This is a genomic window from bacterium (genome assembly GCA_026416715.1).
Lineage (GTDB): Bacteria > UBP4 > UBA4092 > JAOAEQ01 > JAOAEQ01 > JAOAEQ01.
On record JAOAEQ010000017.1, the window covers coordinates 1 to 57,671 of the forward strand.

The 57,671-nt window shown below is 40.5% G+C and carries 50 protein-coding genes, 5 tRNA genes and 1 other RNA gene; 25 read left to right on the forward strand and 31 right to left on the reverse strand.

All coding sequences use genetic code 11. From position 1 onward, the window contains the following. Together N3A72_08055 and N3A72_08060 are read right to left on the reverse strand one after the other, a co-directional pair. Nucleotides 1-757 (reverse strand): LamG domain-containing protein (locus N3A72_08055; GenBank protein MCX7919545.1); only part of this gene is annotated, 757 nt, incomplete at its 3' end. 96 nt (nucleotides 758-853) lie between these two features. Further along, entirely contained in the window at nucleotides 854-1,918 is a 1,065-nt protein-coding gene (locus N3A72_08060) for a LacI family transcriptional regulator (GenBank protein MCX7919546.1), read from the reverse strand. A gap of 357 nt (nucleotides 1,919-2,275) precedes the next feature. On the opposite strand from N3A72_08060, the gene N3A72_08065 reads away from it, so the two are divergent. From N3A72_08065 to N3A72_08080, 4 genes are all read left to right on the forward strand, one after another. Next, nucleotides 2,276-4,408 carry a hypothetical protein gene (locus N3A72_08065; protein MCX7919547.1) on the forward strand — a complete coding sequence of 711 codons (2,133 nt, stop codon included), beginning with the start codon at nucleotides 2,276-2,278 and terminating at the stop codon, nucleotides 4,406-4,408. 1,312 nt (nucleotides 4,409-5,720) lie between these two features. Continuing rightward, nucleotides 5,721-5,987 carry a helix-turn-helix domain-containing protein gene (locus N3A72_08070; protein MCX7919548.1) on the forward strand — a complete coding sequence of 89 codons (267 nt, stop codon included), beginning with the start codon at nucleotides 5,721-5,723 and terminating at the stop codon, nucleotides 5,985-5,987. A 95-nt stretch (nucleotides 5,988-6,082) separates the two neighbouring features. Next, nucleotides 6,083-6,793, forward strand: a complete 711-nt coding sequence (locus N3A72_08075) for a phage integrase SAM-like domain-containing protein (protein MCX7919549.1) — start codon at nucleotides 6,083-6,085, stop codon at nucleotides 6,791-6,793. After that, nucleotides 6,790-7,173 carry a tyrosine-type recombinase/integrase gene (locus N3A72_08080; GenBank protein MCX7919550.1) on the forward strand — a complete coding sequence of 128 codons (384 nt, stop codon included), beginning with the start codon at nucleotides 6,790-6,792 and terminating at the stop codon, nucleotides 7,171-7,173. The genes N3A72_08075 and N3A72_08080 overlap by 4 nt, the downstream gene beginning before the upstream one ends. 180 nt (nucleotides 7,174-7,353) lie before the next feature. Here N3A72_08080 and N3A72_08085 read toward each other — a convergent pair. From N3A72_08085 to N3A72_08115, 7 genes are all read right to left on the reverse strand, one after another. After that, nucleotides 7,354-7,442 (reverse strand) — tRNA-Leu (locus N3A72_08085). A gap of 225 nt (nucleotides 7,443-7,667) precedes the next feature. Continuing rightward, nucleotides 7,668-8,363: a Spy/CpxP family protein refolding chaperone gene (locus tag N3A72_08090; protein MCX7919551.1), complete on the reverse strand. Its 696-nt coding sequence runs from the start codon at nucleotides 8,361-8,363 to the stop codon at nucleotides 7,668-7,670. A gap of 216 nt (nucleotides 8,364-8,579) precedes the next feature. Continuing rightward, the gene (locus N3A72_08095) at nucleotides 8,580-9,641 is read right to left on the reverse strand and encodes a radical SAM protein (protein ID MCX7919552.1); all 1,062 of its coding nucleotides are present in this window, start codon (nucleotides 9,639-9,641) and stop codon (nucleotides 8,580-8,582) included. A gap of 40 nt (nucleotides 9,642-9,681) precedes the next feature. Continuing rightward, nucleotides 9,682-10,374, reverse strand: a complete 693-nt coding sequence (gene nfi, locus N3A72_08100; protein ID MCX7919553.1) for a deoxyribonuclease V — start codon at nucleotides 10,372-10,374, stop codon at nucleotides 9,682-9,684. Nucleotides 10,375-10,429: 55 nt separating this feature from the next. Continuing rightward, on the reverse strand, nucleotides 10,430-10,774 hold the full coding sequence (locus N3A72_08105; GenBank protein ID MCX7919554.1) for an MTH938/NDUFAF3 family protein: 345 nt from the start codon (nucleotides 10,772-10,774) through the stop codon (nucleotides 10,430-10,432). Nucleotides 10,775-10,837: 63 nt separating this feature from the next. Continuing rightward, nucleotides 10,838-11,977 carry a Clp1/GlmU family protein gene (locus N3A72_08110; protein ID MCX7919555.1) on the reverse strand — a complete coding sequence of 380 codons (1,140 nt, stop codon included), beginning with the start codon at nucleotides 11,975-11,977 and terminating at the stop codon, nucleotides 10,838-10,840. A 73-nt stretch (nucleotides 11,978-12,050) separates the two neighbouring features. Then, complete coding sequence (locus tag N3A72_08115; protein ID MCX7919556.1) at nucleotides 12,051-12,635, reverse strand: hypothetical protein; 585 nt, start codon at nucleotides 12,633-12,635, stop codon at nucleotides 12,051-12,053. Between the two features lie 162 nt (nucleotides 12,636-12,797). On the opposite strand from N3A72_08115, the gene N3A72_08120 reads away from it, so the two are divergent. Together N3A72_08120 and N3A72_08125 are read left to right on the forward strand one after the other, a co-directional pair. Continuing rightward, nucleotides 12,798-13,481 carry an SOS response-associated peptidase gene (locus tag N3A72_08120; GenBank protein MCX7919557.1) on the forward strand — a complete coding sequence of 228 codons (684 nt, stop codon included), beginning with the start codon at nucleotides 12,798-12,800 and terminating at the stop codon, nucleotides 13,479-13,481. Nucleotides 13,482-13,599: 118 nt separating this feature from the next. Next, nucleotides 13,600-14,772, forward strand: a complete 1,173-nt coding sequence (locus N3A72_08125; GenBank protein MCX7919558.1) for a DUF362 domain-containing protein — start codon at nucleotides 13,600-13,602, stop codon at nucleotides 14,770-14,772. A gap of 95 nt (nucleotides 14,773-14,867) precedes the next feature. Here the strand turns inward: N3A72_08125 and N3A72_08130 are convergent, their stop codons facing one another. Continuing rightward, nucleotides 14,868-15,950, reverse strand: coding sequence for a hypothetical protein (locus tag N3A72_08130; protein ID MCX7919559.1), 1,083 nt, complete (start codon nucleotides 15,948-15,950; stop codon nucleotides 14,868-14,870). A gap of 25 nt (nucleotides 15,951-15,975) precedes the next feature. Then, entirely contained in the window at nucleotides 15,976-16,689 is a 714-nt protein-coding gene (locus tag N3A72_08135; GenBank protein MCX7919560.1) for a hypothetical protein, read from the reverse strand. A 171-nt stretch (nucleotides 16,690-16,860) separates the two neighbouring features. Between N3A72_08135 and N3A72_08140 the strand changes: the two genes are divergently transcribed. The 6 genes from N3A72_08140 (at nucleotide 16,861) to mltG (ending at nucleotide 22,273) form a co-directional block, all read left to right on the forward strand. Next, nucleotides 16,861-17,499 carry a DUF4412 domain-containing protein gene (locus N3A72_08140; protein ID MCX7919561.1) on the forward strand — a complete coding sequence of 213 codons (639 nt, stop codon included), beginning with the start codon at nucleotides 16,861-16,863 and terminating at the stop codon, nucleotides 17,497-17,499. Between the two features lie 103 nt (nucleotides 17,500-17,602). Further along, nucleotides 17,603-17,678: transfer RNA gene (locus N3A72_08145), tRNA-Thr, on the forward strand. Nucleotides 17,679-17,728: 50 nt separating this feature from the next. Then, a tRNA-Tyr gene (locus N3A72_08150) sits at nucleotides 17,729-17,813 on the forward strand. Between the two features lie 252 nt (nucleotides 17,814-18,065). After that, nucleotides 18,066-20,702: an alanine--tRNA ligase gene (gene alaS, locus N3A72_08155; GenBank protein ID MCX7919562.1), complete on the forward strand. Its 2,637-nt coding sequence runs from the start codon at nucleotides 18,066-18,068 to the stop codon at nucleotides 20,700-20,702. Nucleotides 20,703-20,814: 112 nt separating this feature from the next. Next, a complete protein-coding gene (gene ruvX, locus N3A72_08160) occupies nucleotides 20,815-21,234 on the forward strand; it encodes a Holliday junction resolvase RuvX (GenBank protein ID MCX7919563.1) in 420 nt (139 codons plus the stop codon). Then, complete coding sequence (mltG, locus tag N3A72_08165) at nucleotides 21,218-22,273, forward strand: endolytic transglycosylase MltG (GenBank protein ID MCX7919564.1); 1,056 nt, start codon at nucleotides 21,218-21,220, stop codon at nucleotides 22,271-22,273. The genes ruvX and mltG overlap by 17 nt, the downstream gene beginning before the upstream one ends. A gap of 80 nt (nucleotides 22,274-22,353) precedes the next feature. On the opposite strand, the gene N3A72_08170 is transcribed toward mltG, so the two are convergent. Then, nucleotides 22,354-23,118 (reverse strand): sugar phosphate isomerase/epimerase, encoded by a 765-nt coding sequence (locus N3A72_08170; protein ID MCX7919565.1) that lies wholly within the window; start codon nucleotides 23,116-23,118, stop codon nucleotides 22,354-22,356. Nucleotides 23,119-23,235: 117 nt separating this feature from the next. On the opposite strand from N3A72_08170, the gene N3A72_08175 reads away from it, so the two are divergent. Both N3A72_08175 and N3A72_08180 read left to right on the forward strand, forming a co-directional pair. Further along, nucleotides 23,236-23,919, forward strand: a complete 684-nt coding sequence (locus N3A72_08175) for a glycosyltransferase family 2 protein (GenBank protein ID MCX7919566.1) — start codon at nucleotides 23,236-23,238, stop codon at nucleotides 23,917-23,919. A 103-nt stretch (nucleotides 23,920-24,022) separates the two neighbouring features. Further along, nucleotides 24,023-25,549: a family 10 glycosylhydrolase gene (locus tag N3A72_08180; GenBank protein MCX7919567.1), complete on the forward strand. Its 1,527-nt coding sequence runs from the start codon at nucleotides 24,023-24,025 to the stop codon at nucleotides 25,547-25,549. A gap of 213 nt (nucleotides 25,550-25,762) precedes the next feature. On the opposite strand, the gene N3A72_08185 is transcribed toward N3A72_08180, so the two are convergent. The 11 genes from N3A72_08185 to priA form a co-directional block, all read right to left on the reverse strand. Further along, a complete protein-coding gene (locus N3A72_08185) occupies nucleotides 25,763-26,092 on the reverse strand; it encodes a non-heme iron oxygenase ferredoxin subunit (GenBank protein MCX7919568.1) in 330 nt (109 codons plus the stop codon). Next, nucleotides 26,082-26,432, reverse strand: coding sequence for a ferredoxin:thioredoxin reductase (locus tag N3A72_08190; GenBank protein ID MCX7919569.1), 351 nt, complete (start codon nucleotides 26,430-26,432; stop codon nucleotides 26,082-26,084). The genes N3A72_08185 and N3A72_08190 overlap by 11 nt, the downstream gene beginning before the upstream one ends. Before the next feature lie 93 nt (nucleotides 26,433-26,525). Beyond that, nucleotides 26,526-26,780: a glutaredoxin family protein gene (locus N3A72_08195; GenBank protein MCX7919570.1), complete on the reverse strand. Its 255-nt coding sequence runs from the start codon at nucleotides 26,778-26,780 to the stop codon at nucleotides 26,526-26,528. Between the two features lie 5 nt (nucleotides 26,781-26,785). Further along, the gene (locus N3A72_08200; protein MCX7919571.1) at nucleotides 26,786-27,097 is read right to left on the reverse strand and encodes a Rieske (2Fe-2S) protein; all 312 of its coding nucleotides are present in this window, start codon (nucleotides 27,095-27,097) and stop codon (nucleotides 26,786-26,788) included. A gap of 30 nt (nucleotides 27,098-27,127) precedes the next feature. Beyond that, a complete protein-coding gene (locus N3A72_08205; protein ID MCX7919572.1) occupies nucleotides 27,128-28,753 on the reverse strand; it encodes a citrate transporter in 1,626 nt (541 codons plus the stop codon). A 131-nt stretch (nucleotides 28,754-28,884) separates the two neighbouring features. Then, the gene (locus tag N3A72_08210; GenBank protein ID MCX7919573.1) at nucleotides 28,885-30,084 is read right to left on the reverse strand and encodes a family 10 glycosylhydrolase; all 1,200 of its coding nucleotides are present in this window, start codon (nucleotides 30,082-30,084) and stop codon (nucleotides 28,885-28,887) included. 15 nt (nucleotides 30,085-30,099) lie between these two features. Next, nucleotides 30,100-31,107 carry a LacI family transcriptional regulator gene (locus N3A72_08215; protein ID MCX7919574.1) on the reverse strand — a complete coding sequence of 336 codons (1,008 nt, stop codon included), beginning with the start codon at nucleotides 31,105-31,107 and terminating at the stop codon, nucleotides 30,100-30,102. A 143-nt stretch (nucleotides 31,108-31,250) separates the two neighbouring features. After that, nucleotides 31,251-31,832, reverse strand: coding sequence for a queuosine precursor transporter (locus N3A72_08220; protein MCX7919575.1), 582 nt, complete (start codon nucleotides 31,830-31,832; stop codon nucleotides 31,251-31,253). Nucleotides 31,833-31,927: 95 nt separating this feature from the next. Then, nucleotides 31,928-33,796 carry a tRNA uridine-5-carboxymethylaminomethyl(34) synthesis enzyme MnmG gene (gene mnmG, locus N3A72_08225; protein ID MCX7919576.1) on the reverse strand — a complete coding sequence of 623 codons (1,869 nt, stop codon included), beginning with the start codon at nucleotides 33,794-33,796 and terminating at the stop codon, nucleotides 31,928-31,930. A 90-nt stretch (nucleotides 33,797-33,886) separates the two neighbouring features. Next, nucleotides 33,887-34,876: an ROK family protein gene (locus N3A72_08230; GenBank protein MCX7919577.1), complete on the reverse strand. Its 990-nt coding sequence runs from the start codon at nucleotides 34,874-34,876 to the stop codon at nucleotides 33,887-33,889. Nucleotides 34,877-35,798: 922 nt separating this feature from the next. After that, nucleotides 35,799-37,886: a primosomal protein N' gene (gene priA / locus N3A72_08235; protein ID MCX7919578.1), complete on the reverse strand. Its 2,088-nt coding sequence runs from the start codon at nucleotides 37,884-37,886 to the stop codon at nucleotides 35,799-35,801. Between the two features lie 482 nt (nucleotides 37,887-38,368). On the opposite strand from priA, the gene N3A72_08240 reads away from it, so the two are divergent. Further along, the gene (locus tag N3A72_08240; protein MCX7919579.1) at nucleotides 38,369-39,433 is read left to right on the forward strand and encodes an FHA domain-containing protein; all 1,065 of its coding nucleotides are present in this window, start codon (nucleotides 38,369-38,371) and stop codon (nucleotides 39,431-39,433) included. A 74-nt stretch (nucleotides 39,434-39,507) separates the two neighbouring features. Continuing rightward, nucleotides 39,508-40,230, forward strand: coding sequence for a ComF family protein (locus N3A72_08245; GenBank protein MCX7919580.1), 723 nt, complete (start codon nucleotides 39,508-39,510; stop codon nucleotides 40,228-40,230). 73 nt (nucleotides 40,231-40,303) lie between these two features. On the opposite strand, the gene N3A72_08250 is transcribed toward N3A72_08245, so the two are convergent. The 3 genes from N3A72_08250 to N3A72_08260 all read right to left on the reverse strand — a co-directional run bounded on the left by N3A72_08250 (nucleotide 40,304) and on the right by N3A72_08260 (nucleotide 43,142). Next, nucleotides 40,304-40,567: a hypothetical protein gene (locus tag N3A72_08250; protein MCX7919581.1), complete on the reverse strand. Its 264-nt coding sequence runs from the start codon at nucleotides 40,565-40,567 to the stop codon at nucleotides 40,304-40,306. Between the two features lie 116 nt (nucleotides 40,568-40,683). Further along, nucleotides 40,684-41,724: a response regulator gene (locus tag N3A72_08255; GenBank protein ID MCX7919582.1), complete on the reverse strand. Its 1,041-nt coding sequence runs from the start codon at nucleotides 41,722-41,724 to the stop codon at nucleotides 40,684-40,686. Then, nucleotides 41,721-43,142 carry an ATP-binding protein gene (locus N3A72_08260; GenBank protein ID MCX7919583.1) on the reverse strand — a complete coding sequence of 474 codons (1,422 nt, stop codon included), beginning with the start codon at nucleotides 43,140-43,142 and terminating at the stop codon, nucleotides 41,721-41,723. The genes N3A72_08255 and N3A72_08260 overlap by 4 nt, the downstream gene beginning before the upstream one ends. Nucleotides 43,143-43,468: 326 nt before the next feature. On the opposite strand from N3A72_08260, the gene N3A72_08265 reads away from it, so the two are divergent. The 3 genes from N3A72_08265 to N3A72_08275 all read left to right on the forward strand — a co-directional run bounded on the left by N3A72_08265 (nucleotide 43,469) and on the right by N3A72_08275 (nucleotide 44,976). After that, nucleotides 43,469-43,544, forward strand: a tRNA-Cys gene (locus N3A72_08265). A gap of 52 nt (nucleotides 43,545-43,596) precedes the next feature. Then, a complete protein-coding gene (gene speB / locus N3A72_08270; GenBank protein MCX7919584.1) occupies nucleotides 43,597-44,508 on the forward strand; it encodes an agmatinase in 912 nt (303 codons plus the stop codon). Between the two features lie 72 nt (nucleotides 44,509-44,580). Beyond that, nucleotides 44,581-44,976 carry a TraR/DksA family transcriptional regulator gene (locus tag N3A72_08275; GenBank protein MCX7919585.1) on the forward strand — a complete coding sequence of 132 codons (396 nt, stop codon included), beginning with the start codon at nucleotides 44,581-44,583 and terminating at the stop codon, nucleotides 44,974-44,976. Nucleotides 44,977-45,053: 77 nt separating this feature from the next. Here the strand turns inward: N3A72_08275 and N3A72_08280 are convergent, their stop codons facing one another. Next, nucleotides 45,054-45,371 carry a hypothetical protein gene (locus tag N3A72_08280; GenBank protein ID MCX7919586.1) on the reverse strand — a complete coding sequence of 106 codons (318 nt, stop codon included), beginning with the start codon at nucleotides 45,369-45,371 and terminating at the stop codon, nucleotides 45,054-45,056. 109 nt (nucleotides 45,372-45,480) lie between these two features. Next, nucleotides 45,481-45,774: a hypothetical protein gene (locus tag N3A72_08285; GenBank protein ID MCX7919587.1), complete on the reverse strand. Its 294-nt coding sequence runs from the start codon at nucleotides 45,772-45,774 to the stop codon at nucleotides 45,481-45,483. Between the two features lie 375 nt (nucleotides 45,775-46,149). On the opposite strand from N3A72_08285, the gene N3A72_08290 reads away from it, so the two are divergent. Continuing rightward, the gene (locus tag N3A72_08290; GenBank protein MCX7919588.1) at nucleotides 46,150-47,706 is read left to right on the forward strand and encodes an acyl--CoA ligase; all 1,557 of its coding nucleotides are present in this window, start codon (nucleotides 46,150-46,152) and stop codon (nucleotides 47,704-47,706) included. 86 nt (nucleotides 47,707-47,792) lie between these two features. On the opposite strand, the gene N3A72_08295 is transcribed toward N3A72_08290, so the two are convergent. Further along, nucleotides 47,793-47,868: transfer RNA gene (locus tag N3A72_08295), tRNA-Gly, on the reverse strand. A gap of 198 nt (nucleotides 47,869-48,066) precedes the next feature. Here N3A72_08295 and N3A72_08300 point away from each other — a divergent pair. Together N3A72_08300 and N3A72_08305 are read left to right on the forward strand one after the other, a co-directional pair. Continuing rightward, on the forward strand, nucleotides 48,067-48,801 hold the full coding sequence (locus N3A72_08300) for a glycosyltransferase family 2 protein (GenBank protein MCX7919589.1): 735 nt from the start codon (nucleotides 48,067-48,069) through the stop codon (nucleotides 48,799-48,801). Nucleotides 48,802-48,854: 53 nt separating this feature from the next. Next, complete coding sequence (locus N3A72_08305; GenBank protein MCX7919590.1) at nucleotides 48,855-51,938, forward strand: YfhO family protein; 3,084 nt, start codon at nucleotides 48,855-48,857, stop codon at nucleotides 51,936-51,938. 141 nt (nucleotides 51,939-52,079) lie between these two features. Here the strand turns inward: N3A72_08305 and rnpB are convergent. Beyond that, nucleotides 52,080-52,546: RNase P RNA component class A (rnpB, locus tag N3A72_08310), an RNA gene on the reverse strand. 77 nt (nucleotides 52,547-52,623) lie between these two features. Here rnpB and N3A72_08315 point away from each other — a divergent pair. Genes N3A72_08315 through N3A72_08325 form a run of 3 tightly spaced genes read left to right on the forward strand, consistent with a single transcriptional unit; the run spans nucleotide 52,624 to nucleotide 56,088 of the window. Continuing rightward, nucleotides 52,624-53,109 carry a tryptophan-rich sensory protein gene (locus tag N3A72_08315; GenBank protein MCX7919591.1) on the forward strand — a complete coding sequence of 162 codons (486 nt, stop codon included), beginning with the start codon at nucleotides 52,624-52,626 and terminating at the stop codon, nucleotides 53,107-53,109. A gap of 18 nt (nucleotides 53,110-53,127) precedes the next feature. Next, entirely contained in the window at nucleotides 53,128-54,081 is a 954-nt protein-coding gene (locus N3A72_08320) for a DUF523 and DUF1722 domain-containing protein (GenBank protein MCX7919592.1), read from the forward strand. Between the two features lie 45 nt (nucleotides 54,082-54,126). Further along, the gene (locus N3A72_08325; GenBank protein ID MCX7919593.1) at nucleotides 54,127-56,088 is read left to right on the forward strand and encodes a hypothetical protein; all 1,962 of its coding nucleotides are present in this window, start codon (nucleotides 54,127-54,129) and stop codon (nucleotides 56,086-56,088) included. Nucleotides 56,089-56,301: 213 nt separating this feature from the next. Here the strand turns inward: N3A72_08325 and N3A72_08330 are convergent, their stop codons facing one another. Further along, a complete protein-coding gene (locus N3A72_08330; GenBank protein ID MCX7919594.1) occupies nucleotides 56,302-57,669 on the reverse strand; it encodes a SpoIID/LytB domain-containing protein in 1,368 nt (455 codons plus the stop codon). Nucleotides 57,670-57,671: the final 2 nt, after the last annotated feature.

Genomic DNA, 57,671 nt, shown 5'->3' on the forward strand with positions numbered 1-57,671 from the left:
GTTCATCTACCGCACCACGGAATGGCATTAGATTCGTAGTCGGTGCAGTAGGAATCCAGACCCGTCCTGCAGCAAGTGCAGGATAATATATTTTCCAATATGCTTCGGTTATTGGAGTACCACCTAAATTGGTAGCAATTTGATTCCCATCGAAGTAAAATTTAACTTTATCGACATCAATGGGTTCAGATATATCATAAACCATAGCATAATGATGCCACTCATCATAAGTGAATCCGTCTTGTGGTCTAATCGAACAATAATCCCATTGGGGAGATCCAGACAATGTATATGCAACCAACTGCATATAGTGGTTACCCGAGGTATCTGCTGGAATTCCTGGATTACGTATTGATAATAGGAATCGGCCGGCCCCTAAATCAAGAACGCAATTTGAATATTCAAGCGTGCTATTTACGCTTGGTAAAATATACCATGCTTCAATAGTTATCGGTCCTTCAGTACGTGATATCGAGCCCGTAGTATCGATAATTAATCCGTTGATATTTCCGCCGGCACCAAATAATGCTTTTCCAAAACCATACATTGAAGTTCCTATAGTAGGGTCACTATACCCCGCAATGGTTGACATACTCACCGAAAAGGCATTCGGACTAAGGTCAATATAGGTAGTATCATCAAAATGAAGCAATAACACAGTATCACCATCCGGATTAAACGGCCCTGGTGGCGGTCCGCCGTAGACAACAACTGCACTACATAAAAGCCATATCGCCAGCATAACATATTTGTTCATAGCTACCTTCTCCTTCCTCTTATTATCCTTTTATTTCTTTCTGTTTATTTTGTTGGAACAAAAATAGTTCACCGCTTTTTAAAATAATTAGAATTACTATGCTGATACTCCATTTTGCACTTCAATTGCGCTTTTTACTTCCGCTACTGATTCGCGAACAACTAACTCTACAGGAAAAAGAATTTTTCGTGGGACATTTTCCTGCTGGTTCACTTTTGCTTCAATCAATTCGAGTAACCGTTGCATTCCGGCTAATCCCATTTGCAATGTTGGAATATTCATCGTGGTTAGTCCTGGGGTTAAATGCGCTACCCAATCCATATTATCAAAACCAACAACGCTAATTTCTTCTGGTACTCGATATCCTGCTTCGCGGATTGCTTTCATACATCCTGTAGCATAGTTATCAGTTACACAGAAAAAGGCGTCAATTTTCCCTTTGTATCTTTTCAAAATATCTAGAGTTGCTTCGAGGCCAAGAATAATATTTGATTGCGGTAAATCGTCAACGATTATTTCAGGTATGAGCGGTAGTTGGGCTTGTGCTAATGCCATTCGATATCCTGCCATCCGTAATAATGGTGAGTAATGTTCCGGGACTCCACCAATTAATCCAATCGTTCTGTGTCCTTTTTCGATCAAATAATTCACCGCAGTATATGCGCCTATAAAATTTTCACATTCAATACTATCTAACCTAAGATTAACGATATCATATCCCATTAATACTATCGGTACCTGCTGCCGTAATAGAAATCGAACATAGTCCGGAGGCATATATCCAGCGATTAAAATTCCTTTAATATCATTCTGAAAAAAATGCGGTTTCTCAAAATCGGATATTTCTTGTTGTGAAACTGAATTCAATATTACATGATAATTACGTCGTTCGGCTTCTTCTTGCGCTGCATGCACCATCCGGGTATAAAACGCTTCACCACTTACTAAAAACTCCTCACGCAATAATAAACCTACATTACCTCCGAACCCTTCATTTTGGTTAAATCGGTCAAGATTATATCCGAGCTCAAGACAGGTTTTATAAATTTCTTTACGAAGTGAGTCTGAGATACCAGGTTTATTATTTAGTGCTAAGGATACACTCGAAACAGAAATATTCAATTTTTTTGCAATATCTTTTAAGGTAGTTTTTGGTTTCATATTGTTCAAAAATATAATCTTCTAAAAATATATCACATTTTTTATATATTGTCAAGAAATATTTTATAAATTTTGAGTATTTTTTTATTAAATAATATTTAACAATTTACTATAATTTACTTGAAACATTATTCTTAATGTTGTATAATTGAACATTCATGGTGTAATTGAATAAGCTTAAAAAATTCGGTTAGAGAACAGTATTTGTGGTAATAAACATTTTTAAAATAATTTGAATATCGGCTTTCCTAGGTCAAAATCTAAACATCTCATTTTATAAGGAACCAACACTCTATGAATCAAATTTTTAAAAAAATAGGTATCAACCTAACGTTAATCATTTCGGGGTACATAGTTATGAATCAACCTATATATAGTAGTTCTGTTGAATATTTAAAACGCGATAACCAAGGGTTTATTCTTCGTTCTGGTAAATTTACAGTATATTACAACCAGCCGGAAATAGAAGGTAGTAAAAATATGATTATTATTTATACAGTTGAAACTGCGATTGATTCAAAAAATAACGGAATAGCAACCAGTATCGTTAATGGAACACAATTGATGCCAATACACACAACCCGAGATAAAAAAATATCTTATCGAGATACTATGACCGAGTTTCAAATAGAATTTTTAACGAAAACAACCTGGGGCACCATCGAATCGAGATTTATCGCATATCGAACGCATCCAGGATTATTCCGATGGTTTGCGTATATTGTTCCAGAACAACAATATTTAACTATTGCGGATAATCCACCAGAATGTGCATTTTATCCGAATTGGCATCGGATTAAAAAATATTGTGCTCAGATTGGACCTGCTTCTGGACTTATTTACTTTTACGACCGAGATATGGATGTTACCGCATTATATTTTGAAGATTATACTTCGTTGAATGACCTATATCGGTTAACCGGATTTGAAAATCCGTTTAATAGTGGACCTGACACTGGTTGGTCAGAAGGAGCGGTAACTCTTCCAATCTGGGGACACCCTGAACCGTATTCAGTTTATTTCACGAAAGCGCCTGCGCCTGTTCCCAAAGAGAAAATTTATCAAAAGTATGAAATTAGAGATACAAGCGGAAGGTTCGGATACCAACGTCCGGTAAGATTAACCGTTCCCCGTGGTAAAAAAATCTGTATTAATGATGCTTATCTATATCTTACATCTGAATTTGGCACTAATTCCGCTGCCGTTTGTAAGAAATTTGTCGAAATGCTAGCAGTGGTATATCAATATATCCCCAAACCACCGATGGAAACAATCGATTGGGCAAACGATATAGTTCCAAAACTGATTGAAAGTCTAAATGACCCAGGCAATTGGTCAAAACCAACTAACGGAGTAGAATATCTAACCGCGTATGTTAAAGACCGTCGAGGTCCGTATGGAGAATTAATCACGCAATTAGAAATACTCGTTCCATTACTTCACTATCTAAAAAAGCATCCGGAACAGAAAACTGCGCAACAAATTGTTTCGAAGCTCGAAAAAACTATTCCAACTTTTTGGGATGATAAACTAAAAACCTTCTCTGATGGCATTGCACCCGTTTCTTCAACTCAATCCGGCTGGTATTACTTTTTTCCTGGGATGCAGATGAGTGATTTAGCGAAACTGGGAAATCCGGATGCTATTCGGATGTTTCAAGGTACCCGCGATTTTTATCTTAAAGTTGGAAAACAATTTAACTATCAATTTGCATTTTTTAACTGGGAGACCGGAGAGGAATGGCATATGTATGAATATGATGTTACTGGTATGTTTATTAATCTTATGATGGACTATTATGATATGAGTCACGGAAAAGATACCGAATGTCTGGAAGCAGCAAAAAAAGCTGCTGAAGTTGTGGCCGGATTAGAATTCCAGTATGCTTATGAACTGAATTATACTGCGTCTGGCGCGGTTGGTTTATATCGGTTATATCAAGTTACCGGCGACGAACGATATCGGGACCTTGCTTATATCCCATTAGCCAACACCTTACGTTGGGCGAGTTTATGGGAATGTGATTATGGTGTCGGCGAACACATCCGAACATTTTGGAGTTTCTGTCCTACTCCTGGAAATCATTGTATGGCGGAATGCGAAAACCATCATTGTCGAAGATATCTAAAAGATTTTTACCGTCTTGCCAGTCAAGACCTTACTCCTGAAGTGAAACAGTTATTATCGGATAGCTGGAAATATGGACCGATGCAGTCATATTATACCATGCCGCCTATTCTAATTAAATCCGGTGCAAAATGGTCTTTAGTGAAAGAAGGAAGTGAAGAAACCGGCGGAGATAGTCGGGGATTATGGTCAATAGACTATTCAAGTTATGTTCCCCTAGAAGATGCGCATATGGGTTGGTGCCGAGAACCGAACTGGAATGATAAAAATCCGAAAAATGGTACCGTCGGTCAGGAGATTTACGGGGCTGGTGGTCCCATCTGGTATGCGCTCTGGCAGGACGAAAATTTAACGAAGTTCTAGAGAGATATAGTAAAAACTGATTCGGTTTTTAATGCCGATTCTCGCTCCTCATTCAATTTATTCCAATCGATGGCTAACATACCATCATATCGTTCAACAACTGGTAGACTATGATGATTGAAATTATTTCAACCGTTAACAGGTGATGCCGAACCATACCTACTATACCAGTATAATTAGTTCCACAAACACACTCCTCACCATCAGTATATGGTTTTCCTTGGATAAGTTGCAGTATGACATATAACTTTTCGGAATTAATATCCCTTTTTTATAATTTCGGAAATTAAATTTGGTGATTAGGCAAAATCTGGACTAAGTTCTAAACTGCTTAGTCAATGCTTACAGAAATAGATTTAATTATTCATGGTCAACGAGTTCCTCGCTGTCACGGAAATCGGATATATCAATTGTAGAATCAACGCTATTAATGCGCGCGTTGCTTTTGAAAATCAACGTTTGAAATGGCAACGGGAAGCGTAGATATTGCATTATTGTAGTCTGGAGATTCCGGCGTATAAAGCGGCCAAAGATTTGCACGTGAACTACCATACGCTGCATCGATAGTATCGCCTATCTCGACAAAAAATCACACATTTTCTGGAACAAGAAGCGCACCAATTGTCTGGTTAAATCGTATGCGATTAAAGCTACTTTGGCGGCAAACAGAAAGGTTACCTCGGCCGTGGTGCGCCTGGCGAAGTCATTGGTTTTGGCATACTGGAACACCAAGGGTGAATTCTGACCACCATCGTCGCTAATGTTAGTGTGCGAACGTTGTTGAACCACATGAAAACCCATGCAGCGAAACCATTTCTGCTTGATTTTGCTAACCAGGTTCTTAAAACACAAAAGGAACTGGATCCCTATACAGTCAAGGAAACATTGGTCTCACTGGAATCAGCGTATAAACGAACCAAAAGAGAGCCGGCGATATCCAAATCCGTTTTACGTAATGTAGCTTCTAATAAACATAAGAAAGAATACGAAAACACAAATACCAATCCTCATGATTCAAAATCTTTACCCCGCAGGAGGTTAGAGCCTCTAGTAATCAAATCCCGGGTTCCAGGTCCCGATTCTAGACACTATCCAATCGTAATAATTGATCAAACAACCGGGGAGGACTTGGTACCCAAACTAATGAACCGAGCTATTTTTAGCAATACCATTAAATTACCAACTATGTTGTGGAAGTAGGAACCAGATCATTAAATTAAATTTGATATGGTCAGCGGATATATCTACGATGATGAACCGTATTAATACTGGTTATCAAAGCGTGAAGATAACTATTAATCAATAAATGTTTATGGATGCCACTGAAGACCGCTATTTATCACTAAAAGAATTAAGTCGGTATTCCGGATTATCTGTGTCGTCCCTGAAAAGGCGGTTGCGTGAACCGGATGGAATTCCGCATTTCAAAACCGGTCATCGGGTCTTGGTTAAGAAATCGGAATTTGACCTCTGGATAGAACGAAACTGCCGTCCAAAAGTGGATCCAGGGCCAGAACGAGTTGCACAGTTAACCGCTGATATTATGAGATCAATCGCACATTATCAAAATGCAGCTTGACAGGTAGCGAAATTATCGGGTAGACTCCGGTCCTGCAATAGCGGTTATGCAATCATTACATATCACACTTTTTAATAGAAGTAGGTGAACCAAAAATGGCCGCAGTATGGGTAAAACAGCAGGATAAAAAATATAATAAAAAAGATAAATGGTCGGTGTTTATCAAGGTTCCTGGTAAAAAGAATCCGATTTTCCGAGCTATTGGTTATGATAAGAAGGAAGCGGAAAAAGTTGCGGCGGATAACCGGAAAAAATTAGCGCTTGAATTTCACCTACCGGATACCGGAAATAACCATATAAAGAAATCGACCATAACCTTCAAAGAATATGCGGATAAATGGTATCAAACGCATTCGCCATTCGATAGGCATAATCAATTGATAAATCCAGCATGTCTACAGGATCAGCTCCATTGGAAACCAACCACAGCGATCCGGAATGAAGAACTTATTCGGCTCTATCTGATACCAGTATTCGGTGAACTTCCGATGGAGAATATTAGTAAGACCAAAATTAAAGATTATTTTATCAACTTATCTAAACAGGGTAAGATCAAACCTAGAACCGTTAGTTCGATTTTTTCGGCACTCCGGACTATACTCAATGAAGCGATAGTAGATGAAATTATTAGCGCCAATCCGGTAAACGGTATCGCCAAATACCTGAAACAATATAGTAAGGGGAAAATACAAACAGTAGAAATCTTTTCGGAAGATGAAGTGCGGGCTATCTTACGCACCGCTAAAGAATCGTTCCCACATTATTATCCGTTTATTTTATGTGATGTGCTGCTCGGACTGGAATGAGAATAGGAGAATTAGTGGCGTTACGCTGGAAGGACATCGATTTTGCCCACAAACTCATTGAGGTTAATAAATCATTCTCACACGGATATGAAACGCCACCCAAAAATGGTAAGCTACGAAAAGTTGATATCTCGCAGCAACTGGAAAAAACCCTCCTTCTCTGGAAAGCGAACCAGCAAGAATTATATGAATCATTAGGTAAGTCGAATCCGGAGCTCGTATTTTGCACGATTAAAGGAAACCGCATTAATCCAAATCATTTCCGGGACTGGACCTGGCATGAATGTCTGAAAAAAGCCGGGGCCCGTTATCTTAAGTTCCATACTTGGCGTCATCAATATGCCGCGTTTTTATTAATGAATGGCGTCTCGCCAGTCTAGGTAAAAGAACAGCTCGGACACTACTCTATCGATTTTACGATTCGGGTTTATGGACATTTCATTCCAGGGAAAAATCGGGAGTTTGTTAATGGGTTAGATGATAAAGATGATACCGAGTTGGTGTACAAATGGTGTACAAAAAAAAATTAGACGTTTGATTCTATTGTAGCTAAAAAGGAGTGGTGCCGGAGACCGGAATTGAACCGGTACGGTCGTTGCCAACCGAGGGATTTTAAGTCCCTTGCGTCTGCCAGTTCCGCCACTCCGGCATAAGAACTAAATGTTGATTGTTTGAAACCGATACTTATAATTTGTGAAAATAATATACCGTAATTTACCTGGTTTTGTAAAGAATAATTTCATCGAGTAAGTTTGCAAAATTCCACATCGTTAGCGGATGCGTAATACGAGGGGACTAAGAAAACGATATCAAAGTTTGTGTATTATTTTCAGGCAGCGTTTAATCGACAATTAACCAAACGCTGCCGGATTATTTAATCGTTTCCCGATTCTTCTTCTTGTAGCTGTTCTTTGTCTGGTTCACTCTCGTCAAAGGATTTAAATCCGCTCGGATACTGGGGAGTATATTCACGTGGCATCGAGCCCGGTGGTATGATTGGTGGATGTTGTCCTTGTCCCAGCATAGGCATGACACTGCGTCTTTGGATTAATCGCTGAATGAACTGTAAAGCTTTCTTCTGTTGTTCCGGAGTCAATACTTTTTTCGCTTGTAAAATACTGTCTATACCAGATTCAATCATTTCTGCTGTTAACCTTCCAATTTTTCTACTGATTTCTTTAATTTGCGCTTCGTCGATAGTAGTATCTCGTAACGCATTTAATAGGTCTATTTTCTGAACCTCTAGCTCGGCTTTCAATCGGATATTCTTCTTTTTCTGTTCAATAAAAATCGTTTCGATTTGTTTCTTCTGTTCAGGAGACAAATCTAACAATTTCGCCGCTTGTTCCCATAACATCAATTGGTCTATCGCATCAAATCGGAGCATCCCTGGTCCACCCGGATTTACTCCTATATTCATGCTTGGATTCATCCCCGTATTCGGTATCGGATACAACGGATTTTCTCCCCATATACATTTATCTGCTTCCGGTTTATTTGGTTGCTCAGCAATACCAACCCCGGTAATCAGCAGAATTAAAACTAAAATAAGCCATCGATTTTTAATCATGAATTTCCCCCCTTTCATCTTTTGAAAAAATAATTTTTATTTTTTCAAGAGTTTTATTTCTACTTCGCAGAATCTATGCCAGATTCACCTAGATTCCTAACTATCAGCAAATCAATCTTTTCTAAGCAAATTTTCCGCTAATTTCGTGAGCGCAACATCCCCATTCGTTCGCTATTGTTCCAGAAAGAACATCGTAACTAGTAATTATTTATGGATTCACCCCGTTAAGAGATGGATATTTCCAATATTAACTCGATTAACCCCGGCATGTAATGCTGCCTGTTTACAATCTTCGGCGAGTTTTTTTGATGTTGGTGGTAGATCAGTCATATAAAATTCCGGATGGAACGCAAGCAATGAATATGGTATATCCGGATTTAAACGAGCGATAAACTGAGCTAGTTTACTTACCTCATCAATTTCAACATACCCTGGAATTAATAATGTACTTGCTATTACAAGTGGTGGAATTGGTCGTTCTGGAACGCGCTCTGCAGCAAGAGCGAAATTCGATAATGTGCGCTTATTGCTCGTACCACATAATCCAATATGAACCGATTCCGTCCACGCTTTCAAATCAAATTTAATACATCCGCCAGATTCTAAACTTAACTCGAGCATCTCTCCTAATAATTCAGGATTCATTGACCCGTTTGTTTCCCAGCAGATACGGAGAATCCGATTTCGTTTTTTATGTTGTGCTAGTCGAGCAACTAAAATCGCATGGGGTAACTGTGCGGTTGGATCGCCGCCAAAATAACATATACATGCGGTTCTCCCGTCGACTACATCTGCAAGTTGTTCAGCGGTAACATAATTTTGGTTAAATGTTTGTTCTCGATAATGCCAGTTCTGGCAAAAAAGACAATCGAATGTACACGCATGGTAGAACACCGCCAAATTTTTATATCCATACTCTGCCCCATTGACATAAGCATAGTCGGGATACCCACAACCCGTTCCGCCGGGACATACCCAATCGGCAACACAGTTAGTAGGTAATCGGTCGAAATACCACGATACATTCGCTTGCGTTGCTGAAACTCCGCTGAGTTGATTCTCACAGTTCAATCGCAATCCGCAATAACTGCGCATACCTATTCCCATCCTGCATTCGTGAACGCATATCCCGCACCGGATACCATCGGGTTGTTTGGGTGCATATTCCGGCAGACCAAATTCTGCACGTATTTTACAATGGACGTGTTCAACCTGCGCTCTCACGTTATCAAATTGATCCCGCAAACAGGCTGAACAAATATTGAGTGGATAAGACACAAATTTTGAGATTACTCCACAGTTGATGCATCGACCCATATCATCGGTTCTTCTCTTTCTGTTTTATCAAAATATGCGCTAGCCGAATCGGTTCTGGAATCCGATATTTTTGAGTACACGTGAGAACAATTTCAATTGCTTGTTTTAAATCAATTTTATGCCCGACAGATACATAAACCGGTCGTACCTGTGTTCTTGTCCTAACGATAGCTCCGATAATTTCATTGGACTCTTTTTCATCAAATAAATATGATATTTCTCCTCTTTTACTCCCTGGAGTTACCCCATGACCATAGAGTAAACTTTTCGCACAACCGATCGTCGGTTTATTTAACCAGAGTCCAAGATGCGTTGCAATTCCCATTCTCCGTGGATGAGCGATCCCTTGACCATCAAATAAGAAAACATCCGGCACGGTTTTAAGTTGTCTAACTGCTGACAGAATAACCGGTCCTTCACGAAAGGTTAATAAACCGGGAACATAGGGAAATTGAATCCTTTTAGTTGCGGTAACGGATTCAACAATTTTTAACGTAGGATACTGTAAAACCACTACTCCAGCGGTTGCTTGATTTCGCGAAATAGAGTACCCCACATCAATACCAGCAATTACATCGCATTTGCTCCATGCTATATTTATCGAAATGTATCGAATCTGGTCTCGCAGTGCGTTCTGAATGGTTATAGCTTCTTGCGGAGTAACTGTCCAAGAATGGAGCGATGGATATTTCATTTAATCAACGGGTTTGGGATTTCGGTTATTTTGTTTGATGATAGTCTTATCCTATTCAACACGTTAGATGCATCATAGCAATAACCTGCGTTTTACATTCTGCAAGCTGGTTATATTCTTTACATACGACTCCTGTTTTTCCAGCGAGTAATCGAATATGCCGTTCCTGCAGATATTTTTCAGTTTCCGGTAGGATGCGCATAAACCCGAAATATCCTGTTCCGATAATAAGAATTTCAGGATTACGAGTTAAGACTTCTCCTACATCAACTATCCCGAGTTCATGGCCTATCTTTCTCCACCAATTACTGTCTACATAATCCGGATAGATGATTACATCAGATCGAAACTCTTGCCCATTAATGACGATTTTACCAAAATCATACGAGTCGATATGCATAGTTTTCCTTTGGTTTTTATTTGGATAGCTCCATTTGGTTTCCCGCCCTACGCTAGGGTTAGATTATTCGGAATCAGCGGTTCTACTCCATAGTTTTACATTATGGCTATTGGCATTATTTCGTCCCAGTTCTTTCCCCGAGTGGTCAATACGGATGAAACCAAATTCGAGCAAGTGAACAGATGTAATATCGACTAAAGGTGTAAATATTTTTATTTCTTTTGACGGAAAATTGATATCGTCAATCAACCCGATACCAAGAGTCTCATTCTGTTCAGAGTTGAGTCCGATCATTAAATTCTGAAGTTGTCCGAATTCAGTAATGTGAAATTTCTTTATCCCAAAATGTGAACTGAGTTTATAAAATTCATCTCGGGTATATCCTCCGTCAATAACTAAACCAATACTATCACCGAATTTTTCACCATAAAGTACCGTGGTCTCCAGTGTAGTTTCTATAAAGGCAACTTCATTTTGATGCAGCTTTCTCCCAAGATTAAACCACATGTTATGAAATCCAACTTGACTTAACGGTATTTCAAGTAATTGTGCTGAACTAAAATATGCAGCAAATTTCTTTTCGCGATACATGCGTCGCATCTCTTGGGTTCGTGGGACAACTTTTTCAGAAACGAATAACCGGTATATCTTATTCCAACCGAGTTTCTCCTGCGGGGACAGTAGATGCTCGATTTCTTTATTCCGCTGAAATGCAACTAGATATTTCGGACGCAATAGTTCAATTTTACGAAATTTTAACTCTTGCGCTATATCGCCATAAACTAAGCCGGTAGTGTCAATCACAACCAGATTCGCGTTGTATACCACTGCTTTTTCAACCAGTTTCTTTATTCCAACAAGCGTGGTCAACAGATGACCAACTGGCGTAGTATCTCCGATAAAGTGTAATACCACTTTTGATGTTTTGCTAAGTTCTTGCACGTCGAGAGTTAAATGATCTTTCGGAAAATCGGTTGGATGAGTAAAACATCTCATTCCAATCGTACCTGGTAAGCCCAATGTTGACTGACCCATATCAGCATCAATTAACGCAACGGTTAATTTTTGTTCAAGTGCTTGCTGAATTAGATATTGCGCAAACGTACTTTTCCCCGTATCAATTGCACCTAACAGCATGATTAGACCCGGTTGTTTGAACATTTCCGTTATCACTGATTTCCATTCAGGAGATGGGATTATCATAATCAAAACGTCTCGTCAAGATTACAGAGAATACGCTCTAGCTAGTCTATTAATTCTGCAAATTAACTCATGGTTAATGACATTGAATCTTCTGAATAAACTGAATTATTTCTTCACAATTAAACTTATCCACTTCGGCAGAGCTGGTAATATAATAGCTCTTTTTTGTTATCGGACAATATACACAAGCAACTAGTCCGGTTTTAACCGGAGCAACATGGCGGTCTTCAACCAGAACATACGGAACGATATGGGTTGTAACGAGTGTATTTCCATGTTTAAGAATCAGCGGGTTTTTAAGTCGGGTAAATGTCGTACGGAATGCAACAATTTTCCCCGGATGATTGAATCGAGCGATAAACCCTTGCGGGAGTCGGTCTTTTCTAGGCCAGAGCCGACGCTGAATTGAAATCCGTTGACCGGTACTAGAGTTATCGAGAACGATACTTTGCGCTAATGGTAAATTGGTAACTAAGGAAATCCGATAATTCTTAGGTACTTCAAATCGAATAATTTTCCGGCTATCGGCTAACTTAACCTCATCTGAACTAAAATATCCGTACCGGATTGACCAAAGGAGATATATCAGAAGGAATATTACAATAACAATGAACAGTTTTCCAAAGAAAACCACATGTTTTCGTATTTGGTCAGTCATATTTTAAGGTTCAATTTTATATTAGGAAAGAGTATCGTGTCATCGAAAACGGATAATCCCTCTTCCTTCCGAACGGTTACTCTCATTTACCGGTTATACATCATACCAAAAAAGATTTTGAAACTACAACCAGAATTCGCTCTCCTATGCTATAATAAATTTATGTGTGGTAGGTTTATTCTCTTAGAGCCAGAACGTATCATCCAGCGATATGCAATTCAAGAAAAACCAGCATTTTCGGTAACCGCACGATATAACATCGCTCCTGGGCAACTCGTTCCAATTGTGATTCGAGAAAATCCGATTCGGTTAGAATTAATGAAATGGGGATTAATCCCATTCTGGGCGAAAGACCCTGCTATCGGTTACCAGATGATAAACGCTCGAGCTGAAACGATTGCGGAAAAACCGTCTTTTAAATCGGCGTTGCAATCGAAACGATGTCTAGTACCAGCATCTGGGTTTTATGAGTGGAAAGAAATCAACGGACAAAAAATGCCGTATTTAATTAAATTGAAAGAGGTTTCCTTATTTTCTTTTGCTGGGTTATACGACATTTGGTTGGATGAATCGAAACAGGAAATTAAAACATTCACCATTATTACTACCGCAGCAAACGCATTCATTGCATCTATCCATAATCGAATGCCGGTGATTCTCCGACCATCTGATGAAGAAGTCTGGATAGATGTTGCGCATAAAGATACTTCTCGTTTACTGTCTCTGCTAAAACCTTATCCTGATGAAGCGATGGAAATGTATCCCGTTTCAACCGCAGTTAATAATCCAAAAAATGATTCACCGGAATTAATCCAACCAATCTCCTCGCACATAATGGATAGCTAAATAATTTCACTATAGTCTGAATTGTACCTCGTTGTTGCATCTACAATATCACTTGACAGTTTATTGTGGTATTATTTATCTTTATATGATGTTTTATCGATAGAAAGGACGAAACGATATGGCTAACAAAGTATATTTTGGTTCCGCTAAACAGTATCAATTAAAAGCAGAAGAAACTTTACCAGCTAAATTAGATTTAATTCTCGATAAACTCGCGATTCGCGACCGAGTAAAGAACGAAATCGTTGCCATCAAAATGCATCTGGGTGGTAATGTCGGCTATTCGACCATACATCCGGTTTTTGTCAGAAAGGTGGTTAAAGCGGTGAAAGATGGTGGCGGAAAACCATTTGTAACCGATACGACTCGGTCAGCAATTTCTGCAGCCGAACGCGGATATTCTACCGAAACTCTCGGATGTCCGGTGTATCCAATCTCTGGTTTACAGGAAAAATATTTCTATACTTTCCAAAAAGTATATCGAAACATTCAAGAATGGAAAATGGGCGGATTTATTCACGATGCCACGTTTCTTATAGATTTCGCGCATGTTAAAGGGCATCCTTCATGCAGTTATGGCGGCGCCATTAAAAACTTGGCTCTTGGAGGATTTATCGGTGAAACACGGGCGAACATACATGATGTCGTTCATTTCGAACCCTACTGGTTTCCAGAACAATGTTCGGATAGAAAAACGATGCAGAAAATAATTGACTCGTGCCCGATGCAAGCACTGGTTTTTGATAAGAAAGACTCGCATAAATTGCATTTGCATTTTGAACCGTGCAATCAATGTTTTGAATGTTTGAAAGTCGCACCGGATGGCGCATTGAAACTATCGCCGGAGTTATTTGCTTCGTTTCAGGTAGCGTGTGCTATTGCAGCGGGATTAGTTTTATCAACGTTCAGACCGGAAAAACGGGTTTTCATTAATCTCATCAATAACGTTACGCCGGTTTGTGATTGTTTTGGATTCACTGGAATGCCAATTTTACCGGATATTGGTATTCTCGGTTCAGATGATATCGTAGCAATTGAACAAGCATCGTTAGATTTATTAAAACCACATAAAATTTTAGCAGAAAATCTACCAGGTGAAATGCGATATCAACCGAGGGTTAAAGGTCACCCGTTACAGAAAATTCATGGGGTATATAAAGACCCGTATATTGTGGTGCAAGAATTAGAAAAACTGGGGTTTGGAAGTCGAAAATATGAATTGGTTGATGTGTATCCGGTGAAACGACCGAAAGAATTCAAATCTGCGTATATTCCCGCAGATGAGAGATAGGAAAACCAACAAAAAAAATCAAAAACGGAAGAACTCACGATACTACCTGGTTTTTTGTTCTTCCGTTCTCACGATTCTTGGTATTACCCGATAATCTAGCCTAATTCTTGTTGCGCTTTCAATTCTGCAATTCGTTTCTTTTCCGCTCTCGCTAAGAAGCCGACAGCGATAAAAATGAAAATTAACGATATCCAGTCTTCTTTTTTAGGATATTTACCGCCGAAAATAACTGCAAATAACAACGTCGCGGTTGTCCCCGCAACCAATGAGGTTAGCCGATTTGATAGTCCAGCAAAAGTTGCGGTTCGTCCTTTAAACATAAACAAAAATACTGAAAAGAACGCTAGAATTCCATAGGGTAAACCGGAAGCGATTTCCCAAGGCCAATATTTTGTTGGATTGCTAAGTGCTTGCTGATAGAGAACAACTGCTTTCGCATCGGAACGTACCAGATAGAATAAAATTAATCCTACAATGAACATCGTAGATGAAGCAGCAATTTGTTCAATGGCAAAAAATCCTTTATTATCTTGCGGGACACCTTTCCCGCGAGTATTCCGAAAGTAATTCATAATATAGAGACGGATGAAATATGCCGTTAAATAGCTGCCTAAAATTGCCATCGCTGCCGGCGAATGTAAAAAATCAAATCCACCAGCTTTTTTACCAAAAATAATATGGACACTTACCGCAATTATCGCAAAAATCACCGCTACTTCTTCCTCCCAATAAACCTTCTTATGGAGGATACCCTGTTTAATTTGAATCGCATCAATAATTCGACTGATCACAATTATGCTTCCGCGCATAATTACCATCGCAACCATAACCGAAATCGGCAACAGATACATCAAGGTAGTCGTGGGAATAACCACTGCGGTGCAGATTCCGGAAGGTATGATGTAATAAATCTCTACTGGAATTTTCCATTTCCCGAATGGAACTAACTGATTCGATTTGAGCCGATACCAGCGGTAGAGAAATACTATCGCTAAACAAATTAAACTACCACCTATCGTGTTATATACCAAGTATTCCATTTCGCCGACCCCAAGCAATCCTTTATCTGCTGGTCCGGTGAAATATTTTACGGCGACTCCCGTTATAACATACAAAAAGAAATACCACGCACAAAATGTTATTAGTTGCCGAGTACTACCTTCTTGCACTTTACCCATACATTTAATCCTCTTTTGAAAAAAGTTATTTTTTCATTAGGTTCCACAACCGACCGAAAACATCTTCTAACGCCGGTCCAAGTTTTGCAGGGTCATCGGTTTTTTCCGGTTCGTTATCGAAAACGACATACGGAACTTTATATCCTTTAATTTCGATGAAACCTTCATTACCAGGTGCAATCTTATCCCAATCGTTAATTTTATAGTAATATTCCATCTTATCATCTGGTAACGAATGGTATAAAACGCTATCCTCTAGTCCTTTCCGGGCACGGCGCCGATTCTTGCGGCAGGATTCTTCATAAGATACTTTAATATAACAAATTCCCGCATGTTGTAAGATCGCTTCGGATAAATAGGAAAATGCTTCTGCAAATGCGTTTTCACCGCCGCGCGCGAATTCAATGATGGCGGTATTCTCTTCGAGGAAATTCGGATTATCGCGCAGTTTTTTAGCAAACGCATTGTTGATTTTTTCAATACAAACGTTCCATAAAAATTCATCTTTAAAATAATAATCCGACCGCGTATGTAATCGTTCTTTACCATATTTTTCGAGAATATCATCTTCTTCAAACCAATCCCAGATATAAGGAAAATCATCGATTTCAACAAATGCCCCGATATGAAACCGTTGTTTGCGTTCTTCGATCGGTGTCTTTTTCAGATAATCAATCACTTCACTTTTGCCAGCCGCTGGACGACCGATTAAGATTATGACTGGAAACGTATTTGCCATATTTCCTCCTCCGTTAACCGCAGAAGATCGTATATAATTTAATGGTAGCATTATAGCGAACTTTGAAAAGTAGTGTCAATGATTTTCCGCTTGCTGAATCTATAAAATTCCAGTAGAATAATGTTGCAATTAGATACAATTAATGCTGTATAAAATGAAAGGTGGGATTTTATGAAGGTTAGACTTATGCTGCTATGTTGGTTGAGTATACTTTTTAGCATAGGAATTTGTTTTGCTGAACCAACTAATTATACCGCAATGATGGTTATGGATACCATGCAATCGAATTATGCACGCGATGGCAAGAAAATCCGCACCGAAATGAATATAGGTGAAATGGGCAAAATGATTCATATCGTTCGCGCTGATGTAAAAAAGAATATTATGCTTAACCCTGCGACAAAGATGTATTTTGAAAATGTCTGGGAAGAAAATAAGATGCAATCTGACCCGGCAATGTTCGAGAGTGATCCCAACTATAAAATAGATAAGGTGAAGGTTGGTACAGAAACAATCGATAAACATCCGTGCGTCAAATATACCGTAACGATTACTAATAAAAAAACTGGCGAAAAACATACCGGCACGATTTGGGAAGCAACCGATTTACAGAATCTGGTAATTAAATATGAAATGATACAGGATAATAAAAAGATGACGATAGAATGGAAAAATATTAAGTTGAATGCGGCAACCACGGATATGTTTGAAGTTCCTGCTGGATACAAAAAAGCGAACAGTATGATGGAATTGATGGGTATGGGAGCTATGGGTGGAATGCCAGGACGGTCACGGGGGAAAATGCCATAGTAAGGATACTTACTATCTTGCGGAGAATAGGGATATCGAGTAAAATAATATTGAGATGCCGTTCCAATATTGCTATTGGAACGGCATTTTATTCGCAATATCAGCCGGCGTAACTCAGATGGTAGAGTAGCTGATTTGTAATCAGCCTGTCGGGGGTTCGAGTCCCTCCGCCGGCTCCATCATTTTAAATTTTTGTTGTTTCGTGGTACAATAATACGCTAAATATCGAGGACAGGTTCCCGAGCGGTCAAAGGGAGCAGACTGTAAATCTGCCGGCGATGCCTTCGGAGGTTCGAATCCTCCCCTGTCCACCATTCTTCATAGCTATCGTATAGGGAATATATAGTAACAGTGCTTAATTTTGATTTAAAGAAATATCATCGTATAATCAACCTCTACCATAGTTTTATCTTAAGTTAATTGGTTAATCATCTATCTATTTAAGCGAGTATTTATAGCATAAAAATATTTGCGAAGATTAGCATAATTCTATAGTATAATGCTGAATAGTCAATGAGAAGACATTGGCATTCAGCATTATGTGTTTATAGCGCCAGGAGCGTTTTATGCTTACGAAAGAAATCCGGTTACGTTTCTTAGAGTTTTTTCAACGGTATGGACATACGTTAGTACCCAGCGATGGGTTAATTCCAAAGCATGACCCAACGTTATTATTTACCAGTGCTGGAATGGTGCAGTTTAAAGACCATTTTCTGCAGAAGATTAACCTCGAATATACCCGTGCTGTTTCGTGTCAAAAATGTTTACGAACCTCTGATATAGAAAATGTTGGTCGTACCGCTCGCCATCACACCTTTTTTGAAATGCTCGGTAACTTTTCATTTGGCGATTATTTTAAACAGGAAGCAATTCGCTGGGCATGGCAGTTTGTTACCGAAGAATTGCATCTGCCTAAAGAAAAATTATGGATTTCAATTTATACCGATGACGATGAATCGTTTAATTTCTGGCATACAGAAGCTGGTGTAGCGGCAAATCGGATTGTCCGATTAGGGAAGGAAAGCAACTTCTGGCAGATGGGTGAAACAGGTCCTTGTGGACCCTGTTCTGAGATTCTGATTGACCAAGGAGAAAATGTAGGGTGTCGGAAACCGAATTGTTCTCCAGCATGTGATTGCGATCGGTTCCTTGAGTTCTGGAATTTGGTTTTCACTCAATTTGACCGTCAAGCGGATGGAACTTTACTTCCCTTACCCAAGAAAAATATTGATACTGGCATGGGATTAGAACGAACCGCAGCAATTGTTCAAGGAGTACGGAGCAACTTCGAGATAGATTTATTTCGACCGCTAATTCATTACATTCATGAGTTTACGGATATCCGCTATGGAAGTGATGCGAAATCCGATATATCGTTTCGGGTTATCGCTGACCATAGTCGTGCGTTAACCTTTGCTATCAGTGAAGGTATTCTCCCTTCGAACGAAGGACGCGGGTATGTTATCCGTCGGATTCTTCGTCGCGCCTATCGCCATGGAAAATTATTGGGAATAGAAGAACCGTTCTTATATCGAGTAGCCGGCGAAGTGGTTGAGTTGATGCAGGATACGTATCCGGACTTGCGAACGCGCTGGCAACATACTTCAAACATTATTCTTACGGAAGAGAAACGGTTCGAAACCACACTCAACCAAGGATTAGCGCTACTGGATGAATGGATCAATAAATTAAAACAAACTGGGGATACCGTTATTCCTGGAGAAATTGCGTTTAAACTCTACGATACGTATGGGTTCCCATTAGATTTAACTATGGATATTGCTGCAGAAAATCAACTTACCGTTGACCAATCCGGATTTAACGCTGAATTATCTCTGCAGCAGGAACGAGCTCGAGCTGCATGGGTTGGTTCCGGTGAACAGAAAGTATCTGATGTCTATCATCAGATACAGAAACAATTCGGGGATACGGAATTTCTTGGGTATAAAAAAGAAAAGCTTCATGCAAAACTACTCGCGATAATTAAAAACGGACAAATTGTTGAATCGGCTGAACCCCACGAGACGGTTGAACTTGTGTTTGACCGAACCCCGTTTTATGCAGAATCCGGCGGACAGGTTGGAGACACCGGATGTATCACTAAAGGAAAAGGGACTAAAGCTGAAGTTTCTACTACGGTCAAAAAAGTTGGGAATTCAATTATCCATCAGGTGAACATTCAAAAAGGAAAAGTTAACGTTGGAGAAAACTATCTTTTAACCGTTGATAGTGAAAAACGGTATAACACCGCACGAAACCATACGGCTACGCATCTCCTGCATACTGCATTACGTCGCGTGCTCGGTGACCATGTGCATCAATCTGGCTCGTTAGTCGCTGCAGACCGACTCCGATTCGATTTTACTCACTATCAAGCGCTAACCGAAGAAGAACTTAATCGCGTTGAAGAAATTGTTAATCAACAAATTCAAAACAATCTCCCAGTTAAAGCACTGATTTCGTCGGTTGAGGAAGCGAACCGGCTTGGTGCAATCGCTTTATTTGGTGAGAAATATGGGAAATTGGTTCGCGTGATTAAAGTTGCGGATTTTTCGATTGAACTGTGCGGTGGAATCCATGTAGCGCGGACTGGTGATATTGGTTTATTTGTTATTGTAAGCAGTGGTGCTGTTGCCGCCGGAGTTCGCCGAATTGAGGCGGTTACCGGAAAAACCGCATTTCACTATCTGAAAAAAATGCAACGGATACTATTTGATACCGCAGAATTAGTTAAATCTGAGCCAGATAAACTATATTCACGAATTGAATCGCTAGTCGCTGAAACTAAACAACTACATAAAGAAATTGAAAAACTTAAAACGCAGAAGACCTCAATTAATTTAGAATCAATCCTGCAATCAGCTGTTGAAACTAATGGTATCAAAGTTATTGCTCAGAAAATAAAAGATGGTGACCAGAAAACATTATTGAGTATAACTGACCAGTTAAAAGCCAGACTGCATAATTCGGTAGCTGTTCTCGGGTCGAGTTTAGCGGATAAAGTTTACTTAATTGCGCTGGTTACTAAAGATTTAACCAATCGGGTTCATGCGGGAAAATTAATCCAGCGAATTGCAGCGATAGTTGATGGTGGCGGCGGTGGTCGGCCTGACCTTGCTCAGGCAGGCGGGAAAAATCCAGCGAAATTAGATGAGGCGTTATCCCAGGTTCCTGAATTCGTTAAACAGATGATGCAGAGATAATGTCAATGCGAAATGTTAAATTAAAACCCAATTTGACACATTGCAACATGAGATACTTTGGGATTAAACCATTTGACACTGATTAATCTTATACTACTTTCTACGTTTCATTATGTCTATTCTCGGTCTTGATGTTGGGGAAAAACGTATCGGCGTGGCTATTTCAGCTGGCGATGGAAATATTGCGGTTCCGTTAAAAGTTCTCCATCGGATGTCAAAAGAAAAAGATATTCGAGAAATTAAAAATATTATTGCAGAAAATAAGGTTACTGAAATTGTGGTTGGGTTACCTCGACGGCTTGATGGAACACTCCAGATTCAAGCGGATAAAGTTCAACGGTTCATCCAGCTGTTGCAAGAACATATTGATATCCCAATTCATACCTGGAACGAATGGCTGACCTCCAAAGAAGCGGAACGAACCCTTATTACAGCTGATGTATCCCGGCAAAAAAGGAAACAGGTGATCGATAAACTCGCAGCGGTATTAATCCTACAGGGGTATCTTGATGCGCATGAAACGAAAAAATAAAATCATTTTAGCTATCATTATATTTCTGCTCCTTGATATTCTGATTATTCTCTACATCAATATTTATACCCCTTACGATAGTAAATACTATTCGCGCACGGTTATTATCCCCCCGAAAACCAGCACCTACGGAATAGCGTTATTATTGGAGCGAGCAGAATTAATCAATTCACCGCTGTTATTCGTTTTGTATGTTAAACTCGGCGGCGCCTCGAAAAGTCTGAAAGCCGGAAACTATCAGCTCGATTCGCAGATGAGTTTAGCTGAGATCGTCAATCGGTTACAGGTTGGAGCAGAAGCTACCGGTTCAATGGTAACTATTCCGGAAGGATATAATCTCGAACAAATTGCTAATCTTTTGCAATCTCGGGCGATTGTAACCGCAACAGATTTCATTGCCGCAGCGCAGTCCCCGGAATATTTAGCTCGATATCGAATCTCGCGCAATAATCTGGAAGGATACTTATTTCCGGATACCTACCGTTTCTATCCGAATATTCCGGCAAAAAAAGCTATCGATTTGATGCTCGTTGAATTCGATAAACAGGTTATCCCGCTTTATGAAAATGCTAAGAAACATACGAAATTTTCTCTCGACCAGATAATCACGTTAGCGTCATTAATCGAAAAAGAGACTGGCGGTGAAAGCGAGAAAAAACTTATTTCCGCAGTATTCCATAATCGGCTTAAACGCGGCATGCCACTCCAATGCGACCCGACCATACGATATATTGTTAAAAAACCGACAGAGCTGTTAACGAAAGAAGATATGCAGGTCGAATCACCGTATAATACGTATTTACATCGAGGATTACCTCCGGGACCAATCTGTAATCCGGGATTATCATCGATCGAAGCGGCGTTACATCCAGACCCGAGCGGATATCTCTATTTCGTTTCCCGCAACGATGGCACGCACGAATTTAGTTACACGCTGCAACAGCATAATATAGCTGTGCTCAAATATCAGAGAAACAATAAGGATAAAAACGGAGAAAGCGTAGGAGCGCTTGATACGGCAACCACGACAGCCCAATAGCGGGATTCAATATTCATTGGCAAAGTTCAAATACCAAATTCGTAAAGTGTAAAGGAACAGGTTAAGGTGTTGTGGTTGCGCTATACGATTCCTTTGCTTTTCAAGAACTCTAAACTCATCTTGATACTTTCAAATACTGACCGTTGACACACATCCTGTTCAACGATATACCATTGCATTTTCGCTTCTTGGCACGCAGCGAAAATATCATCCCAATCGAGAATGCCATATCCAACTTCAGCGAACGATTGCTTTTCATCATTCGCCATATCTTTCAGATGCACTAACGGGCTACGATCCGCATATTTCCGAATATATTCTGCTGGGTTTTCTCCGCCATGGTGTACCCAATAAACATCTATTTCGGTTTTAACCAAATCCGGAGCACAGGTTTCGAATAAAATATCATACGCATATTTCCCACTAAATTTAACGAATTCAAAACTATGGTTATGATATGCGAATTCAAATCCGTGCGCTTTACATCGAGAACCGATTTGATTAAAAATCTCTCCTATTTTCTTCCAATCATCAACCGTTTGCCGTCTTTCAACCGGAATCCATGGACAAACAAGATAATTGTTGCCAATAAGGTTATGAAATTCTAAAACACTTTCCAGTTCATTTTCTAATTTATCGAGTGGGACATGTGCTCCCGCAGGGGTTAAGCCGAAATCAGCTAAAACAGATTTCAATTCTTGCGCGGATAAATTCCCGCTCCATGAACCGGAAATCTGGACTGCCGGATACCCGATTTCCGCAACTTTTTTTAATGTTCCGATATAATCTTTTGCCAGTTCATCGCGAACGGTATAAAGCGCTAAAGCTACTCGTTCTTTAGGCATAACTCTACTCCTTCTTGATATAATATTTATTACATAATTATACCGTATGACTTAAGGACGTAAAAACTTAGGAACGAAAGAACTGTTGGTTATTCCGTTTTTTCGTTATTAATAAAAATGAAACTATCAGTCATAGTTCCGGTATATAACGAAAAAAATACGATTCGTGAAATTTTGCAAAAGGTTCGCAATGTTCCAATTGAGAAAGAAATCATCGTGGTTGATGGCAATTCAACTGATGGAACCAAAGAGATTCTCGCAGAAGAAGCGAACCAACCGGATACGAAAGTTATCTACGAACCGGCACCGCGCGGGCGGGGAGCAGCATTAAAACTCGGGATGCAACATGCTACCGGCGATATCTATATTTTTCAGGATGGCGATTTGGAGCTTGACCCTGCAGATTATCCGGCGTTAATCCAACCGATTGAATCGAATGCGGCGAAAGTAGTTTTCGGTTCTCGGTTCCTTGGCAAATCGACCGGATACATGAATCCGTTACAACTATTCGGGAATAAGTTTTTAACCTGGTTAGTGAATCTACTGTACGGTAGTAAATTAACTGATGTCGAAACCTGCTACCAGGTATTTCGCGCAGAAGCTGTGAAAGATATTGAAATTAAAAGTAACGATTTTAATTTCACGGTTGAACTTGCGGTGAAATTGATTAAAAAAGGATTTCAGATAACCGAGATTCCGATAAAATATACGCCACGAAGTCGCGATGAAGGGAAAAAAGTCCGGTGGAAAGACGGGTTTACTTCACTCTATACACTGATTAAATACCGATTTGTTAAATAACCTCTTAACCAAGACACAAAGAGACCAAAAGTTGAGTTGATAAAATTTGGTTTCGTTTTCATTTGACATCAGATGCTTTTTTTAGCGATAATGGTTACTCGTTATGCGAACAATTATTTTCGGATTATTGCTGGTTATTCTTCTTTTTCCTGATATGGCAAGAAAAAGCAAAGCACAAGAGCAAGTTACGTTCCCGCAACGCGAATTTCGCGGTGTATGGATAGCTACGGTTAATAATATCGATTGGCCATCGCGAAAAGGGTTACCAGTTCAGGAACAACAGCAGGAGTTAATCAAACTATTCGATTTATGTACTGCACTAAATTTAAATGCGGTAATCTTCCAAGTTCGTCCGGCAGGAGATGCGTTTTATGCATCGAAACTCGAACCATGGTCGGTCTGGTTAACCGGAGAACAGGGAAAAGCGCCCGATCCCTATTACGACCCGCTAGAATTCGCAGTTGCTGAATGTCATAAACGTGGATTAGAACTCCATGCATGGTTTAATCCATATCGTGCCGGGTTTACTTCGCAAGCTTCTTTCGCATCAAATCATATTTCGAAGACTCACCCTGAATATGTTCATCGGTATGGGCAGAATTATTGGATGGATCCCGGCGAACCGGAAATCAAACAGCATACCGTGAATGTTATTCTTGATGTGGTTCGTCGTTATGATATTGACGGCGTACATTTTGACGATTATTTTTATCCGTATGCGGTTCCGGGAGAAGCATTTCCGGATAGCAATTCGTATAGCAAATATACGAGCGCAGGTGGAAAACTCAAATTAGATGATTGGCGCCGAGAGAATGTCAATTCGATGGTTCAGCAGGTATATCTCGGGATTCTAAAAGAGAAACCGTGGGTAAAATTCGGGATTAGCCCGTTCGGAATCTGGCAACCGGGATATCCGCCGGGAATAACCGGATTGAATGCTTATGCGACGTTATATGCTGATTCGCGAAAATGGCTGCAAGAAGGCTGGGTAGATTATTTCACCCCGCAACTCTATTGGCGGATTGATTCGCCTGGGCAGAGTTATCCGAAACTACTCGAATGGTGGTTACAGCAGAACATTCGTGCGCGGCATATCTATGCGGGGAACATTCTCGGGGGTGGCGGGTCACGGGCGGCAAGTTCAACCGCAACGACTGCAGCGAATCGCGAAATCGTCAATCAGGTTAAAATTACTCGAGAACAAAAAGCGCTTGGAAATATCTTCTTTAGCATAAAAGGATTAGTTCGGAATCGCGGAAAAATCCAAGAAGTATTCCAACAAGAAATATATCCGCAAAAAGCGCTGGTTCCAGCAATGGAATGGAAACGGAATTATTATCCCGAGCAACCCGCACAGGTTACCGCAGTTTCAAAAGGAAATACTATCATGCAGCTCGAATGGAAACCAGTAAGATCCGCTCGAGACGATCGCGCATTATGGCGGTGGGCGATATATCGCCAAATCGGAACGGCAAATTGGGAACTTATCGCGATTCTGCCTGCTTCGTTAACGAGTTTTGCTGATACCCTACCATCGGATATCAAAATAGCTGATATTCGGTATGCAATAACAGCAGTAGACCGTGTATCGAATGAAAGCAAACCGACTATAACCTCGGTTTCTAAATAACCCCATTTTCTAGCAAAATACAATACAAATTCAACCTACCGCAGCACAAAGACACCAAAATATATTACCGTTTTGATGTCTTAATGTACCTATTTATCTATCTCTTTTCGGTTGGGTTATCCCGTAGAGGAACAAGAGCGGCTTTAACCCGCTCTTGTTTTTATCCGTATCTCCAAGGGTTTTAAGATACTGGGGTAATGTATTAAACCTCAATTATATTTCAATTTGAATAGAATCGTTATCTATCTTAACTGGGTAAGTAGTTAGATTATGAGTTTCTAGGTTGGGGGTATTGCGGAGCATCGGGAAGCATAATGCTTCTCCAGTTCGGATATCGAACTGGGCGAAATGCAATGGACAGGTGAGTATATATCCATCAAGGGTTCCGCCGGTATGGAACGGTGCACCGATATGTCCGCAGCGATTTTCAACTGCATAAATCCTGCCCTGTAGATTCCCGAGCAGGATTCGTTTCCCCTGGACTTCAACGGCAATCAATCCACCGGGCGCAATATCCGATAATTTCGCTACTTCAATGAACATCAGCTATTCTCCTTTTCGCTTCTTCAGCCGAAATCTGCTCTAATTGCTCCGGATTGGTCACATCTTGATGAACGAACAACCCGCACCAACATCGTTTCATCACATCAAAATGTTCCCGATGATATGGAATACATGGGCAAATAATCCGTAGATTCCGTTCTCGGTCTTTGGTTAACCCTTGGCAGGGACAATAGGGACTACCATGTTTCTGTTCTAATTTTACTTCCTGTTCGAGCAGAAATTCAACTAATTCCGTATCCGGACTGAATTTATATCCTAACGGTTCAACCACTCTCTGATAGAAATAACGCAACGCTTTTTTCCGAGATTCAGAATTCATTCGGTTATGTTATAGTCGGCAGTTACCGGTGGTTAGTCTCAAAACAAAAAACCGACAACTGTTTTACCATTTGAATTTACATCGTTGAATGTATTATGACGTTAATCCTAACGCTTCTAGGAATTGGTCTGGATGATAACCAATGATAACCTTATCCCCGATGAGTACAACCGGAGTTGCGGTTGACCCAGAAATATCCAACATTTTCTGAAACGTTTGCTCCTGTTCATCTTCATCCAACAAGTCGCAATCTACATAGTCAAATGGAATGTTCCGTTCTTCAAAAAACTGTTTGGTCTTCTCACACCATGGACAAGTACTTAACGCATAAATAAATACTTTTTTCATAGTATTTAATCCTTCAAATTAATATATATTTTCCCAGCTTCTCGTTTCAATGCATAGATTGGGATTTTGATTTCTTTCGCTTCGACCATTTGTCCTGTGCGGATATCGAATTTCCATGCATGGCAAGGACAGGCGAGAATAAATCCATCGAGTTTCCCGGTGTGAAGCGGACACCCCATATGGGCGCAGATATTCGATATCGCATACATCCGCTCGCGCTGTTTAATCAATAAAATCGGGATACCTTTCGGAGAAACCAAATGTATCCGATTTTCGGCTATCTTATTTTCATCTATAACATAATGCCAAGACGACATAGTATTGAAATCCGAAATCCAACGGTTCCATTATAAATAACTCATTGCAGAAATGACTAACCCAATCGCTGCAAGAACCCAGATATATGGAATGAGCTTTTTCGTTATCGCGATAACATCTACTCCGAGATAACTGGCAATCCAGACATTATGGGTATTGGTTGGGTCGCAAACTCCTTGAATTGCACCGACGGATATAAATAATCCCATAATCGCTGGCGGAGGTAACGTTCCCGTCGCTAGCATTATCCCCGCAAGTCCAGAACCCATCCCCCAGACATTTAACGGACCGCGATATAACGCTAACGGTGCGAGTAGAGTGAATACTACAAGATATCCGAGTCTACTACTGGGAATAATGCTCGATAACAGCGGTTGTAAATATCCTTTAACGGTCTCCAAGGTAACCGATTTTAATAGCATCCCGATGCCAATCATTAACAATACTGCGGGAAGAACACTTTCTGCGCCTTCAAACAGCGCTTGCGTAAACGATTTGATAGCTCCTTTCTCCCAAGTAGTGATTAACCCCCAGATTAATCCGGCAATAAACGCAGCAAAAAATGGTACCTTGAATAATAAAACTAAAATGATCGGTACGAGCGGAGTCAGGAGCGCTAGAATACTGATTTTCTTTTTCGTCGGTTCCTCCGTTTGAATTTCTTCTGCCCAATAATGCACCATATTTTTTTTGCGTAATCCGATAAGAATAAAAATTAATCCGATAAGAATGTATAATCCGGCAATTTTGATTGCAAAAGCACGGGTGATATCGGTTGGAACCCCGAGCGTATTTTCATAGAACACCCAGCTACCAGGGAATAATGAGCCGCCAGCACAAACTCCAATTAACATTACCCCTGCAGCGATTAACGGCGGCGTCCCGAGCGAAAGCATAATCGGGAAGATAATACTGCCGACCATAATAATCGCACCTAATCCCCCGAGCGTGATAAACAATCCGGCAGTAACCAGCATCATAACAATAGCGACAACGACCGGTTTATCTCCCGCAAGCTCTGCTGCGATTCGGATGATCGCTTCTGCGATTCCTTTTTTCCGAACGAAAAGCGCGAGCATCCCGCCGAATAATGCTAACGTATACGCTTCATGCAAACGCAATGACCCTTCGCCGATAACTACTTTCAATACATCATTATTCGCTGCTAAATCGCGTAGGTAACTGAACGATTTACTCAATCCACTCGTCGTCAATTTCGTCCAGATTTGCGAGCCGTATGAAGTCAAAATGATTACTTCCCGTTCGGTAAGTTCAGCCGATTTACCATATTGGATCCCAAGATAATAGGTTTGGCCATCAAATAGCCGCCGAGGAATAGTCCTACTATTCCCTAGGATAACTGAATACGACCTATTCGTTACTTTAACCGACTGCGTTTCCGACCATAACGGTGTTCCGCCGGTTGATTCACTATAGAGACTAAACGTTATGTTTTGCGATTCTGCTGGTGCTAGCTGAACTGTCTCCGGAACTATACCTTGATAGCTACTGCCAAGAAAAAGTAACGGAATACTGCCGATAATCGCAAATAGAATCGCCATAAGCGGTAACGCTAACAACGCAGAAATTTTATTCAGATACATTAATACCATCATGATTAAAAAGATTACTATTAATACTATTCCGATAACCATGGGTATCCTCCTGTTAAATAGTTAAATAGTTAAGTTTAATAGATTCAATTCACCATAGACATAAAAATCACTACTATTTACCTCCATTATATTCTGTGTATCTTTATGCCTTAGCGGTTAGGTGCAGAAGTTTATTTCATATTTCCAAGATCGATAAAAATATTGGGGAACGTAGTCATCCAACTATAACAGAAAACGACTACGCCGTTACAGCCCATATCTCGCGCAAGTTGAATCTGCTGGGTTAACTCCGGATGTTTCGTTCCTGCACGAACTGCTAATCCCGGATACACCGGAACAACTCCAGAGTTTGATTGCGATATTTTTATCTCTTCTTGAATCCCATCAAGGGAATAACGATAACACATCGGAGTTAAAAAATCTAAATATCCTTCCTGACACCAGGTCGCCCAATCCTGCAATCGGCTATCATGAAATCGGTTTTTATAATAATCTGGGAAAACGGCGGCTGATAATTTCACCGATTTATTCTTCTGCTTAATCTCTTGGTTAATCATCGCTACGACATCCGTCACCTGTTGTTCTCGGAATCGCGACCATTCTAGCCATTTAACGGTATCTTTAGTTCGGTCAATCGTTCTCGGGTCATAAGCATATAATCGTTTAAATTTATCGAGTGCATAAGCATTATAACCGAATTGGCTGGTTCCCGCAGCGTAGCGGATATAATCGAGATTAATCCCAGCGATCGCATAGGTTGAGCAGAGTTCAGCAACTAATTCTTTTAATTTCTGCTGAACCGCAGGCACTGATGGATTAACAAAATAATGGTTCGATTCGAATTTTTCAGTCGTTATACCATTTATATCCAAATCTAACCAATCCGGATGTTCATCGAGAAGCGGCGTTTGCGGATTATCCGTTTCCGGGCTTGGTCGCCAATAAAATATTTCCAGCCAACAATGGATTTCAAGATCCCGTTTCTTAGCTTCGTTAATAAATGTCTGAAGAACATTTTTTCCGATATACTCCGGCCGTTGTGGAAAAACTCTGCTCGGATAGATAGTAAATCCATGGTAGAACGTTTCAACAAACGCCATGGTAAACCGTGCGGTGGTTAAATCATCCAGAATTTTCGGTATTTCATTTATATCTTTCGGAGGACGAATCCATACCCCACGGTGTTCAATCAGTTTCGGCTGAGTATACTGAGTTCCTTTGTTTTTTGAAAAAACGGTGATACAACTATTTACCGTAAACAATAAAACGAGAGTGAAAATTATGGAAAGAAAACCAACGTGAATCTGAACGGGTTGATGCCTTTTCGGTCTTCTATTCTTCGGTTTTTTCGTCAATCCAGATAATCCCATATGCAATGCATACAACTACTTTTTCTTCGCACCACAGGATTCGCGAATAACTAATTCCGTTTCCAACAGTGAATCTTTAACTGGTTTCCCGCTAATTTTCTGAATGAGTTTCTCAGCGGCTATCGCGCCCATCTGATATTTCGGTTGTGATACCGTGGTTAACGGTATTTCAACCAATTCACAGATACTCAAATCATCTGTGCCAACTAGCGCGATATCTTTAGGAATAGTTAATTTCGCGTTTCGAATAACCTGCATCGCACCAACCGCTACCGTATCACAAACTGCATACACTGCCGTCGGACGTGGTGACATTTGCAGGACTTTTTCCATCGCTTGTGCGCCGGCTGAAATCGTAAATCCGCTTTGGATAATTCTTTTTCCATTTGGGTCAAGTTTATATTCACATAACGCTTTCTGAAATCCAGCCAGCCGATGCCGGCTCAACATCGCATGCGGGTTTCCTGCTAAATGAACAATATCCCGATGCCCAAGTTGTAATAAATGCTTCGTTGCAGTATATCCGATTTTTTCATCATCGACACTAACAAACAATCCTTTTACTCCTTGAACCCGTGAACCGATATAGACTACGGGTTTCTTCTCTCGATAAATAATTTCATCTAAGTCAATCACATCACTCCCGAAAACCGGTGAAATAATCAACCCGTCAACGCCCTTACTTAACAACAATTCAACATACTTTATTTCTCGTTCTGTATCGCCTTCTGAAGTATTTAAAATAATACTATACCCTTCTTTTGCAGCAACTTCTTCTATCCCTTGAATAATTTCCGGGAAAAATGATGACATGATATCCGGAACCACTAACCCGATAAGAAACGTCTGTTTTTTAACCAAACCTCGCGCCATGATATTCGGGCGGTAGTTTAACTGTTTTGCGATGCGAAGCACCCGTTTTTTCGTCGACTCACTTATTCTCGGGTCTTGATGGAATACGCGAGAAACAGTCGTATGCGATACATTTGCACGTTTCGCAATATGTTTGATAGTTACGCGCATAACCTCATCATTAATAAAACAATTTTAGATTGATCGGAACCGATTCAAACGGATGAAATCTCTCCAATGAAATCCACACATTACGTTGAAAATTATAACGTAATCTGTCTCTATTAACAATAAATTGATTGTGATAGTTGCGTTCATTGTCTTCTCTGTCGAATAAGATAGATTAACGGTATGCTAATAAAAGTGACCGCCATTTTAACCATATATTGTCCAGTAATCAATGGAACAACCGGAAGGACACCGATAAAAGCGATGCTAATAAATAATACACTATCGATCAAGGTTGATACAGCATTACTTATCAGCACTCGCGCCCATTTATGTTTTCCGACGTTTTGCCGCCACCAAGCGAATACTTCCGTATCAATCAGCGAACTGATAAGATAAGCAACTAAACTTGCGAAAACGATTCGCGGCGTTGACCCCAACACACTGGAAAACGCAACGTTATGAGGATAAAATTTCGCTGGCGGTAGAAGGATAACCAGCTGAATATATGCTGCTAAGATGATATTCGCAACGAAAGCGGCATATACTACCTGCTGCGCACCTTTTTTCCCAAGTTTCTCATTTATCAAATCTATCAGAGTGAAGGTTAACGCATAAATGAATACCGCTGCTGGCACAACGATATTCCCCATAGCAATCGGTTTAGATGCAGTGACATTGGCTATCAACTCACAGGCGATATAGAGTCCAATTAATAGAATCGGCATAACTAAAAATACCTCGGAAGAACTTAAAAACGAAAGCACGGAAAAATTTTTCTGATGTTGTTTAGTTCTTCCGTTCCTTTCTTCTTCCGAGAATATTACTTTTTTGCTTGGAGATGGATTAAAAGTACGGTGATATCGCTCGGTGAAACTCCAGCAATTCGCGATGCTTGTCCCACAGAAATTGGTTTGATTTTGTTTAATTTTTCTTTCGCTTCATTACTCAACCCTGATACCGATGAATAATCTAAATCCGACGGTAGTATTCTCTGTTCCAACTCTTGAAATCGAGCGACTTGCGCTAACTGGCGGTCGATATATCCCTGATATTTCGTCATAATCGTTACCTGTTCTGCAACCGGCGCAGGAACCTGCGCTGATTCCGGATTCAGCTGGATTAATTCCGCATATCGAATTTCCGGCCGTTTCAATAATTGCTCTAAACTCGCTACTTCAAACTCCGGAGTCTGGAGTTTGGTATTTTGAATTTTAACATACGTTTTTTTCAGTCGTTCTCGTTCTTTCTCAATTGCAGACCGATATTCATTAAACGCTTGATATTGTTCTTCTGGTATCAATCCGAATTTATATCCATAGTCCATCAACCGTAAATCCGCATTATCCTGCCGTAATAATAACCGATATTCTGCCTGGGAAGTAAACATCCGATACGGTTCCTGAGTCCCTTTCGTTACCAAATCATCAATTAAAACCCCGATATACGCTTGTGACCGGTCAAGAATAAACGGCGGTTCACCGCGCAATTTCAATACCGCATTAATCCCCGCCATCAACCCTTGCGCCGCTGCTTCTTCATATCCGGAGGTACCGTTAATCTGTCCAGCGAAATATAAGTTCTGAATAAGTTTCGTCTCCAATGTTGGCAGAAGTTGGGTCGGTGGAACGAAGTCGTATTCGATTGCATAGCCCGGTCGCATAACTTCGACTTTTTCTAAACCGGGGATTGTTCGCAAGTATGCTATCTGCACGTCTTCTGGTAAGCTGGTAGATAATCCGTTCGGATAAATCGAAACGGTATTTCTCCCTTCCGGTTCTAAGAAAACTTGGTGCCGATCGCGGTCTGGAAACCGCATAACTTTATCCTCAATTGACGGGCAATATCGCGGTCCCCGCCCTTTAATTACTCCGCAATATAACGGTGAACGGTCAAGATTATTCCGAATCAATTCATGGGTTTGCGGCGTGGTAAAAGTTATATAACATGGAACCTGAACAACGTTAATTTCTTTTGTAGAAAACGAAAATTTCGGCGGAGGAACATCGCCATCCTGCCGAGCTAATCTCGAAACATCTATCGTTCGTCCATCTAACCTTGGGCAAGTGCCAGTTTTCAATCTCGCTAATTCGAATCCCAGCGACCGTAAACTATCAGATAACCCGATAGCAGGAAACTCGCCTGCTCTCCCTGCGGGATACTGTGATAACCCGATATGGATAAGCCCATTTAGAAAGGTGCCAGTTGAAACGATTACAGCTTCAGCATAATATTCCCGACCGGTTTGCGTGCTAATACCACGTACCCGATTATCTTCAACGAGTAAAGAATCTACCATCGCTTGTTTGATTGTCAATCGCGGCTGGGATTGGAGAACTCGCGTCATTTCCAGCCGATATGCTTCTTTATCCGCTTGCGCCCGTGGTGCCCGAACTGCTGGTCCTTTCGCTGTATTCAGCATCCGAAACTGGATTCCGGTTTTATCGATAGCTTTCCCCATTTCGCCACCTAGCGCATCTATTTCCCGCACCAAATGCCCTTTCGCTAGACCACCAATTGCAGGATTGCATGGCATTAACGCGATGGTATCCAGATTGATGGTTAGAAGCAAGGTTTCGCAACCCATCCGCGCAGCAGCTAACGCCGCTTCTATGCCAGCATGTCCCGCACCAACGACTATGATATCAAATTTTTTGGATTCTATATTCTTTTTCTGTTCAATAGCTTCCATATCCTAGCTACAGGGATAAAAAAATAACCGCTAAGTACGCTACGATAATTCCAAAAATTCACTCAAGAGAACTTTTTTGCGTTTTTGCGGTTAGCCTATAAGTTCTTTCAATGCAATTCCAGCGGCGCCAATTGCTCCGGCATATTCGCCGAGTTTCGCCGGAAGAATTTTAACCCGTTTCGCTGGTTGTGGGAACGCGCGTTTTTTCACTTCTTCCCGAATCGGATTAAATAGATATTCTCCAGCATTAATCATTCCACCGGAGAACACTATCATCTCCGGATTGAAGATATTTACCAGACTCGCTGCCGCAATCCCAATATACCGCCCGGTCTCTCGCATAATATCTTTCGCTAACGTATCACCTTTCAACACCGCATCATATATCATCTTTGCAGTAACCTTATTCAAATCATTCTCTGCCAGTTCCCGGAGTATACTTTTCCTACCGAGCCGTAACGCATCTACCGCACGATTAACCATTCCGGTTGCCGAGGCGATGGCTTCTAGACAACCATGATTCCCGCAATTACAAACCGGTCCGTTCGGGAAAACCGATATATGTCCAAGTTCACCGGCGGTATCATCCGGTCCGCGATAGAGTTTTTTATCAATAATAATTCCGCCGCCGATACCAGTTCCGAGTGTTAACATAATCAAATTCGAAACCTTTTTCCCTGCACCAACCCAGAATTCGCCATACGCTGCCGCATTCGCATCGTTATCTAAGAAAACTGGGATTGTATTTCTAAACGCTTTTTTCACCATATCACGTAAAGGAACATTCACCCAGCCATCCAAATTCGGTGCATCGATAATAACGCCGGTTTTAGTACTCAACGGACCCGGCGCACCAACTCCAATAGCGATAATCTGATTAATTTGAATTTTCGCTTTCGCTACGGTCGCATAAATGGTATCAACAATACGGTTGACTACCGCATCTACACCTTGTTTCACTTCACTTAAACATTTAACTGATGCGATAACTTTCCCGTTGATATCAGTAACCACGGTTATAATCGTCGTCCCACCTAAATCTACACCAATAAGATATTTCGCTTTTTTTGATTTATCCATATTGATCTAACAGCTTGTAAAATAAGTCATGGAGTTAGGTAAAGAGTAAGTAGTGAGTTATGGTGTTGGTCTTAAGTGTTACTCTTATACCTACTTTACTTCACTTAGATACCTAACTCCTTGACCATAACCATACTACTAAAACGAAGTTTGATTTACCCATTTTGGGGCATTATTTAATTTTATCCTAAACTCGTTTGGTTTAGCTAGAGTATCGCAGGCTGTCAGCCAGCTTGATTATACAATATAAGTTTTGTGTAAAATTCAAAATGAACGGATAACTCTCGTTCTTTCAATTGGAAATGAAAATTATGACCATCGGTTAGAATTAGCTGAACTTGCATTGAGCTCCGGCAGAGTTCAATGCAACCCTACTGTAATTGCAGGCGTTCATCTTTTTATTTGTTCAAGAACAACGGTAATCTGGTAATACCTAATTTTGATTCGTCACGAAAGTTGAAGTATACCGGTTTAATAAAGGTTGTAGAAGATACTACTCTCTTCTGATTTTAAGGGGATTTAGAATCGGATTGCTGCTAATCCACCTGTTTATCATATATCTGCGGAAGTTGAGCGAAAATCAAATGCATACTGTCTTTATCTAGATAATCTTTTTTAATTAAAATTATCGCTGCATTGGTTTTCGCCCGAGAATTCCCTTCGTTAAGCAGTGCAACTAATTCCGATTTACCAAGAGGTTTTCTTTGATTACTTTATTTATTAATCCTTGAGTAGGTTCTCCACCACCAATATGAGATAGTTTATATGCTACTCCGCCCTGAATAAACCGGGGCTGAAAGTATATCGCAGTTATAATCAACGCGATTGCGGCAATATGATTGATGTATAAATTACTTTATCATATTCTTTAAACGTATTAAATCCAAATTGCATAGTTATTTTTCTTACCAATCTAAATAAATCACATCATCTGAATCGGGTCAACGTCGATAGTGATTGAAGTATTGCCTATTTTCGTTCGTTGCGGAAGTTGGAGAATACTGGTTTGGTAGAGTTCACGGAGTGCGCTCGTTTCTTTCGCTTTCAAGAGGATTTGGAACCGGTATTTCTTCTGCAATTTCGGGATCGGCGCAACCGCAGGACCGTATATTTCAACTATCGGTGATTTCGTGGTTTCATCAATCTGAACATTCTCACGTAACAAATCCGCTAGGTTCACTACGACCGAGCGCGCAGTTTCGAGTTTCCGATGTGAAACCACAATTAATCCGAGATGCCGGAACGGTGGATAAACCAGTTTCTTCCGATTATTCAATTCGAATTGATAGAATTCATGCCGAGTATTCTGTTTAGCAGCAATAATCGCCGGATGATTCGGATAAAAGGTCTGAACGATAACTTCGCCCGGAATATTCCCGCGACCAGCACGACCAGCAACCTGGGTTAATAAGGCATAGGTTCGTTCCGCCCCGCGAAAATCCGGCGCGGTTAACGAGGTATCCGCATTAATCACGCCGACTAAGGTTACATTCGGAACATCAATTCCTTTCGCTATCATCTGGGTTCCGACTAATATATCGGTTTTCCCAAGGATAAAATTTTCGAGTACGGTTTCATATAATCCTGGTGATTTCCGGATATCCATATCTAACCGCGCGATGTTCGCTTCTGGAAATAACTGGCGCATTTCAGTTTCAACCTGTTCGGTTCCAACCCCAAGATACCGTATCAATTTTCCACCGCATTCCGGACAGAGTTTCGGTATCGGATATGTTTTCCCGCAATAATGGCACTGCAGCTGGTTAGTGGTTAAATGATAGGTGACGGTTGTCGAACAATCTTCGCAGAGTTCTCGATGCCCGCAAACGCGACAGAGAACGATTCGCGCATATCCCCGCTGATTCAAGAATAAAATCGTCTGCTCTTTTTTTGCTAATCGGTCAGAAATCGCTTCTCGTAATCGCCGACATACGATTTTCGCTTCCGGGTCAGCTAGAACTTCATCTTTTATATCAATTATGGTAAATTTCGGCATTAACCGATTATCAATTCGATTCGGTAATTCAGCTAATTGATATTTATTTATTTTCGCATTGTAATAACTTTCAAGCGAAGGCGTTGCGCTCCCGAGAACGACGGTCGCATTCAGCATTTTCCCACGGAGCACCGCTACATCGCGGGCGTTATATCGTGGGGTATTCCCTTGTTTATAGCTGGTTTCATGTTCTTCATCAACAATAATGAGTCCAAGGTTGTATAATGGAGCGAATACGGCTGAGCGCACGCCAACGACGATCCGAATATCGCCGCGTTTAACTGATTTCCATTGCTCATATCGTTCGGATGGTGTTAATCCACTATGGAGCACTGCAACCTTATTTCCGAACCGGTCTTTAAACCGTTTAACGATTTGATAGGTTATCGCTATTTCCGGAACCAGCACCAATGCGGATTTCCCTTGTTTCAAGCATTCTGCAATTGATTGCAGGTATATTTCAGTTTTCCCGCTGCCAGTAACACCATACACCAGAATGGTTTTAAATTGATTTACGTGCAAGCTTTGAACAATTAAATCGAGTGCTCTCTGCTGCTCTCTCGTCGGTAGTTGCGGTTCGCGCGGGATAACCTCAATGCGGGAAAATAAATCTGAATGCGAACTTAGAAAACTATACGGCAGTAGCGACGAGTCAGTTAACGTTTTTTTCGATCTCGCTTTTCTAGCCGGGGGAGTAACTAATTTCAACACTTCACCCCAAGCGCAAGCATAATAATCCGCAACCCATTTGGTTAACGAGAGTAAATGTTCATCGATAACCGGTGCTGCATCAATCAACCGTTCGAGCGATTTAAGTTCTCGCACTTTCGGAACATCCGGAAATGCAACGATATATCCGATTTTTTTTCGCTTTCCGAACGGAACCCGAACCCGCATCCCAATTCGAACCTGTGATTTCATATTTTCCGGAATCAAATAATGGAATAATTCCGGTATCGGAAGGTTTAACGCAACGGCTGCATAGTTCGGTAACCTCTGATTATTTTTTTGCATAGACAATTTATGGTTATCCAGAATCAATAACTTCAGCAAGAGAAAATAATATTTCTAAACAAATGTAGCATACCATACATTCCAGTAAACTCCAATTACATTTTGGTAATCGATGGTAACTTTTTTACCCATTGTTAACGGTTGCGACCGGCTCGGTACAGCTTAACCGCAATACATCACTTAAAATCTACCTTCTGATAACTTACCATCCTGATTTGATTAACCTTAACGGAATTTAACGGTTTCGAAGTGATACCCGAATTGATCGGTTCAATTCGGGTTCTACCCCGCTTTCGGTTCAGATTATATTTCGGGGTATTCGCTGATTTAATTTCGGTATAGTTTTCGCATAGTAAATTATGGTGTAGCCGCTGGTTTTCAATGATAAACATTAACCATTATTGTATCTGACTAGTTGACGAAATACTTTAGTCAGAGATACAATGGTATAGATATTGGAAGAACTTATTGGAGGAGATATTATGCCACAACTGATTATTAAACTCGGCGAACAAGTGGTGCAAAAATATTCGTTTGATAAAGAGTTAATCAGTATCGGTCGGGCAATAGATAATGAGGTGGTAATTGACAATTTAGCGGTATCACGTCGCCATTGTCAAATAACGAAAGAAGAAGGGAAATTTATCATCACCGATTTAAAAAGCGCTAACGGAACTTTTGTCAATGGTGAACGGGTTAACCGCCGGATTTTGAAACATAACGATGTGATTTCTATTGGTAAACATAAAATCTTTTATCTGGAAGATGTACGGTTTACTGGCGCTGACCCGCATCGTGAGTTCGATTTCGACCGGACAATAATCGTTGCTGAGCCGGAGCCGAGTTTTCTGGTTCTGCTGCAAGGGAAAGCAGAGAAATCAAATTTCAAACTTGATAAAGCGGAACTCTATATCGGTCGCGATGCTGGTTGTGATGTGGTTCTTGCGGACTGGATGATTGCAAAACAGCATGCAAAATTAACACGACAGGGTAAAAATTATTATATTACCGACCTTGGAACCTGGAAAGGAACAAAGGTGAACGGTGAGCCGATTAAAGGTGATCGGTTGTTATTCCATAAAGATATCATCGAAATCGGAACTGCACGATTGCAATTTCTCGTCTCTGATATAGAAGAAATGGACCATCTCGGAATTCCATTAGCTGGTCCGATAGAATTAGAACCTGAAATCGGTCCTGCAGTGCCGGCAACAGAAGCAGCAGATAAAGTTTCGAAATTCTCAACCACATTTTCAGCTCCGAAAGGGGAATATGTTGCTAGCGTTAGTTCCCCGATATTTCACTTTCTCGATTGCAACTGGGCTAAGGGTATTGCAGAAAAAAATCGGATTTATTTTGCTACCGTCGGCGATGCGATACTGTCCCGCCGTCGGTCGTGTCGAACCTGTAATCCCGGAATGCAAAATAAAGATATTGAATTCTGGTTGAAAATGCTCTCTGATCGCGATGCTTCGGTGCGTCGTCATGCAGTAGCAAACCTGAAAAAACTAACCGGTAAGGATTATTCAAAAGAAACGGAATTATAACTAGAAATATAGCGATTTGAATCCGCTTGCTCATTCATTGAAATTTTGCGTGTTGGATTGTGAGTGTGTTCATCATGTTGAGTGGTTTTCGCGACCTGCTATTCCCTAATGTTTGTCGGATTTGTCAGACGAAATTAGCGGCAACTGAACTCGCTCCCGGAAAAATCTGTTCAATCTGCTGGAATAAACTCGAATATATTTTCCCGCCATATTGTCTACGGTGTGGACATCCGTCCGGTGATGGACATACTGCGTCGTGCAACCATTGTATAGCACTCAATCCATGGTTTGCGTTTGCACGCAGTATCGGAAAATACACTGGGGTGTTGCGGGAAGCAATCCAACTATTTAAATTGCACTATAAAGAAGATTTAGCGGAACCGCTCGCGAATCTGCTGATCCAATATCTGAAGAAAAGTCGGGATTTGGCTGATTATCAAACTTATGATTATCTTATACCCGTTCCATTGCATCCAGCGAAACAGCGTGACCGAGAATTCAATCAGGTTGAAGTCCTTGCGCGTATTATATCCGAACAACTCAATATTCCACTCTCTACCGATAATCTTTATCGGAAACGATATACAACCCCGCAAATGGCAATATCTCGCGAAAAACGGTTGACCAACGTTTCGCAAGCGTTTGCAGTTCGCAATCCGCATCTATTAACCCGGAAAAAAATCATCCTGCTTGATGATATTATGACCACTGGCGCTACGGTTAACGAATGTAGCCATATGTTAAAACAAGCAGGATGTGATAAAGTAGCGGTATTGGTTTTAGCGCGTGGCGGATGATAGATTGCAGAAACGAAGAACTATCTCCGAATAAATATTGTATTCTTTCCCCCTACAATTCAACCGCAGGAGGTTATATGGTATCCGGATTTGATTCTAATGGTATCATCGTGATAATTGACCCACGGTTGATTTCCATAAACTCACAGGTATAAAGTTTGCGGCTTCCATCAGAGCTATAAACCTGCGCTTCGGTAACCGGAATAAACTGACGCGCAGTATTAACAAATTCGGATAACCGCATTTTCGGTAACATATGAATTTTCCCTTCAACCCGAAATCCAGGAACGATAATCGCTACTCGACGTTGTTCTCGTTCAATTTTTTGCGTCGGCATATTTTATTCCTCCTCGATGAATTAATTATAGCGCAAAAACCAGAATGATACCCGTTGCTATAATACGGTGATCCAGTTAATACTAAGTTGTTCACCCGATATCTGATATGGAAATGTTAAATAAATACTTTTGCTTCTTCCGGTATACCATATTTATATCGGGAAAGAAACGCTTCAACTACTTTCGGTGCAAACTGACTTCCGGAACAATTGGTTATTTCCTGGATTGCTTCGTGATGTGTATAACTTCTCCGATACGGGCGGTCGGAAGTCATTGCGTCATAGGCATCAGCGACAGCAATAATCTGTGCACCGAGTGGAATATCGTCTCCCTGTAATCCGTCTGGATATCCTTTCCCATTATACCATTCATGATGATGCTTGAGATATAAGCTAACCTCTTGTAAATAAGGAACATCTCGTAGCATATCATATCCGAGCAACGGATGCTGTTTCATCACCGAATATTCTTCCGGAGTATATTTCCCTTCTTTTTTGAGAATATGATCCGGAATCCCAATTTTCCCAATATCATGAATCATCGCCGCATATTGGAAATGACGAATTAACCGTTCGGTCATAGCTACATTTTGCTCTAACGCTTCTGCAATTTGTGTCGAATATTTCATTACTCGGTCGGAATGACCCCGCGTATATCGGTCTTTTGCATCAATTGCTGCGGCTAACGCGCGAACAGTTAAAAAATAGGCACGTTCAAGTTCATCGCGAAGTTGCTCGTTTTCAATTCCCTGTCTCCTAATTTCCAAACACCGTTTAACTGTATGCTTTAAATCGTCAACATTGCACGGTTTAACCAAATAATCATACGCACCGCGGCGTAACGCCGCAATTGCGGATTCTACACTGGCATAGGCGGTAAGGAGAATCACCAATGTCTTCGGATAATATTGTTTAACATGTTCAATAATATCCAATCCGGATTCGCCATTAAGCCGTAAATCGGTCAGCACCAGCGAATATTGCATTTGATGCAAACATTGCACCGCTTCTTTTACCGTAGCAACCGCCGTTACTTGATATCCAACATTTTCTAAGATGGTTGAAAGACTGCGGCGGATAATTTCCTGGTCATCAACAATGAGAATCGCATCCGGTTGCTGAGTTCGAAATAGTTGATGCTGCTTGTGGTGATTCACAATCTTGAATTCTCCTTTGCATTCGATGGCAAAATGGGTAGATTATCTGCCCCCGATGCGGAATCAGTAAATATTGGGATGTCTAATTTATCCGCTGGTTGCCAGATGGGAATATAAACATGAAATGTAGTACCGGTATGTAATTTCGATTCAACGATGATTTCCCCTTGATGCTCTTGAATAATCTGTTTGCAGACCGTTAACCCGAGTCCGGTTCCGCCTGGTTTCGTGGTATAAAATGGTTCGAATATATGCGGTAATTTATCTTCCGGAATTCCACTGCCAGTGTCTATAACAGAAAGTTGGATTCGGCTCGGTATATTCGGGTCAATTCGTGTCGAGAGTTTCAACTCTCCACCATTCGGCATTGCTTGCAGTGCGTTAAAGCAAAGATTCAATAGCACCTGTTTCAATTGGTCTGGACTTCCCTTAACCGCTGGTAATGATGGCGATAAATCGAGTGTAACCGTATATTTCTTTTCTCGGAGAGGTTTCCCCAGTAATAGGAGAGTCTGCTCAATGAGTTCGTTAATATTTACTTCCTGATAAGGCGCTTTTGTAGGTTTATAGAGGTCGAGGAGTTGCCGAATAATTTTGCCGGTTCGTTCTAGTTCAGCGTTTACGAGTTTCAGATATTCTTTATGCGGATGATCAGCTGCGGTCTCCGATGAAATCAAATAGAGATAATTCTTTATTCCGTCAATACTATTATTGACTTCGTGTGAAACCGATGCCGCAAGCATTCCGATATTAGCTAACGATTCAAATTGTTTTAAATGCTGGACGATTTCATCTGCAGGTAATGTATTGATGTTAAGGATATCTTTTTTTCTAGCGGTAGCGCTCGGTTTATTTGCTGCCGCTGATACCGCAGCATAATTTCGCGCATTTTCAATAGCGATTCCCGCTTCCCGAGCAAACGTTGCAATAGCGGATAATTCTGGTTTCGTCAACGTTTTCACCGTTGAATAATAAAGTACGAGACATACCAGCAGTTCACTTTTACCGAGAATCGGCACAACGACAAATGACCGAAATCCATAATCGAGATAGATTTGCCTATCAAATCCGGTCGCCGCAGTTGCCGTATCTAAAACATCGGAAACGACATGAACTCGAAATCCTTGTACTAACTTTGCAACCGCACTCTGATTGATTGCGCTACCGGTAGCAGAAGGAGTGGCGGTAACCGTTTCGATGAACCCTTCCGGAGTATCGGTTGCGGATAAGAGAGACCCTATCGGTTTCGTTGGTTCGGATGGATTTAGCGCGAACAATAGCGCTGCATCAGCGGCTAGTAACTGCGCTCCTAATACAACCGTTGAATGATATACCCGGGTTGGTTCTAAACTACTAAACAATCCGGAAATATAACTTAACAACGTTGGACTGGAATATGAATTTAATCCATCCGACATACAACGGTACACTAAAAATACTAAAACGAGATTTAAACAACCAAATTTAGATTAATTATTTATATCATAGTTCAACTCTATTTGCAACAAATTAATGCACGTTTTTTTGAACAAATAACCTATTTCGCCTAAAAATGCTATATTATGCTAACTCAAATTAAACCGAAGACATCTATAAATAGTCTATGCAACTATATTTTTGTTTTATTTAAGTGTTCTTTACTGGAGCTCAATTTGCATAATTTATTCTTGACAGCAACTTGCAGTTTACACTACTATAATTTACAATTTTCCTAGCACAATAATGAGGTATTGACATTGAATTTGGCGGGATAGCCAAGCGGCTAAGGCGGAGGTCTGCAAAACCTCTATTCATCGGTTCGAATCCGATTCCCGCCTCCATTTATTTTTTTATTTGTTTATCGTCGGAAATAAATCCGATTGTTAAAGCATTATGGATAAAAAAAAGAAAACGACTACATTATCCCAGCATTTATATCGGCCAGAACCAAACTTTTTAGGGTTACCAAAAGAATATACCCGGTTCGAATCAGCATCGGTTGTTATTCTCCCTATACCGTATGAAGCAACAACTTCGTATCGTAGCGGGACTAAATTTGGACCGCAAGCAATACTCGATGCTTCACGATATGTTGAAACTTATGACGACGAACTGGATTGCGAAGTATATCACGTCGGAATTCATACCTTACCAGAACTAGACTCGAATCTAGATACAGTTGAAAAAAATATTAACCGAATTGAACAAGCAGCTCGTGAACTTATCCAGCAGAACAAATTTTTGGTTAGTCTCGGCGGTGAACATTCGATTACGTTAGGATTAGTTCGCGCATTCAAGCGGAAATATCCGAAGTTAACTGTTGTGCAACTTGATGCGCATGCGGATCTCCGCCCTCAGTTTGAAGGAACGAAATTTAGCCACGCTTGTGTAATGCGACAGATCCGGAATTTAGGAATACCAACCGTCGGGCTTGGAATTCGAAGTTATAGTCAAGAAGAAGCAGTATATATCAAAAAGCAACGGAATCGATGTATTTATTCTGCTCGTGACCTGAAACAGAACCCAGAATTATTTTCAGAGATTATCGCAGCTTTATCCAGTCCGATTTATGTTACGATAGATGTAGATGTATTTGACCCGGCGTATGTCCCTGGCACGGGTACCCCTGAACCTGATGGGTTAGATTGGGAAACCATAACCGGATTTTTACGGCAATTAACGAATTCAGTTGACATCATCGGGTTTGATGTAGTAGAATTATCTCCTATAGGAGGGCAGGTAACTTCAGAATTTTTAGTCGCAAAACTTATCTATAAGTTTATCAGTTATATTTTTGCAAAATAAAACTACCCCAGTAGTTTCTTAAAAAAGAGAAACTACTGAATTTATTTTATAAGTAAGGAGTGGTAATAGGAAATGGCAACTAAAGCTGAAAAAGGGTTGAAATATTCAAAACGAGACCGAAAAAAAATCCCACGGAAAGAACTCCAGATGTTTTATGACCGATTAATTGCTGAACGCGAGCGAATTCTACAAGGACTCAATGCGGGATATGGTGAAATTGCTTCGTCAGAACTTCCTGATTGGGTAGATTTAGCTTCTGCGTCTCACGAACGAGAACTATCTATTATTCTTAATGGAAATAATGAAGAAGCCCTCGACCGAATTGATGAAGCATTACGTTTGATTGAAGAAGGGACTTTTGGAATTTGTCAAGAATGTAAAAAACCAATTAGTAAAGAACGGTTGGCTGTAGTCCCGTTTGCACGATATTGTGTTTCCTGCCAAGAGAAAAAAGAACGCTCCGGATAAATTCTAACCTGAATAAAATTTAGAAGGCAGTAAACCAGAGTCTATATGGTTTACTGCCTTTGTATTTTGGTTATTTGTTATTCTTCAACTTGGGAAAATGTTTGTTCCAGTTGGGTTAAAAGATTCTGGCCTCCAACCTTGATAATCGCTTGCTTAATTTCCGGATGATAAAATAGATCCAGCGCACTCCATTTTCGCATATCCACATAGGTATCCTTGAATCCAAAATGTACTTTTCGGACGACATACATTTTTGCGTTCGTCTGAAGGAAATGATAACTGCCTAGGATGTACACAATAACCGTTGCTGATAGCAAAACAATCAGAGGGGCAATCAACCGCCTCGTTTTATTTCTTCGTGTCCCGGCAGATCTTGCTGGTTTCTTTTTCGCCATAATCGGTTAATTCGGGATAAAAATTATGATAAAATTTATCCTGATTCTGGTTCAGTGTTATTTCTTTCGGTTATAGGATGTTGCGCGCCGCGCAACGAATTTATTTTCATCATCCGGTACCCGGAGAAGGCAGTGAAACTGTACCCCCAGGTGTAACAGGGATAGTATGTTGAGGTAAGCTAGCATCTACCGTAAGTAATCTGCCAGAGTTATCAAGATAGATGGTTCCATCACGCATTGCGGGTATTAAGTTTGGTTCTCGAGCTTCGCCACGGAATGTTTCTATAACTTTCCCATCAACAACTCGGTCATAATATACCGTATGCGGATATAAAAATCCTAGTAAAATCAAGATTAATCCCAATAACGCTACTCTGATTGCTTTTTGATCATACGTCCACATATTTCAATGTTATATATTAGACGAATAATCGCTGATTTTGGTTTATTGCTGATCGCTAATAATAATATAACGCATGTTCTGGTTGTTGTCAAATACTTTTAAGATTTTGTTGTTACCGTATATCAATTGGTGATAAACTATATTGTTTAAGCATAAAAACTTTGAGTAATAACATTTACGCTCTGTATAATTAAATTTACAAAATTATATTTCTTAACATTTAATTGATCAATAGTAAACCAGACCTATGTAATTTTAGTATAAGTATGCATCATAGCTATTGGCTAATTCTTGATATTAAATGGCATAGATATTGCTCATTCTTGTTCCATTTGAATAATACCAATTTTCATTCTCTAACTGTTCATAAAAAACATGATTAAACTAGACGAACAATTAGCTTACCATGCGCAAAATTCTCCCGAACGAACCGCGATTATTTATCATCAGGAGCGAATCACGTTTCGGCAGCTCCAGCGAGAGGTAAATAAATTCGCTAACTGGTTGGTTGCAATGGGAGTTAACAAGGGCGACCCTGTTGCGGTTCTTTGTGGCAAAATTCCGCAGTTGGTAACCGTTTTCCTCGGCACTGTTAAAGTCGGTGGTATTTTTACTCCATTAAATTATAAATTTACCATTCCGGAAATGAAACAAATGCTGCAGATTGCTCCTCCGAAAGTTATTATTGGCAATTATCACTATGTCTATGAATATTTTGCACTGTTAGAACAGTTGGTGCCGAAAAAGCGGATTGTGATTATTGAACCGCCAGAATCAACTCCAGTACAACTTGGTGAATCATGGAACAGGATCATTGCTTCTTTTCCCGATACAAATTTTAAAACTGATGTTTCTACCAAAGATACAATCTATTTAAATTTTACCTCTGGAACTACCGGTTTTCCAAAAGCTGCGGCGACAAACCAGAATAATCTGTATTGGAATACGCTCGCGTCAATTGAAACATTACAATTAACTCCGAACGATATCCATCTGTGTATGTTTCCATCCTATGGTCATCCACACGAGTTATTCTGTCGGGCACTATTTTTAGGTGGAACATTCGTTTTACAGGATTATATCTCCCCGAAATCAATTGCAGAATCAATGAGTCGGCATAAAGTTACGGCTTTAATGGCACCGCCAACGTTTATGGAAATGCTGGTTCCTACTCTAGAAAATAACGAATATGATTTGCGTATGCTTCGGATTATGGAAGCTGGCGGGATGCATACCGTTGATGGATTAGCATATCGTATCGAACATGCTATCCAAAATTCTGATAGTGTTCGCAAGAAAACCTGCTATTTCCTTCCTGTGTGGGGAAGCACTGAAACCTCCGGTATCGCGTTAGCTGTTCGTACTTCCATTGACCGCCCGTCAGGTTCTATGGGTCAACCGTGTAACTACTATGAAGTTAAGGTGGTTGATGAACAGGGGAAAGAATGTCCGCCAGGAGAAATCGGAGAAATGTATATCCGGGGTCCTGCGGTAGTTTCAGGTTATTATAGAAATCCAGAAGAAACAACTCGTGCATTTAGCGACGGTTGGTATCGTACTGGAGATTTAGTTCGGAAAGATTCGGATGGATATTATTATTTTGTTTCCCGTCGTGCAGGGTTAATGAAAGTTGCAGGAATGAAAGTATATCCGCTCGAAATAGACAATGTGTTATCCCAGCATCCGAAAATTAAAGAAGCGGTTTGTGTCTCCGGTCATGATAAAATCCGCGGTGAGGTTCCGTTAGCAATCATAGTCCCGCGTGATGGCGAAACCATCACTCCGGACGAAATTAAACACTTCTGCCGGAACTATTTAGCTGATTATAAAATTCCGCGCCAGTTTGAGTTCTGGCACGAACTACCGAAAACCGCTAGTGGGAAACTCAATTTACAAGCGATAAAAGAGAAAGTCAAATCTACCAGAAAATAAGTGCGAATAATTTCGATTAATCCCCAAAATTGAAACGGTTGAACTGCGAGATCTATCATTATTCAGCATATCGGGTATGTGAGCAATGGAGCGGGAGACGGGATTCGAACCCGCGACACCTAGCTTGGGAAGCTAGTATTCTACCAACTGAACTACTCCCGCGTAACCTCTATCATTGTCTACTCTAGCATTTCAATGCTGGCTATACTTCTACGTAAAGAAAACCTACCTCTTGTTAGCTAACCATAATAATCTTAAGCGACGATAGACCTTTCTGTCAAGATTTTTGATATAATATAGCATCTGATTCCAACGATGGATACGATGTATATTGAATATAATTATATATTCACCTAAAACATGAACGATTCAGTTTTTTTATCTATTATCATTCCGGCATACAATGAATCCGCCAGAATTAGGCAGACCATAGAAAAAATTATTGCTTATCTAGCGACGAAATCCTATTCTTCAGAAGTAATTGTGGTTGATGATGGCAGTTCAGACGGTACCCAATCCGTTATCCATCCTTTTATTCAGGAATACAAAACACTCAAATTCATTCGATATACACCGAATCGCGGGAAAGGTTATGCAGTCAAAACCGGCATGCTCGAAGCGAAAGGAAAATATTGTCTTTTTTCCGATGCGGATTTATCTACACCGATTGAAGAGCTGGATAGATTTCTCCAGATTATGGAATCGGAAAACTGTCATATTGTCATTGGTTCCCGTGGTCTACCTACATCTCAGGTATTGAAACATCAGCCATGGTTTCGTGAACGAATGGGGAAAATTTTCAATTGGTTCGTACAAAAGTTAGTATTCCCAGGAATCAAAGATACACAGTGCGGGTTTAAGTTATTTCGTGCTGAAGTTATTCAACCACTTTTCTCTAGACAAACTATTAACCGATTCAGCTTCGATGTCGAACTATTGTATCTCGCACGAAGGTTAGGATATAAAATCGTTGAAGAACCAGTCCGGTGGGTCAATTCTCCAGCAACTAAAGTTAATCCGATTACCGATGCAACTCGAATGCTGTTCGATTTATTTCGTATCCGATGGAAACATCGGACATTAAAAGCTAATTGATGAATGGGAATAAAGCTATTCCTGTTCGTGGAACCATGATATGTTCTAAACTTATGCCTTTGAAGTTTTATCTGCGTGAACTGGGAGTAATACTATTATTTATTGTTGCCGTATGTTTTTTCTTCCCGCAATTAATTTTGCTCCACCAAATTCCCAATTGCGGTGATGTAAACTTGCAGTTCTATCCGCAATTCAATTTTTTATCCTATTGGTTAAAACAAGGTATATTCCCGCTATGGAATCCTTATTCTTTCTCAGGAACACCGATTTTTGCTGATCCGCAATCCGGCTTCTGTTACCCGATTCATATTATCTTGTTCGGATTGTTCAATCCCGGAGTTGCGTTTGGTCTCGATTTAGCATTCCACTTTCTGCTTGCAGGATGGTTTACCTATTTATATCTGCGGCAACTTGGACTCCTTCGTTCAGCGGCGATTCTCGGCGGATGTTGTTTTATGTTCAGTGGATTTCTCGTTCCCAAAATTCTTATTCCAGCGTTAGTGTTTTCTGCGGTCTATCTTCCATTACTATTATTTGCTATCGAACGATTATTATATAACCTATCCTATGCCAATATTTCGCTCACTATAATTAGCATAAGCTTATTACTACTTAGCGGATACCCACAATATATTGCAATCATATTAACTTTTGCTGCGTTATATATTGCGTGTAGATGTATCCAATTAAGTTGTAAAATTGAAAAAAGGATTGATTCAACGCTATTCGTTCGAACTATTGCGGTTATTCTATTAATCTTTTTCGTTATTATTTCGATGAGTTTAATTATTCTCATTGCTATCGCTCAGATTGAACATTTATCACAACTCACGAATATTATCGTGATAGGGATATTTTTGCTGATCGCTAGCAGTATGCTCATCTGGATACTTTCTCTATCGAAATTTCAACTCGATAAAAAGCTGATTATATCTCGGGTCGGTGGATTATGCTTGGCTCTGGTTATTGCGACTTTACTCTGTGCACTCTATCTTCTCCCGGCGTATGAGTTTTACCAGCATTCAACTCGTGCCGGAATGCCCTTATCCAACCAGGTTCGTGGAATATTCTTCTGGCAGAATCTCCCGATAATTGTTCGTGACCTTTTCGCTGGCGGCGGTATAAATGACTTCGAAATCAGTGGGTTTATTGGCAGCACCGCAGTATTGCTCATCTTATTTTCGTTAGGGTTTAACATTATACACCAACAATATAAAAAATATACCTTGATATTCTGGTTATTCATTCTATTATCCGGTGCCATTGTCTTTCTTGAACCGCATATGGTTACTCTCATGATGCGGGTTCCCGCACTGAACCATTTTTTTGTTTTCCATCGATATCTATTGATTTTCGTTTTCGCATTATCTGCGCTTGCAGGACTAGCACTGCATAATATTACGGAATATTTTGAACGACAAACCCCGGCACAAATTGCGCGCATAAACTATTCATTTTTCATTCCTTTAGTTAGTATTGTGGTTATTCTCGGATTGCTTTTCGGATTGTTAAACCAACTACCGCTCCTTATCCGATTACTGCCTGGATTCGGTATCTTATGCATCTATTGGATTATGAACGGATTCGGTATATTTCGCCAGTTATTCCCGATACTTGCGATCGTAGTAACCCTAATCGAGCTCCATCCGCAAATCGTTCAATATCCATTGGAGTATATCTATCCGAATCAGCTCTATCCAGAAAAAACGATTTATACAACCCTGCATCAAAAAGACCCGGGATTCTATCGCATACTTACAATTGAAGACGAACAGAACCCGGTGCAACCTTCTACACCCGCAATATCATATTACTTAATTCCAAATGTCAGTATGGTGTATCATGCGTTCGATGTCCAGGGATACAACCCAATCATGCTTCGGTCGTATCGGGATTATATTGATTATGTAAATGGTGGAAATCCGCAACGGAAACCATACGAAGATACCACCCATTTCGCCGTGGTTAACACCGGCGAATCGAAATTACTTAATGGATTACGGGTTAAATATCTCTTTTCGCCTCTCCTATTACAATCAGAAAAATGGTTGTTGTCTTTTCAGGTGAACCTCAATATTAACCATCGGTTGTCGGTGCTGAATATTTATCAGAATACCGAGTATTTCCCTCAGCCGTATATTGTTCACCGTGCGCGAGTCTGTAAAAATCTCCGAACTACGTTACGCTATCTATCCGACGCTACCGTTGACCCAAGAACTACGATTATCCTTAACGAAAGTTTTGGAACAATGGTTGAAAAGCAAGAGAATTTAATCGGCCAGACGAACCTGCGTGCTCCACGACCGTTTATGGTAATTAGCTCTCCGGAGAAAGCGAGTATCCAGATCGATAATCAGGAAATAAATGATAACCTACCGGGATATAATGTTGTGGTATTCAATCCGGATACTCGGGAATTAGACGATGTATCCACATTTGGAATAGAAGCTTGTATCGACACAACGACCACGTGTCGGTTTGTCCAATATTTAACAACTATCCCGGATAACCGAATTGTTCTCATCGCCTGGAAAGGAAACGAAACTCCTTATCTAACTTCGGACATCAGTTCTAGCTTACGATTGCTTGGTGGTAAACCGGAAGATATCACAGGAAATACGTTTGCACTTATTGGCGTTAAAGGAAGCAAACCTGGCACAGCGATGCAAAATACTAATGTTCCTATAGCAGAACTAACCATCCCCTATCCGCTGGATATACTCTATCGCTATGATGAAGAAAAACCGGTTTTACCAGAACCGGAAACTGCGGATGATACGACTCAACCGAACCCAACTACTTCTCCTGAAATTCAAATTATTAAATCGCACGTGAATGTGTCCAGCTATACTCCAAATAAAATAGTTTATCAAGCGGTATTATTTCGCCCGGGGTTTCTGGTTACTGGTGAACTCTATTATCCTGGTTGGCGAGCGTATGTTGACGGGAAACCGACTCGTATCTTGAAAGCGAACGGTATTTTCCGAACTGTTTTTCTCCCACCGGGAAACTACCAGGTTGAATTCCGATATTTTCCCATGAGTTTATTCTATGGAATAATTATTTCAAGTTTGACTGCGGTAGGATTAGTTATTTTCGCTGGAGTAAGTTTCAAACGGAAGAAATTCAAACAATGATGTTACAGCGAGCAAATTTCTCTTTTTCTGTATGGAATTTGAAATTTGCATTTCACTTCGAATAGCGAAATGTGCATTTGCGTTGTTTTTAATAATTCGGATTTTGGATTGTAAAATTTCCCCCTCGGTTCGATTCGAACAGAGGGGAGCTGGTCTATAAGCCGGATTCTGTTGTCTGATTGAATATCAGACAGATGACCATTTCTCTAGGTTCGATATTACTACCGAACTCAAGCGACCTTACCCGAGAAAGCGAACTTAACCTGCGTTACGTTCATCGAGCGGGCAACTCGAACTTTCTCCTATTTGGTCTTGCTTCAGGTGGGGTTTACCTTGCCAGTCTTGTCACCAAGACTGCGGTGAGCTCTTACCTCGCCATTTCACCCTTACCGACTGACTGACGTCAACCGGCGGTATATTTTCTGTGGCACTTTCCCTTGGGTTTCCCCAGGTCGCGGTTAGCGACCACCTTGCCCTATGAAGTCCGGACTTTCCTCCTCTCAGAAACAAAGTACAAAGTACCAAGAGTTTGTATTCACATATAGATATTTAGCACTTAGCACTTGGTACTTTATACTTTTATGAGCGGCGGTCATCCGACCAGCACAATTTATCTTTCTAAATATTATTATCGCTCTTTTATATGATTTTGTCAACTCTTGTATGGTATTATATAAATACTTTTATGAAGATATATACCGTTAATGCTATTAAATTGTTTACCTGTATTGTCCTTTGCCTATTAGCTGGAGTTATCGGTTCGTTTTTTACCCAACCAGCTATTCCAGGCTGGTATGCAACCTTAAACAAACCTACGTTTACTCCACCGAATTGGGTTTTCCAGCCGGTATGGACGTTCCTCTATATTACGATGGGTATCGCAGCGTTTCTAATCTGGAAAAAAGGATTAAACCATAAACCGGTAAAAATTGCTCTAAGTATTTTTCTCATTCAGCTTTTTTTAAACAGCATCTGGTCAATTGCATTTTTTGGATTTCAATCGCCACTAGCTGGTTTGATGATCATTGTTTTCCTTTGGATAGCGATACTTGCCACAATGATTAGTTTCTATAAAATATCAAAATTAGCCGTGGTTCTTTTAATACCCTATATATTTTGGGTAAGTTTCGCTGCGGTATTAAACTATTATCTGTATATACTCAATAGATGATAACGGCAAATTTCTCTAATGCTAAAACCGAGGATAGTCATAAGTAAATGTTTGACTGGCGCATATTGCCGATACAACGGTGAGATAATTTTCGATAGATTCATCAATCGGTTACAAGAATATGCGGAATTCAATCCGGTCTGTCCTGAGCTAGAAATCGGGTTAGGTGTTCCTCGCGACCCGATTCGACTTATTCTGCAGCGAGGTAAACTATCTTTGATTCAGCCTGCTACCGGCCGAGATGTCACCCAAGAGATGATTCGATTTGCGGAATCGTATCTCAACTCAATTCATGATATTGACGGATTCATTCTCAAATCGCGCTCGCCTTCTTGTGGGATTAAAGATGTTAAAGTTTATCCGGGAATAGATAAACATAATATTATCGAAAAAAGTATCGGATATTTTGGGCAAGCGGTTATCACTCAGTTCCCTTATTTACCGGTGGAAGATGAAGGGCGATTGACGAATTTTAAAATTCGTGAACATTTTCTAACTCGGGTATATACTCTCGCCTCATTTCGAAACCTAGCTAAATCGATGAAAGAGTTGGTTCGATTTCATACCGCAAATAAATATCTTTTAATGCTCTATAACCAGAAATCGTTACGGACGTTAGGGAAACTCGTTGCAAATCAGAAAAAGTTACCCCTTGATAAGATTTGGACTGAATATCAACAAGAATTATATACCGCATTGCGCAGAATCCCACGATATACTTCCGTTATCAACGTTCTTATGCATGGACTCGGGTATTTCTCAAAACAATTGACCGCAAGAGAGAAATCATTTTTTCTGGATGCCATACAAAAATATCGACTGGAAAAAGTTCCGTTAAGTGTCCCATTGAACATATTAAATTCCTGGATAGTGCGGTTCGATGAACCTTATTTAAAAGGGCAAACGTTTCTCAGTCCATATCCGGAAGAACTGATGCAGATTACTGATTCTGGAAAAGGGCGAGATGGATAATGTTCTGTTCCGTTATAGGCGGAGAAATGAATAGGAGAGAATGCCATGAACGTTAGATATGGTTTATTCGTATTATTGCTCTTGAGTTTTGTAATTTCACAGGGGTATGCTGGAGACCGATTCTGGTCGCAGCTCGGTCCAGAAGGGGGAAGTATTCGGTCGTTGGCAATAGACCAAACGAATCCGAATAATATCTATCTCGGTGCCGATGCTGGTGGTGGCGTATATAAATCTACTGACGGCGGGACGTCCTGGCGATTGATAATAATCGGGTTAGGGGCAAAAGAAGTTTATGCGCTAGCAATTGACCCTATCCATTCGAATATTATCTATGCAGGAACTGGTTCTTCCGGAGTATATAAAAGTTATGATTTCGGAGAGACTTGGTCGCGAATCTCGACCGGAATGCAAGCGCTAACAATAAACGCACTCGTTATCCATCCGACGAATCCGAATATTATTTATGCCGGCACCTATTACTACGGAGTATATCGCAGCGATAATGCTGGAGTTACTTGGACGCAGGTTATTAATGGTATGGGAAATCAGGAAGTTTATGCACTTGCGATTGACCCGAAAAATCCGACGACGATATACGCTGGAACGGATTATTACGGTGTATTTAAATCAACGAATAGCGGAAATAATTGGACGCAAATAACGAACGGAATGGGCAATAAAACTGTTTTATCGTTAGCGATTGACCCTGTTGATTCAAATATTGTTTATGCAGGAACCTATAGTAACGGAGTATATATTTCAACTGATGGCGGCGGGTATTGGACGCAATCGAATACTGGAATGGGCTCGAAAGATGTCGCCGCATTAAAAATTGACCCGAATAATAATAAAACTATTTATGCCGGAACTTGGCAAAGTGGAATGTATAAAAGCACGAATAGTGGAGCTAGTTGGAGTTGGATTTATTCTGGAATGGGAACGACCCGATGGACGGATTGCGTGGCAATCCATCCAACGAATCCGAATATTGTCTTTGCTGGAACCTGGCTTGCTGGACTCTATAAATCAACGAATGCTGGCAGCAGTTGGTCGCTTTCAAACACTGGCATTTCTGCGCGTGAAATAACTTCTCTAGCCATAGATGCAACGAATCCAAATATTCTCTATTGCGGATTATGGGGTGCTTCCGGCGTATTCAAAACGTTGAATGCAGGAACAACGTGGTCACAGGTTACGGTCGGGATGGGATATAAATATATCGAATGTTTAACCGCTGACCCGATACAATCGAATATCGTCTATGCAGGAACCAGCGGATATGGAATATATAAGACTATTAATGGTGGCGCATCTTGGTCGAATAAAACCACCGGAATCGGACAACCCAGCGTGTATGCACTTGCGGTTGCTCAGAATAATTCAAATATTATCTATGCAGGAACAGGTGGATATGGCGTTTATAAAAGCGTTAATGCCGGAGATACTTGGTCATCTGTAACAACGGGTCTCGATGAATCATATATCTATTCACTTGCAATCCATCCTTCAAATAACAATATTGTTTATGCTGGAACCGCAGGTTCAGGAGTATATAAAACAAGTAACGGTGGGATAACTTGGTCAGCTAGTAATACCGGTATCGAATCGGAATATATCTATTGTTTAACATTCCATCCAACGAATACAACTATTATTTACGCCGGAACCGCCGGGAGTGGAGTATATAAATCTGAAAATGCAGGGATATTCTGGACTCCGCTTAACTCCGGTTTGGAAGAGAAATATGTTGTTTCTATCGCTATCGATTCATCGAATCCGAACCTACTCTATGCAGCAACTGATGATTCCGGCGTTTATTTCAGTAATAATGCCGGCACTTCGTGGCAACCGTTCAATACCCGATTGGCGAATCTCCGTATTAACCAAATTCTGCTAAACCAACGCATACCGCAAACCATCTACGCTGCTACCGACGGCACCGGCGTCTGGGCGCATACCGTTATTCCCACTCAAGTTGAACCTGTTTATTGGGAAATTCTTAATTAACATCAATTCAAAAAGATAAAGCTTGAACGTTAAAAGTTAAAAAATTATGTTGCCACAACAATTAGATTTTCCATTAGATATTTTGACTTTTACACTGATTTTCTTAGAGTTACTATACTTGCTGAGTTTTGTTTGTTCCTGGAGTCTATCTGGAGCGGAACCCGAATTGATTCGATCAATTCGGGTTTCTCGCCCTATATGGTATGATGTTTACTACCAGAGGAAAGAAATTTCTGTTCCGAGATAATAATGGAAGAGGATCGTTTTATAATCGAATCCTTTCGTTGCCATAACTGCGGCGCCGATTTGGCATAATCCGACTCCGTGACCCCAGCCTGCGCCAAGGAGAGTAAATTGTATCGGAATACCATTGTTCCCTTTTTCAACATCAACGACAAACGCTGAACTATAGAGATGGCTCGGAGATAACGCGCTGCGGATCTTGAGCTCTTTTCCAATACGAAGCGTTTTTTTGCTGCCTACTATATCTAGATAAATCAGCCGACCGGATATACCTCGTTTTATCGGAACTAAATCGAGTAATGTACCAATATCTTCTTGGGTTTTCTGCTGAATCAACTGCTCTAATTCTTCCCGTGGATAGACTACTTTCCAGCGGAATAAATCCGGTATCTCGCGGTCGTATTCATTTAATAACGATTCTAACACTTCCGGAGAAGCATTGCAATATGCCGGAGGACGGTGTGTAATCCATTCACGAACGGTTATTTCATCAGTTAAATCTGGAATTTGTTTTCTGTTCGAGCCGAATTGGATTTTTTTCCCATCAATTGTTTTTAACCAGTCCTGAAATTCATTTTCTGGCGCATCAATTATATACGATAAATATGGAAAAGGTGTATCTTGCCAGACATTTTCGAAGTTTTCGGATATCCCGCCGCAACTTTTTGAATATCGGGTATCGCAGATTGTATTCTGATAGGTTAAGACTTGCCCACGAGTATCGTTTACCGCTTGCACGGCGGTTGCGGTCATCCGTTTGAGCCCTTGATATCGCTGGCAATGGTCATCAGCGCAAACATCGAAATCAATATGCGGAGGATTATCCATCTGCGCTAATAACCAACTTCGCGCAATTACCGTATGCGCTTGTAGTAACGCTATCGGACTAGTTCCGCTCATTTCAGAAGAGATAACACTCTGGAGATACGATTCTATTGGTAATTCGTTGATAACCGAAATGGTATCATCCTTATTTCGTCGGAACTCAATAACGCCTGGAAATGTTTGGTCTTCTTTTCGCTGCCAGTGGAATTGGATTCCAATGGTTACATCATGCACGATAATTTTTGCGCTCTGCGGTTCAATCGGTTCAACTCGGATATATTTTGCAGGATATCGATGGAGTTCGCCGGTATGGATATTTTGCACCTGCAGTTCCGACCCAAACAACGCGATATGCCATTTATCTCGACCACTTGGCGTTAACCGAACTGTAACCCCTTTTTCGGGAACCAGTTCAACGGGCGATGAAATGGTAAAATATGCTTCTGGTGCACGTTCGATTATTCCAACCCGAACGATAGGTTCACGGGTATATTTCTTGATTCCTTTTACCATAC

Coding starts and splice junctions, on each gene's coding strand:
- N3A72_08240 (MCX7919579.1), top strand. CDS start 38,369: ATGCCACAACTGATTATTAAACTCGGCGAACAAGTGGTGCAAAAATAT.
- N3A72_08175 (MCX7919566.1), top strand. CDS start 23,236: ATGAAACTATCAGTCATAGTTCCGGTATATAACGAAAAAAATACGATT.
- N3A72_08200 (MCX7919571.1), bottom strand. CDS start 27,097: ATGTCGTCTTGGCATTATGTTATAGATGAAAATAAGATAGCCGAAAAT.
- N3A72_08325 (MCX7919593.1), top strand. CDS start 54,127: ATGAACGTTAGATATGGTTTATTCGTATTATTGCTCTTGAGTTTTGTA.
- N3A72_08180 (MCX7919567.1), top strand. CDS start 24,023: ATGCGAACAATTATTTTCGGATTATTGCTGGTTATTCTTCTTTTTCCT.
- N3A72_08120 (MCX7919557.1), top strand. CDS start 12,798: ATGTGTGGTAGGTTTATTCTCTTAGAGCCAGAACGTATCATCCAGCGA.
- priA (MCX7919578.1), bottom strand. CDS start 37,886: ATGCAAAAAAATAATCAGAGGTTACCGAACTATGCAGCCGTTGCGTTA.
- N3A72_08285 (MCX7919587.1), bottom strand. CDS start 45,774: ATGTGGACGTATGATCAAAAAGCAATCAGAGTAGCGTTATTGGGATTA.
- N3A72_08300 (MCX7919589.1), top strand. CDS start 48,067: ATGAACGATTCAGTTTTTTTATCTATTATCATTCCGGCATACAATGAA.
- N3A72_08250 (MCX7919581.1), bottom strand. CDS start 40,567: ATGCCGACGCAAAAAATTGAACGAGAACAACGTCGAGTAGCGATTATC.
- N3A72_08195 (MCX7919570.1), bottom strand. CDS start 26,780: ATGAAAAAAGTATTTATTTATGCGTTAAGTACTTGTCCATGGTGTGAG.
- N3A72_08140 (MCX7919561.1), top strand. CDS start 16,861: ATGAAGGTTAGACTTATGCTGCTATGTTGGTTGAGTATACTTTTTAGC.
- N3A72_08115 (MCX7919556.1), bottom strand. CDS start 12,635: ATGACTGACCAAATACGAAAACATGTGGTTTTCTTTGGAAAACTGTTC.
- N3A72_08185 (MCX7919568.1), bottom strand. CDS start 26,092: ATGTTCATTGAAGTAGCGAAATTATCGGATATTGCGCCCGGTGGATTG.
- N3A72_08280 (MCX7919586.1), bottom strand. CDS start 45,371: ATGGCGAAAAAGAAACCAGCAAGATCTGCCGGGACACGAAGAAATAAA.
- N3A72_08070 (MCX7919548.1), top strand. CDS start 5,721: ATGGATGCCACTGAAGACCGCTATTTATCACTAAAAGAATTAAGTCGG.
- mltG (MCX7919564.1), top strand. CDS start 21,218: ATGAAACGAAAAAATAAAATCATTTTAGCTATCATTATATTTCTGCTC.
- N3A72_08330 (MCX7919594.1), bottom strand. CDS start 57,669: ATGGTAAAAGGAATCAAGAAATATACCCGTGAACCTATCGTTCGGGTT.
- N3A72_08275 (MCX7919585.1), top strand. CDS start 44,581: ATGGCAACTAAAGCTGAAAAAGGGTTGAAATATTCAAAACGAGACCGA.
- N3A72_08110 (MCX7919555.1), bottom strand. CDS start 11,977: ATGATAATCCCATCTCCTGAATGGAAATCAGTGATAACGGAAATGTTC.
- N3A72_08125 (MCX7919558.1), top strand. CDS start 13,600: ATGGCTAACAAAGTATATTTTGGTTCCGCTAAACAGTATCAATTAAAA.
- N3A72_08135 (MCX7919560.1), bottom strand. CDS start 16,689: ATGGCAAATACGTTTCCAGTCATAATCTTAATCGGTCGTCCAGCGGCT.
- N3A72_08220 (MCX7919575.1), bottom strand. CDS start 31,832: ATGCCGATTCTATTAATTGGACTCTATATCGCCTGTGAGTTGATAGCC.
- N3A72_08105 (MCX7919554.1), bottom strand. CDS start 10,774: ATGCATATCGACTCGTATGATTTTGGTAAAATCGTCATTAATGGGCAA.
- ruvX (MCX7919563.1), top strand. CDS start 20,815: ATGTCTATTCTCGGTCTTGATGTTGGGGAAAAACGTATCGGCGTGGCT.
- nfi (MCX7919553.1), bottom strand. CDS start 10,374: ATGAAATATCCATCGCTCCATTCTTGGACAGTTACTCCGCAAGAAGCT.
- N3A72_08305 (MCX7919590.1), top strand. CDS start 48,855: ATGCCTTTGAAGTTTTATCTGCGTGAACTGGGAGTAATACTATTATTT.
- speB (MCX7919584.1), top strand. CDS start 43,597: ATGGATAAAAAAAAGAAAACGACTACATTATCCCAGCATTTATATCGG.
- N3A72_08190 (MCX7919569.1), bottom strand. CDS start 26,432: ATGAATTCTGAATCTCGGAAAAAAGCGTTGCGTTATTTCTATCAGAGA.
- N3A72_08290 (MCX7919588.1), top strand. CDS start 46,150: ATGATTAAACTAGACGAACAATTAGCTTACCATGCGCAAAATTCTCCC.
- N3A72_08090 (MCX7919551.1), bottom strand. CDS start 8,363: ATGATTAAAAATCGATGGCTTATTTTAGTTTTAATTCTGCTGATTACC.
- N3A72_08320 (MCX7919592.1), top strand. CDS start 53,128: ATGCTAAAACCGAGGATAGTCATAAGTAAATGTTTGACTGGCGCATAT.
- N3A72_08245 (MCX7919580.1), top strand. CDS start 39,508: ATGTTGAGTGGTTTTCGCGACCTGCTATTCCCTAATGTTTGTCGGATT.
- N3A72_08170 (MCX7919565.1), bottom strand. CDS start 23,118: ATGCCTAAAGAACGAGTAGCTTTAGCGCTTTATACCGTTCGCGATGAA.
- N3A72_08130 (MCX7919559.1), bottom strand. CDS start 15,950: ATGGGTAAAGTGCAAGAAGGTAGTACTCGGCAACTAATAACATTTTGT.
- N3A72_08315 (MCX7919591.1), top strand. CDS start 52,624: ATGAAGATATATACCGTTAATGCTATTAAATTGTTTACCTGTATTGTC.
- N3A72_08210 (MCX7919573.1), bottom strand. CDS start 30,084: ATGGGATTATCTGGATTGACGAAAAAACCGAAGAATAGAAGACCGAAA.
- N3A72_08080 (MCX7919550.1), top strand. CDS start 6,790: ATGAGAATAGGAGAATTAGTGGCGTTACGCTGGAAGGACATCGATTTT.
- alaS (MCX7919562.1), top strand. CDS start 18,066: ATGCTTACGAAAGAAATCCGGTTACGTTTCTTAGAGTTTTTTCAACGG.
- N3A72_08230 (MCX7919577.1), bottom strand. CDS start 34,876: ATGGATAAATCAAAAAAAGCGAAATATCTTATTGGTGTAGATTTAGGT.
- N3A72_08205 (MCX7919572.1), bottom strand. CDS start 28,753: ATGGTTATCGGAATAGTATTAATAGTAATCTTTTTAATCATGATGGTA.
- mnmG (MCX7919576.1), bottom strand. CDS start 33,796: ATGGAAGCTATTGAACAGAAAAAGAATATAGAATCCAAAAAATTTGAT.
- N3A72_08075 (MCX7919549.1), top strand. CDS start 6,083: ATGGCCGCAGTATGGGTAAAACAGCAGGATAAAAAATATAATAAAAAA.
- N3A72_08065 (MCX7919547.1), top strand. CDS start 2,276: ATGAATCAACCTATATATAGTAGTTCTGTTGAATATTTAAAACGCGAT.
- N3A72_08260 (MCX7919583.1), bottom strand. CDS start 43,142: ATGTCGGATGGATTAAATTCATATTCCAGTCCAACGTTGTTAAGTTAT.
- N3A72_08215 (MCX7919574.1), bottom strand. CDS start 31,107: ATGCGCGTAACTATCAAACATATTGCGAAACGTGCAAATGTATCGCAT.
- N3A72_08060 (MCX7919546.1), bottom strand. CDS start 1,918: ATGAAACCAAAAACTACCTTAAAAGATATTGCAAAAAAATTGAATATT.